The 55,739-nt window shown below is 59.6% G+C and carries 54 protein-coding genes, 2 tRNA genes and 2 riboswitches (2 of these 58 running past the window's edge); of the genes, 22 read left to right on the forward strand and 34 right to left on the reverse strand.

Going from position 1 to position 55,739, the window contains the following annotated elements:
* From H4I97_RS17650 to H4I97_RS17660, 3 genes are all read left to right on the forward strand, one after another.
* Positions 1-102: the end of an amino acid ABC transporter permease gene (locus tag H4I97_RS17650; RefSeq protein WP_182305887.1), read on the forward strand. Its footprint begins 723 nt before the window's first position; 102 of the gene's 825 nt are visible here — the last part of the coding sequence; its start codon lies beyond the left edge, outside the window; it ends in the stop codon at positions 100-102.
* Between the two features lie 262 nt (positions 103-364).
* The gene (gene leuC, locus H4I97_RS17655; RefSeq protein ID WP_182305888.1) at positions 365-1,774 is read left to right on the forward strand and encodes a 3-isopropylmalate dehydratase large subunit; all 1,410 of its coding nucleotides are present in this window, start codon (positions 365-367) and stop codon (positions 1,772-1,774) included.
* Between the two features lie 116 nt (positions 1,775-1,890).
* Entirely contained in the window at positions 1,891-2,439 is a 549-nt protein-coding gene (locus H4I97_RS17660) for a SixA phosphatase family protein (protein ID WP_182305889.1), read from the forward strand.
* A gap of 17 nt (positions 2,440-2,456) precedes the next feature.
* On the opposite strand, the gene H4I97_RS17665 is transcribed toward H4I97_RS17660, so the two are convergent.
* Entirely contained in the window at positions 2,457-3,008 is a 552-nt protein-coding gene (locus tag H4I97_RS17665) for a L,D-transpeptidase family protein (RefSeq protein WP_244658675.1), read from the reverse strand.
* A 126-nt stretch (positions 3,009-3,134) separates the two neighbouring features.
* Here H4I97_RS17665 and H4I97_RS17670 point away from each other — a divergent pair, with 126 nt between their 5' ends.
* Together H4I97_RS17670 and H4I97_RS17675 are read left to right on the forward strand one after the other, a co-directional pair.
* A complete protein-coding gene (locus H4I97_RS17670; protein ID WP_182305890.1) occupies positions 3,135-3,818 on the forward strand; it encodes a response regulator transcription factor in 684 nt (227 codons plus the stop codon).
* A gap of 15 nt (positions 3,819-3,833) precedes the next feature.
* Positions 3,834-4,289, forward strand: a complete 456-nt coding sequence (locus H4I97_RS17675) for a cyclic nucleotide-binding domain-containing protein (protein ID WP_182305891.1) — start codon at positions 3,834-3,836, stop codon at positions 4,287-4,289.
* Positions 4,290-4,297: 8 nt separating this feature from the next.
* Here the strand turns inward: H4I97_RS17675 and H4I97_RS17680 are convergent, their stop codons facing one another.
* From H4I97_RS17680 to tesB, 6 genes are all read right to left on the reverse strand, one after another.
* Complete coding sequence (locus tag H4I97_RS17680; protein ID WP_182305892.1) at positions 4,298-5,101, reverse strand: exodeoxyribonuclease III; 804 nt, start codon at positions 5,099-5,101, stop codon at positions 4,298-4,300.
* Between the two features lie 140 nt (positions 5,102-5,241).
* A complete protein-coding gene (locus tag H4I97_RS17685; protein ID WP_182305893.1) occupies positions 5,242-5,901 on the reverse strand; it encodes an outer membrane lipoprotein carrier protein LolA in 660 nt (219 codons plus the stop codon).
* A gap of 104 nt (positions 5,902-6,005) precedes the next feature.
* Positions 6,006-8,690, reverse strand: coding sequence for an FtsK/SpoIIIE family DNA translocase (locus H4I97_RS17690; RefSeq protein WP_182305894.1), 2,685 nt, complete (start codon positions 8,688-8,690; stop codon positions 6,006-6,008).
* Between the two features lie 254 nt (positions 8,691-8,944).
* Entirely contained in the window at positions 8,945-10,306 is a 1,362-nt protein-coding gene (locus tag H4I97_RS17695) for an ammonium transporter (protein WP_182305895.1), read from the reverse strand.
* A gap of 27 nt (positions 10,307-10,333) precedes the next feature.
* Complete coding sequence (locus H4I97_RS17700) at positions 10,334-10,684, reverse strand: P-II family nitrogen regulator (protein ID WP_162699073.1); 351 nt, start codon at positions 10,682-10,684, stop codon at positions 10,334-10,336.
* A 197-nt stretch (positions 10,685-10,881) separates the two neighbouring features.
* Entirely contained in the window at positions 10,882-11,784 is a 903-nt protein-coding gene (gene tesB, locus H4I97_RS17705) for an acyl-CoA thioesterase II (RefSeq protein ID WP_244658676.1), read from the reverse strand.
* Positions 11,785-11,869: 85 nt separating this feature from the next.
* On the opposite strand from tesB, the gene H4I97_RS17710 reads away from it, so the two are divergent.
* Complete coding sequence (locus H4I97_RS17710; protein WP_182305896.1) at positions 11,870-13,087, forward strand: ubiquinone biosynthesis hydroxylase; 1,218 nt, start codon at positions 11,870-11,872, stop codon at positions 13,085-13,087.
* Between the two features lie 12 nt (positions 13,088-13,099).
* Here H4I97_RS17710 and H4I97_RS17715 read toward each other — a convergent pair whose 3' ends face one another.
* The 4 genes from H4I97_RS17715 to H4I97_RS17730 form a co-directional block, all read right to left on the reverse strand.
* On the reverse strand, positions 13,100-13,288 hold the full coding sequence (locus H4I97_RS17715) for a Trm112 family protein (protein WP_182305897.1): 189 nt from the start codon (positions 13,286-13,288) through the stop codon (positions 13,100-13,102).
* Positions 13,289-13,298: 10 nt separating this feature from the next.
* On the reverse strand, positions 13,299-13,976 hold the full coding sequence (locus H4I97_RS17720; RefSeq protein WP_182305898.1) for an LON peptidase substrate-binding domain-containing protein: 678 nt from the start codon (positions 13,974-13,976) through the stop codon (positions 13,299-13,301).
* 91 nt (positions 13,977-14,067) lie between these two features.
* Entirely contained in the window at positions 14,068-15,024 is a 957-nt protein-coding gene (gene trxA, locus H4I97_RS17725) for a thioredoxin (protein WP_182305899.1), read from the reverse strand.
* A 59-nt stretch (positions 15,025-15,083) separates the two neighbouring features.
* Entirely contained in the window at positions 15,084-15,590 is a 507-nt protein-coding gene (locus H4I97_RS17730) for a prolyl-tRNA synthetase associated domain-containing protein (RefSeq protein WP_182305900.1), read from the reverse strand.
* Positions 15,591-15,850: 260 nt separating this feature from the next.
* Here H4I97_RS17730 and H4I97_RS17735 point away from each other — a divergent pair.
* A tRNA-Gly gene (locus tag H4I97_RS17735) sits at positions 15,851-15,925 on the forward strand.
* A 154-nt stretch (positions 15,926-16,079) separates the two neighbouring features.
* Here the strand turns inward: H4I97_RS17735 and H4I97_RS17740 are convergent.
* Both H4I97_RS17740 and metA read right to left on the reverse strand, forming a co-directional pair.
* A complete protein-coding gene (locus tag H4I97_RS17740) occupies positions 16,080-17,090 on the reverse strand; it encodes an aldose epimerase family protein (protein ID WP_182305901.1) in 1,011 nt (336 codons plus the stop codon).
* A 111-nt stretch (positions 17,091-17,201) separates the two neighbouring features.
* The gene (gene metA, locus H4I97_RS17745) at positions 17,202-18,122 is read right to left on the reverse strand and encodes a homoserine O-acetyltransferase MetA (protein ID WP_182305902.1); all 921 of its coding nucleotides are present in this window, start codon (positions 18,120-18,122) and stop codon (positions 17,202-17,204) included.
* Between the two features lie 94 nt (positions 18,123-18,216).
* Positions 18,217-18,294, reverse strand: a riboswitch (SAM riboswitch).
* Between the two features lie 150 nt (positions 18,295-18,444).
* On the opposite strand from metA, the gene H4I97_RS17750 reads away from it, so the two are divergent.
* Together H4I97_RS17750 and H4I97_RS17755 are read left to right on the forward strand one after the other, a co-directional pair.
* Complete coding sequence (locus H4I97_RS17750) at positions 18,445-19,095, forward strand: thiamine diphosphokinase (RefSeq protein ID WP_182305903.1); 651 nt, start codon at positions 18,445-18,447, stop codon at positions 19,093-19,095.
* 4 nt (positions 19,096-19,099) lie between these two features.
* On the forward strand, positions 19,100-20,932 hold the full coding sequence (locus tag H4I97_RS17755) for an ABC-F family ATP-binding cassette domain-containing protein (protein ID WP_182305904.1): 1,833 nt from the start codon (positions 19,100-19,102) through the stop codon (positions 20,930-20,932).
* 3 nt (positions 20,933-20,935) lie between these two features.
* Here the strand turns inward: H4I97_RS17755 and H4I97_RS17760 are convergent, their stop codons facing one another.
* Positions 20,936-22,708, reverse strand: a complete 1,773-nt coding sequence (locus H4I97_RS17760) for an ABC transporter ATP-binding protein/permease (RefSeq protein ID WP_182305905.1) — start codon at positions 22,706-22,708, stop codon at positions 20,936-20,938.
* Between the two features lie 196 nt (positions 22,709-22,904).
* Positions 22,905-23,020: riboswitch (TPP riboswitch) on the forward strand.
* 47 nt (positions 23,021-23,067) lie between these two features.
* Between H4I97_RS17760 and thiB the strand changes: the two genes are divergently transcribed.
* From thiB to H4I97_RS17780, 4 genes are all read left to right on the forward strand, one after another.
* Positions 23,068-24,087 carry a thiamine ABC transporter substrate binding subunit gene (thiB, locus tag H4I97_RS17765; RefSeq protein ID WP_244658803.1) on the forward strand — a complete coding sequence of 340 codons (1,020 nt, stop codon included), beginning with the start codon at positions 23,068-23,070 and terminating at the stop codon, positions 24,085-24,087.
* A gap of 4 nt (positions 24,088-24,091) precedes the next feature.
* A complete protein-coding gene (thiP, locus tag H4I97_RS17770) occupies positions 24,092-25,735 on the forward strand; it encodes a thiamine/thiamine pyrophosphate ABC transporter permease ThiP (protein WP_182305907.1) in 1,644 nt (547 codons plus the stop codon).
* Positions 25,719-26,435: a thiamine ABC transporter ATP-binding protein gene (locus H4I97_RS17775; RefSeq protein WP_182305908.1), complete on the forward strand. Its 717-nt coding sequence runs from the start codon at positions 25,719-25,721 to the stop codon at positions 26,433-26,435. The genes thiP and H4I97_RS17775 overlap by 17 nt, the downstream gene beginning before the upstream one ends.
* Positions 26,436-26,727: 292 nt before the next feature.
* Positions 26,728-28,230 (forward strand): M48 family metalloprotease, encoded by a 1,503-nt coding sequence (locus H4I97_RS17780; protein WP_182305909.1) that lies wholly within the window; start codon positions 26,728-26,730, stop codon positions 28,228-28,230.
* 18 nt (positions 28,231-28,248) lie between these two features.
* Here H4I97_RS17780 and H4I97_RS17785 read toward each other — a convergent pair whose 3' ends face one another.
* The 5 genes from H4I97_RS17785 to H4I97_RS17805 all read right to left on the reverse strand — a co-directional run bounded on the left by H4I97_RS17785 (position 28,249) and on the right by H4I97_RS17805 (position 32,548).
* A complete protein-coding gene (locus tag H4I97_RS17785; protein ID WP_182307707.1) occupies positions 28,249-29,124 on the reverse strand; it encodes an RNA polymerase factor sigma-32 in 876 nt (291 codons plus the stop codon).
* A gap of 240 nt (positions 29,125-29,364) precedes the next feature.
* Entirely contained in the window at positions 29,365-30,261 is an 897-nt protein-coding gene (locus tag H4I97_RS17790; protein WP_244658677.1) for a phosphatase PAP2 family protein, read from the reverse strand.
* A gap of 38 nt (positions 30,262-30,299) precedes the next feature.
* Positions 30,300-31,412: a 3-isopropylmalate dehydrogenase gene (gene leuB, locus H4I97_RS17795; RefSeq protein ID WP_182305910.1), complete on the reverse strand. Its 1,113-nt coding sequence runs from the start codon at positions 31,410-31,412 to the stop codon at positions 30,300-30,302.
* A 146-nt stretch (positions 31,413-31,558) separates the two neighbouring features.
* On the reverse strand, positions 31,559-32,164 hold the full coding sequence (leuD, locus tag H4I97_RS17800; protein ID WP_182305911.1) for a 3-isopropylmalate dehydratase small subunit: 606 nt from the start codon (positions 32,162-32,164) through the stop codon (positions 31,559-31,561).
* A 156-nt stretch (positions 32,165-32,320) separates the two neighbouring features.
* Positions 32,321-32,548, reverse strand: a complete 228-nt coding sequence (locus tag H4I97_RS17805; protein WP_182305912.1) for a hypothetical protein — start codon at positions 32,546-32,548, stop codon at positions 32,321-32,323.
* A 108-nt stretch (positions 32,549-32,656) separates the two neighbouring features.
* Between H4I97_RS17805 and H4I97_RS17810 the strand changes: the two genes are divergently transcribed.
* Both H4I97_RS17810 and H4I97_RS17815 read left to right on the forward strand, forming a co-directional pair.
* A complete protein-coding gene (locus H4I97_RS17810) occupies positions 32,657-33,574 on the forward strand; it encodes an HpcH/HpaI aldolase/citrate lyase family protein (RefSeq protein ID WP_182305913.1) in 918 nt (305 codons plus the stop codon).
* Positions 33,571-33,777, forward strand: a complete 207-nt coding sequence (locus H4I97_RS17815; RefSeq protein WP_182305914.1) for a DUF1737 domain-containing protein — start codon at positions 33,571-33,573, stop codon at positions 33,775-33,777. Before H4I97_RS17810 ends, H4I97_RS17815 begins: the two co-directional genes overlap by 4 nt.
* 48 nt (positions 33,778-33,825) lie before the next feature.
* Here H4I97_RS17815 and H4I97_RS17820 read toward each other — a convergent pair whose 3' ends face one another.
* A complete protein-coding gene (locus H4I97_RS17820; protein WP_182305915.1) occupies positions 33,826-34,266 on the reverse strand; it encodes a metallopeptidase family protein in 441 nt (146 codons plus the stop codon).
* A 157-nt stretch (positions 34,267-34,423) separates the two neighbouring features.
* Here H4I97_RS17820 and H4I97_RS24580 point away from each other — a divergent pair, with 157 nt between their 5' ends.
* The 4 genes from H4I97_RS24580 (at position 34,424) to bfr (ending at position 41,004) form a co-directional block, all read left to right on the forward strand.
* A complete protein-coding gene (locus tag H4I97_RS24580) occupies positions 34,424-35,368 on the forward strand; it encodes an ImuA family protein (protein WP_244658678.1) in 945 nt (314 codons plus the stop codon).
* Between the two features lie 40 nt (positions 35,369-35,408).
* Positions 35,409-36,839 (forward strand): Y-family DNA polymerase, encoded by a 1,431-nt coding sequence (locus H4I97_RS17825; protein ID WP_425306239.1) that lies wholly within the window; start codon positions 35,409-35,411, stop codon positions 36,837-36,839.
* Positions 36,836-40,141, forward strand: a complete 3,306-nt coding sequence (locus tag H4I97_RS17830) for an error-prone DNA polymerase (RefSeq protein WP_182305917.1) — start codon at positions 36,836-36,838, stop codon at positions 40,139-40,141. The genes H4I97_RS17825 and H4I97_RS17830 overlap by 4 nt, the downstream gene beginning before the upstream one ends.
* Positions 40,142-40,518: 377 nt before the next feature.
* On the forward strand, positions 40,519-41,004 hold the full coding sequence (gene bfr / locus H4I97_RS17835; protein ID WP_148154367.1) for a bacterioferritin: 486 nt from the start codon (positions 40,519-40,521) through the stop codon (positions 41,002-41,004).
* Positions 41,005-41,040: 36 nt separating this feature from the next.
* Here the strand turns inward: bfr and H4I97_RS17840 are convergent, their stop codons facing one another.
* From H4I97_RS17840 to rplU, 14 genes are all read right to left on the reverse strand, one after another.
* Positions 41,041-41,559 carry an RNA pyrophosphohydrolase gene (locus H4I97_RS17840; RefSeq protein WP_182305918.1) on the reverse strand — a complete coding sequence of 173 codons (519 nt, stop codon included), beginning with the start codon at positions 41,557-41,559 and terminating at the stop codon, positions 41,041-41,043.
* Positions 41,560-41,577: 18 nt separating this feature from the next.
* On the reverse strand, positions 41,578-42,765 hold the full coding sequence (locus H4I97_RS17845) for a divergent polysaccharide deacetylase family protein (protein WP_244658679.1): 1,188 nt from the start codon (positions 42,763-42,765) through the stop codon (positions 41,578-41,580).
* Between the two features lie 64 nt (positions 42,766-42,829).
* Complete coding sequence (locus H4I97_RS17850; RefSeq protein ID WP_182305919.1) at positions 42,830-44,152, reverse strand: S41 family peptidase; 1,323 nt, start codon at positions 44,150-44,152, stop codon at positions 42,830-42,832.
* Positions 44,142-45,527, reverse strand: a complete 1,386-nt coding sequence (locus H4I97_RS17855) for a murein hydrolase activator EnvC family protein (RefSeq protein ID WP_182307710.1) — start codon at positions 45,525-45,527, stop codon at positions 44,142-44,144. The genes H4I97_RS17850 and H4I97_RS17855 overlap by 11 nt, the downstream gene beginning before the upstream one ends.
* A 150-nt stretch (positions 45,528-45,677) precedes the next feature.
* Positions 45,678-46,160: a 23S rRNA (pseudouridine(1915)-N(3))-methyltransferase RlmH gene (rlmH, locus tag H4I97_RS17860; RefSeq protein ID WP_182305920.1), complete on the reverse strand. Its 483-nt coding sequence runs from the start codon at positions 46,158-46,160 to the stop codon at positions 45,678-45,680.
* A gap of 94 nt (positions 46,161-46,254) precedes the next feature.
* Positions 46,255-46,740 (reverse strand): ribosome silencing factor, encoded by a 486-nt coding sequence (gene rsfS / locus H4I97_RS17865; protein WP_182307711.1) that lies wholly within the window; start codon positions 46,738-46,740, stop codon positions 46,255-46,257.
* Positions 46,741-46,776: 36 nt separating this feature from the next.
* Complete coding sequence (locus tag H4I97_RS17870; RefSeq protein WP_182307712.1) at positions 46,777-47,364, reverse strand: nicotinate-nucleotide adenylyltransferase; 588 nt, start codon at positions 47,362-47,364, stop codon at positions 46,777-46,779.
* A 37-nt stretch (positions 47,365-47,401) separates the two neighbouring features.
* Entirely contained in the window at positions 47,402-48,685 is a 1,284-nt protein-coding gene (locus tag H4I97_RS17875) for a glutamate-5-semialdehyde dehydrogenase (RefSeq protein ID WP_182305921.1), read from the reverse strand.
* Complete coding sequence (proB, locus tag H4I97_RS17880; protein WP_182305922.1) at positions 48,678-49,856, reverse strand: glutamate 5-kinase; 1,179 nt, start codon at positions 49,854-49,856, stop codon at positions 48,678-48,680. Before proB ends, H4I97_RS17875 begins: the two co-directional genes overlap by 8 nt.
* Positions 49,853-50,920, reverse strand: a complete 1,068-nt coding sequence (obgE, locus tag H4I97_RS17885) for a GTPase ObgE (RefSeq protein WP_182305923.1) — start codon at positions 50,918-50,920, stop codon at positions 49,853-49,855. Before obgE ends, proB begins: the two co-directional genes overlap by 4 nt.
* Positions 50,921-51,105: 185 nt before the next feature.
* Positions 51,106-51,684 (reverse strand): GNAT family N-acetyltransferase, encoded by a 579-nt coding sequence (locus H4I97_RS17890; protein ID WP_182305924.1) that lies wholly within the window; start codon positions 51,682-51,684, stop codon positions 51,106-51,108.
* On the reverse strand, positions 51,681-52,316 hold the full coding sequence (locus H4I97_RS17895) for a GNAT family N-acetyltransferase (RefSeq protein ID WP_182305925.1): 636 nt from the start codon (positions 52,314-52,316) through the stop codon (positions 51,681-51,683). The genes H4I97_RS17890 and H4I97_RS17895 overlap by 4 nt, the downstream gene beginning before the upstream one ends.
* A gap of 141 nt (positions 52,317-52,457) precedes the next feature.
* Positions 52,458-52,730: a 50S ribosomal protein L27 gene (gene rpmA / locus H4I97_RS17900; RefSeq protein ID WP_182305926.1), complete on the reverse strand. Its 273-nt coding sequence runs from the start codon at positions 52,728-52,730 to the stop codon at positions 52,458-52,460.
* Positions 52,731-52,765: 35 nt separating this feature from the next.
* Complete coding sequence (rplU, locus tag H4I97_RS17905; RefSeq protein ID WP_182305927.1) at positions 52,766-53,080, reverse strand: 50S ribosomal protein L21; 315 nt, start codon at positions 53,078-53,080, stop codon at positions 52,766-52,768.
* 298 nt (positions 53,081-53,378) lie between these two features.
* Here rplU and H4I97_RS17910 point away from each other — a divergent pair.
* The 3 genes from H4I97_RS17910 to H4I97_RS17920 all read left to right on the forward strand — a co-directional run.
* Positions 53,379-53,468 (forward strand) — tRNA-Ser (locus H4I97_RS17910).
* A gap of 219 nt (positions 53,469-53,687) precedes the next feature.
* Positions 53,688-55,310, forward strand: coding sequence for a ribosomal protection-like ABC-F family protein (gene abc-f, locus H4I97_RS17915; RefSeq protein ID WP_182305928.1), 1,623 nt, complete (start codon positions 53,688-53,690; stop codon positions 55,308-55,310).
* A 169-nt stretch (positions 55,311-55,479) separates the two neighbouring features.
* Positions 55,480-55,739, forward strand: the 5' end (the start) of a protein-coding gene (locus H4I97_RS17920) for a DUF992 domain-containing protein (protein WP_182305929.1). It continues 274 nt past the right edge of the window; the window shows 260 of its 534 coding nt (coding positions 1-260); its start codon is at positions 55,480-55,482; its stop codon lies beyond the right edge, outside the window.

Below are 55,739 nucleotides of genomic sequence, written 5' to 3' on the forward strand. Positions count from 1 at the left end.
TATTCGATCGTCGCCTATATCTATCTGCTGCTAACGGTAGGACTATCGCTTATCCTCCGCCGTCTCGAACGCCGGATGCGAGGGAAGTACGCGGCGGCCTGACTGGTCGATCGATCCATACGGGAGCGCAATTTGATTGCCGGTTTTCGCGAAAACTGGTATGAGCGCGCCGATGGAATCTAAGTTCGGATGTCTCGCGCCTCATATTTTCGTGCTGCAGGACCGCAAGCGGTTGCCGGCACGGTTTTTTGCGCGCGTCTCCGGGGCGCTAAACAGCCGCCTATCCTGATCGGCCGACCTTTTGAGCCGCAGGCGATTTCCGCCCGCCAAGATCCCGCTCCATTCACTCACGGAAGTTGACATCATGAGCGCACCCCGCACCCTTTACGACAAGATCTGGGACGACCATCTGGTCGACCAGCAGGACGATGGCACCTGTCTGATCTACATCGATCGCCATTTGGTCCACGAGGTCACGAGCCCGCAGGCGTTCGAAGGCCTTCGTATGGCCGGCCGCGCTGTTCATGCGCCGCAGAAGACGCTGGCGGTCGTCGATCACAACGTGCCGACCACCCCCGATCGCGCCGAGGGCATTAAGAACGAAGAGAGCCGGATCCAGGTCGAGGCACTCGCCAAGAACGCCGCCGATTTCGACGTCGAGTACTATTCCGAAAAGGACAAGCGTCAGGGCATCGTTCATATCGTCGGCCCCGAGCAGGGCTTCACGCTTCCGGGCATGACCATTGTTTGCGGTGACAGTCACACGTCGACGCACGGGGCCTTTGGCTCACTCGCGCACGGCATCGGCACGTCGGAGGTCGAACATGTGCTGGCGACCCAGACGCTGATCCAGAAGAAGGCGAAGAACATGCTGGTGCGCGTCGACGGCAAGTTGCCGGAAGGCGTCACCGCCAAGGACATCATCCTCGCCATCATCGGCGAGATCGGCACCGCAGGCGGTACCGGCCACGTCATCGAGTTCGCCGGCGAGGCGATCCGGTCGCTGTCGATGGAAGGCCGCATGACGGTTTGCAACATGACGATCGAAGGCGGCGCTCGCGCCGGCCTGATCGCCCCGGACGAAAAGACCTTCGAATACATCAAGGACAAGCCGCGCGCGCCGAAGGGCGAGGCCTGGGATCAGGCCGTCGCCTACTGGAAGACGCTGCATACGGATGAAGGCGCGCACTTCGACAAGGTTGTCGTGCTCGACGCCGCCAACCTGCCGCCGATCGTCTCCTGGGGCTCCTCGCCGGAAGACGTCGTGTCGATTGAGGGCGTCGTTCCGAACCCGGACGAGATCGCCGATGAGAACAAGCGCGCCTCCAAGTGGCGGGCGCTCGATTACATGGGCCTGAAGCCGGGCACGAAGATGACCGACATCGCCATCGACCGCGTCTTCATCGGTTCGTGCACCAATGGCCGCATCGAGGATCTGCGCGCCGCCGCCAAGGTACTGGAAGGCAAGAAGGTGGCGTCCACGGTCTCGGCCATGGTCGTGCCGGGCTCCGGTCTCGTCAAGGAACAGGCGGAAGCCGAGGGCCTGGACAAGATCTTCAAGGATGCCGGCTTCGAATGGCGCGAACCGGGCTGTTCGATGTGCCTCGCGATGAACGACGATCGTCTGAAGCCCGGCGAACGTTGCGCCTCGACGTCCAACCGCAATTTCGAGGGTCGTCAGGGCTATAAGGGTCGGACACACCTCGTCTCGCCCGCCATGGCTGCCGCCGCCGCCATTGCCGGTCACTTCGTCGACGTCCGCGACTGGAAATAACGAGGCCGTCACACGTGTTTCTGAATGCCGCTCCAAACGGGGCGGCATTTTGCGTTCGATAGCCTCCCGACCTGTGGCATGCTGCGTGCACGGAAAGCGACGAGGGCATAGCGGCGATGAATGATGATGGCGGCCCGGCGGCAATCAAGATGCAACGGCGGGTCTTCCTGTTGCGACATGCGAAATCAGATTGGCCGGGCGGGACCGAGGACTACGAACGTCCGCTTGCAAAGCGCGGCCGAAAGGCGGCCTTGCTCATCGCAGATTACTTGGTGAAGAAGAGCCTGAAGCCGGACCTCGTGCTCGTCTCCGGAGCGCGACGAACGCAGGAGACCTGGGCTATTGTCGAGAGCCGGCTGACAAGGACTGCCGAGATACGCATTCTCAGGACACTGTACGACGCACCTGCGGAGCGCATTCTTGCGCTTCTGAGGGATCTCGATCCCAGATATCGTGAGGTGTTGGTGCTCTCCCACAATCCCGGCCTCCAGGAGGCCGCACTTCGGCTCGCCGGCAAGGGGGAAGGGGATGCGTTGACGCGCCAGCGAGAGAAGTTTCCCACGGCAGCGCTCGCCTGCATCCTTTTCGACGTGGCAGGTTGGAGCCAAATTGGCGAGGGGAACGGATACCTCGAGCGGTTCGTCGTACCGCGATCGCTCGCATGAACCGCTGACGGCAGGCCCTAAAGAATGCGAATACGTGTGCCACGACGGAAATGACGGATGAGGCGCAGCATGTCTTCGCGCCTAACCGCGACGCAGCCCTCGGTCGGCGTATAGCCGGGGCGTGCCAGATGAAAGAAGATCGCCGACCCGCCCCCTCGCCGGCGTGACGAAATATTCCAGTCCATGACCAGGCATATGTCGTACAGTGTGTCGTCGCGCATCAGCCGTTCGTGGCTTGCAGCAAAAGGTGCCGAAACCGGCCGGTTGTAGGCGGCATGTTGCGGCGCGTCGCACCACAGCATGCCGGCCTTTGTCCGGACCATGGGCAAGGCGGTGACGAGATTCCTGATTCGGTCGCCCCGGAAATAGCCGCCCAACAGCCGCATCGTCGCGCGGGGGGACCCTCCATCACCCTCCTTCTTGCAGAGAACCGTGCCGGCTCGACCCCAGGCGGCGGGCAGACGAAGGATACCGAATTGCAGGATGGCCCGCGAGCGATCACGTGGTGCGGCGCGAAGCACGACCGGTTGGTCGCCGCTGGCAGAGTGTTTGCGAAGGGACGACTTCACGAGATTTTGCCTTGCCTGTGACTCGTTGTATTCATAGCAGCGGAAACGATAATAAAGCGCTTGGTGCTGCCGAACCCGGATTTTAGATCCGGCACGGAAAGCGGGCGTAACACAAGAGGCGAAATCATGACGGCGCGGACGATTCTTCTTGTAGACGATGACGAAGACCTGCGGCAAACGCTCATCGAACAATTGTCGCTTTACGAGGAATTCTCTCTTCTTCAGGAAGAGACCGCGGCAAGGGGTATCCAGACGGCTCGCAACGCACAGGTCGATCTTCTCATCATGGATGTCGGTCTCCCCGACATGGACGGGCGAGAGGCAGTGAAATTGCTGCGCAAGAACGGATTCAAGGCGCCTGTTATCATGCTCACCGGGCATGACACGGATTCGGATACCATCCTCGGGCTGGAAGCGGGCGCGAACGATTACGTAACGAAGCCATTCCGTTTTGCCGTGCTGCTTGCGCGTATCCGAGCCCAGCTTCGCCAGCACGAGCACAGCGAAGACGCCACCTTTACGGTCGGTCCCTATCTGTTCAAGCCGAGCCAGAAGCTGTTGACCACGGAAGATGGCAGGAAAATCCGCTTGACCGAAAAGGAAGCGGCGATCATCCGTTATCTTTACCGGGCCGACCAGAAGGTGGTCACTCGCGACGTGCTTCTGGAGGAGGTCTGGGGTTACAATTCCGGCGTAACCACCCATACTCTGGAAACCCACGTCTATCGACTGCGCCAGAAAATCGAGCAAGATCCCTCGAATGCCGAAATTCTGGTGACAGAGAACGGCGGTTACAAGATCGTCCCCTGATTCGGAAAGGCCGCAATGGCGCTGAGCGACGACATAGAGCTGCTTTCATGTGTGCCCCTGTTTCAGGGCCTCGACAAGGACCAGTTGCGCCTCATTGCCTTCGGTGCCGAGCATCGTACCGTCGCAGCGGGGCAAGCCCTGTTCCGCGAAAGGTCTCCGGCCGAATGCGCTTACGTCTTATCGAGAGGGCGGCTGGAGTTATCGATCTTTGGGCGAGGGGGAAAACCGAAGGTCGAAGCAGTCGCCGATCGGGGAATGATGCTCTCCGAACTGGCGCTCGTGACCATGGTCGAGCGAAAGTATACGGCGATCGCATTGGAGGACTGTGAAGTGATCCGTATTACCCGGGCCATGTTCCACCGCCTGCTGGAGGAGTATCCCGCCATGGCCGCAGTCGTGCAGGAGCGCATCCGGCTGTCGCTGCGGTCGCTGGTCGAAGGAAGCGCCGCATTGGCGCCACGCTTCGAATAGACAGGTCTTCAGGCCGAAAAACGTGCCGTCACAGGAACGTGATCCGACGGCCTTTCCCACCCGCGAGCCTCCTTCAGGACTTCAATGCTGTCGAGGTGCGCTCCGAGATCCGGGGACGACCAGATATGGTCCAACCGCCGGCCGCGGTCGGCTGCTGCCCAGTCTTTCGCCCGATAGCTCCACCAGGTGTAGAGCTTTTGGGACGGATCCACGGATTGCCGCATCAGGTCGAGCCACCCTCCGCGGCTGACGACTTCCAGAAGACCGTCGGTCTCGGCCGGCGTATGGCTGACGATCTTCAGCATCTGCTTGTGAGACCAGACGTCATTCTCGAATGGCGCAATGTTGAGATCTCCGACAAGGATCGATGAGATGCCTGGCTCCGCATCTGCTCGCAGGGACTTCATCTCGTCCACGAATTTGAGCTTGTGTGCAAACTTGGGATTGACTGTCGGGTCCGGCTCGTCGCCACCCGCGGGAACGTAGAAATTATGGAGGCGAATACGCTTACCCGACCACTCGAATATCGCGGATATATGGCGTGCGTCACCCATTCCGCAGTAGTCTTGGCGGTGATTCTCGCTGAGTGGCAGTCGTGAAACGATCGCCACCCCGTGGTAACCTTTTTGCCCGTGAAGAATGATGTTGTCGTATCCGAGCTCCCGAAGAGCATCCGCCGGGAACTCGTCATTTTGGCATTTGATTTCCTGAAGGCACAGGATATCGGGTCTGAACTGCTCAAGGAATTGCACGACAATCGGCAACCGCAGCCGCACGGAGTTGATGTTCCATGTGGTGATCGAAAGAGCCACTGCGATTTTCTCCTTCTCGCGGACGGTAAGCGGTCAGCAAACGTGCATGCAGAATTAGGAGGTTCTATTCGCCGTGGATAGTCGAGAGCCGGACGCTCTGACGGCGATGCGGCCCTTCTCCACAAGACAATCCGGAGATGCTAGCGTTTCTGGCTGTGAACGTCGCTGTAGGGGATTTCGAAGACGCTCGGGTCGAACACCGTTCCCGTCTTCACGTTGAAGATCATGACGGTGGTGTCCTTCGCCTGAGCGTCGGTTATGGTCCACTGGCGCAGGTCGAAAGTCTTGGGATCGAACATGAGGGTGATCGTCGAATCGCCGAAGATCGTCCTGTCGCCGAGAACGATCGTGGTCAGATCCGATTCCTCCTTGACGTCCCTGACCATCTGATGCCCGAGATCGATCCTGTTGGAGAGGAGCAGGCTGAGAGGAGTCTTCGAAAGGGGATATAGGTCCCAGGTCTTCAGCTTGGTGTTGCCTATGACGACGTTCTTGCCATCCGCAATCACCCGCATCGGCGAAGGCTTCTCATAGTTGAAACGCAGCTTTCCCGGACGTTCAATGAAGAACTTGCCACCCGTCTGTTCGCCACGTGGGCCAAACTGAACGAATTCGCCCATCATTGTTCTGACGGATGAAAAATGGTCGGCGATTTTCTGTGCGGCGTCTGAGGCGCCGGTGGCAGCAAATGCGGATAGGGGTAGGGCGGCCGTGAGCAATGCAGCCGCACCGGCAAGGACGGTTCGGCGCGTTGGGTTTTCCGTGAGAATGGTCCTGGGCCCTGTTTTCACGTGAATCATTAGGTACTCCTCGATTTAACTCTGCATCGCCGAAAAACGCGGCGCGATGATGGCCATTGTCAGCCATGGGCGGCGGTTGGCCGCTTGCTTCGGCGAGGTTGCCGCTAGCGCTCGATGATATCCGCCTCGGTCGGTACGAGAATTTCTCGTTTTCCGGCGTGGTTGGCAGGCCCGATCAAGCCCTCCTGTTCCATGCGCTCGATCAGTGATGCCGCCCGATTGTACCCGATCCCGAGTCGCCTCTGGATATAGGAGGTCGAAGCCTTGCCGTCACGGAGTACGATCGCCACGGCCTGGTCGTAGGGATCATCGGAGTCGGCCAGGTTGGCGGTACCGGCAGGTCCGGCATCATCGTCATCCTCGTCGTCAGCCGTGATCGCATCGAGGTATTGCGGTGCGCCCTGGGTCTTCAGGTAGGCCACGATCTCTTCGACTTCGTTGTCGGACACGAACGGGCCGTGCACGCGTTGAATCCGGCCGCCTCCGGCCATGTAGAGCATGTCGCCCATGCCGAGCAGCTGCTCGGCCCCCTGTTCGCCGAGAATGGTGCGACTGTCGATCTTCGAGGTGACCTGGAAGGAAATGCGGGTCGGGAAGTTCGCCTTGATCGTACCGGTAATGACGTCGACGGACGGCCGCTGGGTCGCCATGATGACGTGAATGCCGGCGGCTCGTGCCATCTGGGCGAGCCGCTGCACTGCTCCTTCGATATCCTTGCCGGCGACCATCATCAGGTCGGCCATTTCGTCGATGATGACGACGATGTAGGGGATTGGCTGGAGGTCGAACTCTTCCGTCTCATAGATCGCCTCGCCGGTCTGCCGGTCGAAGCCAGTCTGGACGGTACGCGTCAGGATTTCGCCTTTGGCGAGCGCCTGTTCGACGCGGCTGTTGAAGCCATCGATGTTGCGCACACCGATTTTCGACATCTTCTTGTATCGCTCTTCCATTTCGCGGACGGTCCACTTGAGCGCCACGACCGCCTTCTTGGGGTCGGTGACCACCGGCGACAGCAGATGCGGAATTCCGTCGTAAACGGAAAGCTCGAGCATTTTGGGGTCGATCATGATCAGGCGGCACTTTTCCGGCGGGAGCCGGTAGAGCAACGACAGGATCATCGTGTTGATCGCCACCGATTTGCCGGAGCCGGTCGTACCGGCCACCAGAAGATGCGGCATCTTGGCAAGATCGGCGATTACCGGTTCGCCGCCGATGGTCTTGCCGAGGGTCATTGCCAGCTTCGCCTTGCTGGCCTCAAAATCGTGACTTGCGATGAGTTCGCGCAGATAGACGGTTTCGCGGGTCTGGTTCGGAAGTTCGATGCCGATTGCGTTGCGTCCGGGAACAACGGCGACGCGGGCCGCAATAGCGCTCATCGAGCGGGCAATGTCATCGGCGAGGCCGATTACGCGTGACGACTTGATCCCCGGGGCAGGTTCAAGTTCGTAAAGAGTGACCACGGGACCTGGCCGAACGTGGATGATTTCGCCTCGGATGCCGAAGTCCTCCAGAACGCCTTCCAGCATGCGGGCGTTCTGCTCCAGCGCATCCGCCGAGAGCGTTGCATCGCGGCCAATGGTTTTCGGTTCCGCGAGAAGATGCACGGAAGGAAGCTGGAAGCCTTCAGGACGGATGAAAGAGGTCTGTGCCTCCTTCTCGACCCGCGCGCCGGGCTTTGGCCGCGCGGGAGGTGCAGCAACGCGAGGGGAAACGCGACCGCCTGTGGGCGGCCTCGTGTTGCTCGACGGAGCCTCGCTCCAGTCATCGTCATTGTCCGGAAGAATGCCCGCAGGACGGACGTCGTCCAGATCGAATGGCGGATCGTCGTCGTTGAAGTCCTCGTCCGTGTGATCACCCATCATCGGAGGTGGTGCGAGGATGGTCCGTTGCCGCCCGGGTCCGGCTTGCGGCACCGTCTCCATCGGTGGTTCCCGCCGAGTTGCGGCCCCGCTCTTGGCCCGAGCCGGTTCGTTCAGCGGGCCGAATTCATCTTCGTTGAAGTCGTAGGGTTGGTCGAACCGGTTCCGGTTGTGTTCGCGCGGCTTTAGCCCCAGAAGGCGTCGGATCCGGGCGCTGGCCGTGTACCAGCTGTGGGCAATCGCTCCGAGTGCCAGCCAGCCGCCATCGTCCTCGTCTGCCTCATCTTCGAATGCAGGTTCGATCCGCGTCGCTTTCAGCTGTTTGACCGGTGCGGTGTTTGGTTCGTCTTCGTCCGCCTTGCCGACCAGACCGGCGGCAAAGAGCAGTGACCAAACCGCAGGGCCGGCCAGGACGGCGCCGACGATCATGGAGGCCGTCCCCGTAGGATAGCTGCCTATAAACAGCCCCGGGAAGCGAAGGATCGCGTCGCCCAGAACACCGCCAATTCCATTTGGAATTGGCCAGGTCAGGGGTGGCGGAAAGCATCCGATGACGGCTGAGGAGAGAAGCGACCCGACTGCCCAGGCGCCAAGGCGCGCAGGAAAGCGATGGATCGGACGGCTGGTAATAAGCGCCAGCGACCAGGCGAGGACCGGAAGCAACGCAATGACGCTCGCAAGGCCGAGAAATTGCAGCATGAGGTCCGCGAAAGCAGCGCCACTGCGGCCGAGCACGTTCGTCGGTTCGTTGGCTGTCGCGTAGGAGAAACTCGGATCCGAGACGTTCCATGTTGCCAGTGCCGCGACCGCGAGCATCAGGAGTACAAAAAGCGCGGAGCCGGCCAATGTGAGAAGTTGGCGAAGGAGGAATGCCGTCAAGGCGGGACGGTCGCCGTGCTCTCCCATCATAACCGAGTTACCTCTGTTCATGTCGTGCCTGCCCGTTTCGAGATTCATTCGCGCGTATGACGGCGTTCTGTGGCTTTTCGGCGCTCTCGCCCTTCGCCGCATAGTAACGGAGGGACGGTTAATGGCTCATTAACCATCCAGCGGCATCCGCGACCGTTGGCGGTATGTTCGCAAAGAGAAAAAGCCCAGGCGGGAAGGCCTGGGCTCGGGAAGTGTCGTATGACGACCGCGTTGTAAGCAGAGCTCGCGCCGGACAAGCCGACGCGAGTCCGGTCTCAGCTGTGGTAGGCAGCTTCGCCGTGGGAGGAAAGGTCGAGACCTTCGCGCTCGGCTTCCGGAGTCACGCGCAGGCCGATGATCAGGTCAGTTACCTTGTAAAGGATAACCGAGCCGATACCCGTCCATGCGATGGTGGTCAGCACTGCCACGATCTGAACGTAAACCTGATGGCCCATCGTCACACCTTCACCATAGCCAATGCCGCCGAGGCTTGCAGAGGCGAGGACGCCGGTGCCAACGGCACCGAACATGCCACCAACGCCGTGAACACCGAAGACGTCAGCCGTATCGTCATAGCCGAACTTGTTCTTCACCACGGAGACGAAGAAGAAGCAGAGCGGAGATACCAGCGCACCGAGAACGATGGCGCCCATCGGACCAGCAATACCGGCAGCAGGTGTGACGGCAACCAGACCGGCAACCATGCCGGAGATTGCGCCGAGCATGGAGGCCTTGCCGCGAACGATCTTTTCGACCAGCGACCAGGAAAGGGTTGCTGCAGCCGTTGCCACGAATGTGTTGACGGTTGCGAGCATTGCACCACCGGTTGCTTCCAGGTTGGAGCCGGCATTGAAGCCGAACCAGCCGAACCACAGCATGGCAGCGCCAACCATGGATAGTGTCAGAGAATGCGGAGCCATCATGTCCTTGCCGAAGCCGATACGCTTGCCAACCATGATTGCACCGATGAGACCGGCAACACCGGCGTTGATGTGCACGACCGTGCCGCCAGCAAAGTCAAGTGCACCAAGGCCGAAAAGGAAGCCGTTGGCATCCCAGACCATGTGGGCAACCGGGAAATAGACGAAGGTTACCCAAAGCGCGCAGAAAAGAACCGATGCGCCAAATTTGATGCGCTCGGCATATGCGCCGATGATGAGTGCAGGCGTAATGGCCGCAAAGGTCATCTGGAACAGCATGAAAATGTATTCCGGAATGACGGCATCAGAGAAAGTGGCTGCGGTGCTGTCCGGCGTAATGCCAGCCAGGAACATCTTGGCAGTACCACCGAAGAACGGGTTGGTCGACCCGCCAAAGGCGAAGGAATAGCCGTAGACGACCCAGATGATCATCACGGTGCAGGCGATCACGGTTGTCTGCATGAGTACGGACAGCATGTTCTTTGTCCGAACAAGGCCACCATAAAACAGTGCCAGACCCGGGATGATCATGAAAAGCACGAGCAGCGTGCTCAAAAACATGAATGCCGTGTCGCCCTTGTTTGGAACCGGCGCTGCGGCAGCTGCTTCGGCAACAGCGGGCGCGGCCTCCTGAGCGAAGGCCACGACTGGAGCGAGAAGCGCAGCAGCGCCAAGGCCGATCCGGGCGCAGGCGGAAGAAAACTTATTAAATGACATCAGAAAGACTCCCCTAGCGGCCGTTCTTCACAAGGCTTCGGAATTGGTTTCGCCGGTGCGAATACGCACGGCCTGGTCGATCGAGTAGACGAAGATCTTGCCGTCGCCGATCTGGCCCGTCTTGGCAGCGGAGGCGATCGCCTCGACCGCCTTGTCCGCGAGCTCCGACGCCACGGCGATTTCGATCTTGAGCTTCGGCAGAAAGCTGACGGCATACTCGGTGCCGCGATAGATTTCGGTGTGGCCCTTCTGGCGGCCGTAACCCTTGACCTCGGTTACGGTGAGGCCTTGTATGCCGACGGCTGTGAGGGCTTCGCGCACCTCATCCAGTTTGAACGGCTTGATTATGGCCATTACAATTTTCATCTGGCGTCCCATCCTTTGTTTGTCCTCGGCTCGGAGCCGACTCTCCTTGCCGCTGGCGACATGAATTAATCAGCGACTGGAAGAAGACATTCAAAGGGCGTGCCAGATTCTGGACGTCACATAAGCTATTGAAATATAAAATCTATAGCGCACCATCTCGGTGAGATGGTGCGGCGTGGGCGTGGATTCGACTAAAATTTGGGCATATTCTATTTTTTGCCCACTATTTCATCGTTTGCACGATTGCGGATCAGACCCTCTTGCGCCACCGAAGCGATGAGTTGACCAGACCGCGAATAAAGGCTCCCGCGGGTCATGCCTCGAGCGCCCGATGCACTGGGGCTGTCCTGGGTGTAAAGCATCCAGTCTCGGAGGTCGCAGGGGCGGTGAAACCACATCGCGTGGTCGAGGCTTGCGACCTGAAGATTGGAGTCGAAAATCGACGTGCCGTGCGCATAGAGTGAGGTATCTAGCAGCGTCATGTCGGAGAGATAGGCAAGGATGGCTGCCTGATAGCGGTGATCGTTGGGAACCTCCCCGACGGCCCGGACCCATATGTGAGCGGTCGGTTCCAGCTTTTCCTTCGACACGTAGTGGACCAGCGAAACTGGTCTGATCTCGATTGGACGGTTGCGTCCCCAGTACCGCCGTACATTCTCCGGCGCATCGGCAAGAAAGATCTCCTTGAACTCCTTTTCACCGATCAGCTGCTCCGGTGGCGGAACTTGTGGCATCGCCACCTGGTGGTCGAACCCGAGTTCTGCCACCTGGAACGAGGCCGACATCGAAAAGATCGCCTTGCCGTGCTGAACTGCGACAACACGGCGGGTTGTGAAACTCGCACCGTCGCGAATGCGCTCGACCTGGTAAATGATCGGCACGGACGGATCCCCCGGACGCATGAAATAAGCATGAAGCGAGTGAACGAGGCGGTCGTCTTCGACGCAACGCTGCGCCGCCATCAACGCCTGCGCGATCACCTGACCTCCGAAGACGCGTTGCCAGCCGTTCTGCGGACTGCTTCCGCGAAAGAGGTTCTCCTCCAGCTTCTCGATGTCGAGGGTTTTGATAAGACCGTCCATCGCGCTGGGTTCTTCGTTCTGCTGCAGCATGCTATGAAGACCTCGCATGTGGGAAGAAGTTCAAGGCTGATCTATATAGGAGCCTTATCACACACAAGTGCTAATGGAGTGCGCGATGTTGGATATGTTGGTCGTCGGCGGCGGATATGTCGGGCTTTCGGTGGCGCTGGCGGTCAAACAGGCCGCGCCCCATCTGTCCGTGGAGGTGGTCGAGGCCGCCCCCGAAGATGCCTGGAGGAAGGATCCTCGTGCTTCGGCGATCATCGCGGCGGCCATACACATGCTGGAAGTTTTCGGAATATGGGACCAAATTTCGCCTGAAGCCCAGCCGATCACCAAGATGATCGTCACCGATTCGAAGACTTCCGACCCGGTCCGGCCGGTCTTCCTCACTTTTGACGGCGTCGTCGAGGATGGGCGACCATTCGCATATATGATCCCGAATGTCGCCATGGTGGGCGCGCTAAGGGACGCCTGCGCGAAAGCCGGCGTCACCATCCGACATGGATTGCGCGCGACTGGACTTGAAAACGGCCCTGCCGCCGCGTCTCTGACGCTTTCAGACGGAACGGTGCTTTCCGCAAGGCTCGTCGTTGCTTGCGACGGCGTGCGTTCCAAGCTGCGGGAGATGGCCGGGATCAAGACGGTTACATGGGACTACGGCCAGTCGGGCATCGTTACGACCGTCGAGCATGAGCGGCCACATGAAGGCTGCGCGGAAGAGCATTTCCTTCCCGCCGGACCCTTTGCCATCTTGCCGCTCAAGGGCAACCGCTCGTCCCTCGTATGGACCGAGCGTACTGACGAAGCCAATCGGCTTGTTTCGGCTGACGATCTGATTTTCGAGGAAGAACTGGAGCGCCGTTTTGGTTACAAGCTCGGTCCGATACGCGCCGTTGGTGACCGGCGAGCGTTCCCGCTTGGGCTGACGCTAGCGCGTTCCTTCGTCGCGCAGCGACTTGCGCTTGCAGGTGACGCGGCCCACGGCATTCATCCGATCTCGGGCCAAGGGTTGAATCTCGGCTTCAAGGACGTGGCAGCACTTGCACAGACGGTGGTCGAGGCGGACCGAATCGGCCTGGACATCGGTGATCTCAACGTCCTGGAGCGATACCAGGAGTGGCGCCGCTTCGACACCTTCCGCATGGGCGTGACGACCGACGTGCTGAACCGCCTGTTCTCAAACGATCTGTCGCCGATCCGTGCCGCGCGCGATTTCGGTCTTGGTATCGTGGACCGGCTACCGGGGCTGAAATCCTACTTCATCCATGAGGCGGCAGGAACCGGAGGAAGCGCTGAGCGACCGCGACTTCTTACGGGCCAACCTCTGTAATCGGCAGCACCGTCAATCTTCGAGCCTTCGTGCTTCTGATACGAGCATGATCGCGACCCCGTCCCGTATGGGGTAGGCAAGCTTTGCCTTTTCCGACACCAGTTCGTTCTTCTGCCGGTCATAGGTAAGGCGACCTTGGGTCAGAGGGCAGACGAGAAGCTCCAAAAGCCTCGGATCGACCGTGCTCGTTCGACTGTCCACGTCGGTCGTCCTACTGGAGAATTGTATCCGGATCGCCAAACTCGCGTGCGAGAGCGATCTCGGTGATGGCAATCAGCGTTTCGGCACGGCTGCGCATATCAGGAGCCTCGAGGAGTGCCTGCTTTTCTGCCGGACCGAAGGGAGACATCATCGACAGGGAGGTCAGCAGCGTCGTGTTGCTCGCGCGTTCGACGCTTTCCCAGTCTGCTTCCAGTTTGTTCGCTTCAAGGTAGGCGCGGAACGCCGCGAGAAGTGCGTTGCGGTCGATGGTTGCTTCCTCGTCTGCATCGGAAAGGTCGGCGAAGAAAGGTGCGATCCGAAAACCGCGGTAGGGACGATGACTTGCGACCTCCTCCATCAATCGAAAGCGGCAGACACCACCGAGCGATGCAATATAGCGTCCATCGCCCGTCTCGCCGAAAGATGTGATCCGACCGATACAGCCGACCTGGCAGAGCGCTGGTCCTGAGGCAGGTTCGCCCGCGGATGTCCCCTGGAACGCCGGCTGAACGATACCGATCAGCCGATTCCCGGCAAGTGCCGCATCGAACATTTCGAGATAGCGAGGTTCAAAGACATTGAGCGGCAATTGTCCGCCGGGCAGTAGCAGAACGCCGCTCAGGGGAAAGACCGACAGGGTTTCCGGCAGATCTTTTTCAGTCAGGTATCTCGCGTTGCCGACTTTCATCTATGCACTCCCGGTACGGACGGAGAAACCGTCCGTACTTCTCACTATGTGGTTCGCACCGAAACGAACTCAAGAGGCGCACAGTCAGCCCTCAGGAAAAGAGGATCGATGAGAGCTTCCTGCGTGCCATGGCTGTCACCGGGTCTTTCGGCCCCCATACATCGAAGAACTGCAGGAGTTGGCGACGGGCGCCATCGTCATCGAAAGCCCGGTCCTGACGCATGATCAACAGAAGGTGTTCCGCAGCTTCCTCGCGCCGGCCCTGCACGTTCAGGATCTTGGCCAGCTTCATGCGTGCTTCGTGATTGTCGGGGTCGAGCGCCAATTCATGTTCGAGGGCTTGTGGGTCGCCGAGCTTGCGAGCTTCGTTGAACTGTTCCAGTTTCTTGGCAACCGCTTGCAGTTCCGGCGCCTTGGCGAGAGGCTCTGGAAGATTGGAAACGAGTTGGGATGCGCGTTCGTGCTGGCCGGTTCCCAGCATGCATTCGGCGATCCCGGCGATCGCACGCACGTTTTCGGGATCGGCCTGCATGACGGCTCCGAAAAGCTGCGCGGCGCCTTCGAAGTTTCCGGCTGTGACGAGACCATCAGCCTCGTCGAGCGCTGCCGTCAGTTCAGCTTCGCCAGTGTCGCTTGCGGGACCGGCCAGCTTATCGATGAACTGGCGGATCTGGCTTTCGGGAACGGCGCCCATGAACCCGTCGACCGGCTGGCCATTCACGAATGCGACGACGGCCGGGATCGACTGGATGCCGAGCTGCCCGGGAATCGCGGGATGATCGTCAATGTTGAGCTTTACCAGCTTGACGCGGCCGTTGGCCTCTCCAACGACCTTTTCGATCACCGGCGCCAGCTGACGACATGGTCCGCACCAGGGCGCCCAGAAGTCGACAAGTACCGGCTGCCTCCGCGATTCTTCCAAGACGTCCTTCGCGAAGCCCGCCGTCGTCGTATCCCCGACGTGGCTTCGCGGCGGTGTGTCTCCCATATGAGCATGACCCGTCATCTGGCCACCAAAACCGCTATAGGGATTGTTGTTGTCGCTCATCAGAATACTCCGCCATTGATGGCCGCCCTGGACCTTCGGTGTGTCGCTAAGATCGTATGTCAGGCCGTTACTTTCAAGACAAGCGGCGTGTGTCCCGTTGCTTCAAGAAAGCGCAGCAAGTCGTCGCGAGCCACGGATGTCGTCGCGTCGTTCGACAGGGGATGGCCGTTGATGATGTCGTCCTTCATGAGATCGGAATCGAGCACAAACGTGACATTGTGATCTGTATCGTTGATTGCCCCAAAGACAGTCACGGCGCCCGGGATGACGCCGAGATATTCCATGAGCTTTTCCGGCCTGCCGAAGGAAACGCGACCGGAAGCGCCAAGCACCGTGTGAACCGCTTTCAGGTCCACGGTTGCGTTCTCCTCGACGGTCAGGAGAAAATACCGGTCTTTCTTGTCCCTGATGAAGAGGTTCTTGGTATGACCGCCGGGGATCTCGTCGCGAAGCGCGACCGATTCCGCAACCGTAAATACCGGTGGGTGGTACTTCGTTTTGTGAACGATCTTCAGCGCATCAAGCATTTCGAAAAGGTCGTTGGCAGTCTTTGGTGTATTCGTCATCGCGGTCTCTCGGGGCGTAGGTTCAAGGACGGCCGGTGACCCGGCATATTACCGATAGATACGGCTGGCAGCACCGGTTGGCAATCGCCACACTGGTGCTGTAGCGCGGCGTTTCCCGTTGTTTCCCAACGAGTTGAAAAATTTCTGGACGATTTCGTCATTTCCCTGTTGCATTTGAAAAATGGTTAGTCCATATAGCGCCCGTCGCCGCAAGACGGACGGCCCACGATCCACTAACTACCCCTGGATCGCGGATATGAGCGGGTGTAGCTCAGGGGTAGAGCACAACCTTGCCAAGGTTGGGGTCGGGCGTTCGAATCGCCTCACCCGCTCCAATTTCTCCCAAATCAACGAAATTGTTCACGGCCATCGTGAGATGGAATAGCTGTATGGCGACCGGTCGGTCGCGGGCTCCGGCATTTCTCTCAGGAGAATTGCCGGAGGCAGATTTGGCGTGCATTCATCTGTCGGTGCTCGGTCTTTCCGGCTTCATGCTTTCGAGAAGACGTAATCTGTTTCCTGCCGCAGGACCTCGCCGGGCCGAAGGATGGCATTCGGGAAGTTTGAGTGATTGACTGCGTCAGGCCATGTCTGTGTTTCCAGGCAGAATCCGGCGAACGGACCGTATCGACGACCCTCGAGCCCCGCGACGGGGACGTTGAGCTTTGTGCCCGCATAGAATTGAACGCCGGGTTCCGTCGTCCGCACTTCCATCGCAACGCCTGAAGTGACGCTGCGAGCGATCGCAACAGTGCGCTTTTCGACGCGCGACGGCGAAAGGCAGAAGTTGTGGTCGTAGAGAACGCGCTCTCCCTCCAGCAGGCGGTCCATCGGAGACATTGTCCGGAAATCGAACGGCGTGCCGTCGACCGGACGAATTTCTCCAGTCGGGATCAGTCGGTCATCGACTGGCAGGTAGGCGTCGGCGGCAAGCATCAGGTCGTGGCCGAGGGCATCTTCCGCACCATCAAGGTTGAAATACGAATGCTGGCATACATTGGCGAGCGTTGGGCGGTCGGTGGTCGACGTGTAGACGACGGAAAGGACGCCGTGTTCTCGAAGAGTATAGGTCGCCGTGATCGAGCAGTTTCCGGGATAGCCGGCACGGCCGTCCGGATCCACGATTGCCAGCTCGAGGCGATCGGGCGTCAGACTGACGATGTCCCAGTTGCGTCTGGCGATACCGTCGCTGCCGCCGTGAAGGTGTCCGATACCGTCCTCGTTGCGCTCAAGCTGGTATTCCTTGCCGTCGAGCGTGAAGTGGCCGTCGGCAATACGATTCGCGCATCGTCCTGGTGTGGCGCCGAAATAGGGGGAGTGAAGCGGGTAGTCATCAAAAGACTCGAAACCGAGGACAAGTGGATGGCTATGTCCTTCAAGGCGCAGGTCCTGGATCACCGCACCCCAGGTGATCACGTGCATCGTCAGCCCGCCGCCCTGGAGGGTCACCCTGTAAACCGGCTCACCCGCCGCCGTCTGTCCGAAGAGTTCGCGTTCCATGATTCCTCCGTTCGAATTGCAGCTCATTTCCGTAACAGCGCACGCCGAGCGATCTTCAGTCCGCCGCGACTTCATAAGAAACGGGCTTGGCCGCAACCTCCATCACGCCGATCAATCGAGGCCGATCGCATTCAGATCGTACGGCGTCGTCTGGTAGATCTCGTTGATCCAGTTCCCAAAGAAGAGATGCGCATGGCTGCGCCAGCGATTCAACGGCTTCTTTGCCGGATCGTCGTCGGGAAAGTAGTTATGCGGCACCTTGATCGCCACGCCAGTTGCCACGTCGCGGTTATATTCGTCGGCCAAAGACGTCGAATCGTATTCCACATGGTTGAACATGTAGAGGCGGTTCGCCCTCTTCTCGTGTACGAGGCAGATCCCCATCTCGTCCGATTCCATCAGGATCTCCAGCCCCGGCACCTTCTCGATGTCGGCTCGGCGCACTTCCGTCCAGCGCGAGACTGGAATCTGGAAGTCGTCGGAAAAGCCGTTCAGGTACACGGAGGACGGATTCAGAATGTGGTGGCGGTAGATCCCGAAGGCCTTCTCGCTCAGGAGGTACTTCGGTACGCCGTGAAAGTGATAAATGGCCGCCATCGCGCCCCAGCAGACATTCAGCGTCGAATGGACGTTGGTGGTCGTCCAGTCGAGAATCTGCCGCAACTCGTCCCAGTAGGTGACCTCCTCGAACGGCAGGGTCTCAATCGGCGCACCGGTAATGATGAAGCCGTCGAACTTGCGATCCCGGACCTCCTCCCATGTCTGGTAGAAGGCAAGCAGATGGTCTTCCGGCGTATTCTTCGCCTTGTGCCCGCCGATACGGACGAGGGAAAGCTCGACTTGAAGAGGCGAAGCGCCGACCAGCCGCGCCATCTGTACCTCGGTCTTGATCTTGTTCGGCATGAGATTCAGAAGGCCGATCTGCAGGGGGCGGATGTCCTGACGGATTGCAGCCGTTTCGGTCATCACGCGCACACCCTCGTGCACGAGGGTTTCGAAGGCAGGCAACGTATCGGGGATCTTGATCGGCATGTTCGAACTCGACTTTCCTTGCGGGGCAGTTGCAGCCACACATACAAAAACTGCCGGCGATCTTGCAGATCGCCATTGGTCCTCGGGAAGTCTTTCGGAGCTCGCCTCGGCCCTTTAGCGATTTGTTTAACGTGGCTGCAAGCCGGCCGGCCAAATCACCACGAGTGAAGTTAAATACCCTCAAGGGCCTTTTCGGTCAACGGGAATCGAGGTGGCAGCAGCCCCGACAAAGTATCGCAGCCTCTTTTCGCCTCGCGACCAGACGTCGGTGCGACGACCGATAATCTTTCCCTTTCCCGGCGAGATGCGTTATGGCGAGCGCATGACGAAAACTACCTTTAGCATCCTCCTCGGAGGACACTTGGTTCTGACCGAACGGTTGACGTCAGCCGTTTCCGGTGCGCGTTTTATCGCGGCCGACGGAGGCATGCGCCACGCGTCGATGCTCGGCGTTGTCCCGGAGCTCTGGGTTGGTGATTTCGATTCGTCGCCGGAAGCCCTCGGAGAAGCCTGGCCTGATGTCCATCGGCTGCCATATCCGTCTCAAAAGGCAGAAACTGATGGTGCCATCGCTATAGATGAGGCGATCCGGCGTGGCGCCGGCCGGCTGGTTCTCGCAGGAGCGCTCGGGGGCGAGCGGTCGGATCATGCCCTTATGCACCTCTTGCAGGGGCTGCGGCTCGCCAAGGAAGGATACGAAACACTCCTGACCTCCGGCGAGGAGGAGGCCTATCCGCTGCTTCCCGGAAGGGTGACAGTGGATCTGCCGCCCGGCTCGCTTTTCTCGGTCGTGGGACTGTCACCCCTTACTGGCCTGTCGATCGACAACGCGCGCTATCCGCTTCAGAACTTCTCGTTGCCGCTGGGGTCAACGCGCACCATCTCGAACATTGCCGAAGGGGCGATTACCTTGTCGCTCGACAGCGGGGACGCAATGCTTCTTGCCCGCCCCTTTGACCTGACTGGAGCATGAACCGTTGGCGCCGCCGATCCTCAAACTCGACAATATCTTCCTCTCTTTCGGCGGCACGCCGCTGCTTGCCGGGGCGAACCTGCAGGTAGAGCCGGGCGACCGTATCTGCCTTGTCGGTCGCAACGGCTCCGGAAAATCGACGTTGATGAAAATTGCTGCCGGCTTCGTGGAGCCACAGTCCGGTGAGATCTTCCGGCATCCGGGGGCGACGGTCCGGTATCTCGAGCAGGCGCCCGATTTCGATGGATACAAAACTGTCCAGGCCTACGCCGAAGCCGGACTCGGTCCTGGAGACGACCCCTACCGCGTCGCGTATCTTCTGGAGCACCTCGGCCTGACGGGGGAGGAGGACCCGGGACGCCTTTCGGGCGGGGAAGCCCGTAGGGCGGCACTGGCGCGCGTTCTGGCACCTGAACCGGATATTCTGCTACTGGATGAGCCGACCAATCACCTCGATTTGCCGACCATCGAGTGGCTCGAAGGTGAGCTTCAGAAGAGCCGCAGCGCGCTCGTCTTGATCTCTCACGACCGCCGCTTTCTCGAGAAGGTTTCGACTGCGACCGTCTGGCTCGACCGCGGCATCTCGCGCCGTCTCAACCGCGGCTTTGGCTACTTCGAGGAATGGCGCGACAAGGTCCTCGAGGAAGAAGAAATCGAACAGCACAAACTCGGCAAAGCGATCGAGCGAGAAGAGCACTGGCTCCGCTACGGTGTTACGGCGCGACGTAAGCGCAACATGCGTCGACTCGGCCAGCTGCAGGCCATGCGTGCAGATTATCGTGGACACAGAGGACCGCAAGGGACCGTGCAGGCAAACCTCGCGGACGCGCGCGAATCCGGAAAGCTGGTCATAGAGGCAGAACGGATCAGCAAGACATATGGCGGGCGCACCATCGTGGCCCCGTTTTCGCTCCGCGTTCACCGCGGCGACTGCATTGGTCTTGTCGGACCGAACGGTGCCGGCAAGACGACGCTCCTCAAGATGCTGACGGGACAGCTGAAACCTGACAGCGGCGCGGTGAAGCTCGGAACCAACCTGGAAATTGCGGTGCTCGACCAGAAGCGCGAGGATCTCAATCCCGATGACACGCTGGCGCACTATCTGACTGATGGTAGGGGCGAAAATCTCCTCGTCAACGGTGAGCAGCGACACGTTACCGGTTACATGAAGGATTTTCTGTTTCAGCCGGAGCAGGCCCGTACTCCGATCCGCAATCTCTCGGGCGGCGAGCGGGCAAGATTGATGTTGGCGCGCATCATGGCAAAGCCATCAAACCTGCTGATCCTCGATGAGCCGACGAACGACCTCGACATCGAGACCCTTGATCTGTTGCAGGAGATTGTCGCTGGCTATCCCGGTACGGTCATTCTCGTCAGCCATGATCGCGATTTCCTGGACCGTACCGTCACCTCGACGATTGCGCCGGCCGATCCAGAGCAGCCAGACGGTCGCTGGATCGAGTATGCCGGCGGCTATTCCGATATGCTGGCACAAAGAAAAGGCGTCGAGGACGAACATCGCCGTGCGGCAAGGACAGACAAGGGGAAAGTACAGGAAGGCGCGGAGAAGGCACTCGACGGGCCTGCTTCCAAGACGAAGGCCAAGCTCTCCTACAAGCAGAAGTTCGCGCTGGAGACCCTGCCGAAGGAGATCGCAAAGGCCGAAGGGGAGATTGCCGTTCGCGAAGCGAAAATGGCGGATCCCGGCCTGTTCTCGCGTGATGCGGCAACGTTCAACCGACTTGCTATCGAGGTCGAAAAACTGCGAAGCGACCTCGCGCGAATGGAGGAAGAATGGCTTGAACTGGAGATGCTGCGCGAAGAACTCGAGAGCTGACGATTAGAGAGCGGGAGGTGTCTGTGGGATCGCTTCCAGATGCAGCAATCTCGGAGACGTGGTGTCATAGAAAGCGCCGGATCTGCCGATATAGATGAGTGTAGCCTCCTGTAATTCGCTCATTATCGACGACAGCCGCTCGACGGTTTCGGGCTCCAGGCCTTCGAGGACATCGTTGAAGACGATCCATTTCGGGCGGCGCAGCAGCAGATTGGCGAATGTAAGCAGCATCTGCTCGTCCTTCTCGAGCCGGCGGTCCCATCGGGCGTGCTCATCGAGGGACTTCGTAAGTTCGTGAAGGCCAACGCGTGTCAGCGCCGCAGCGATCTCCTCATCGGAGAACTCTGCGGCCGCCGCTGGGAACAGCAAAGCATCCTGAAGTGGTCCTTCGGGCAGGTAGTCCAGTTGCGGAACGAAGAGAATTTCCTGTTCCGGAAGTTCGATCGATCCGCTTCCCCACGGCCAAAGCCCGGCGAGAGCATCGAAGAGCAGCTTCCGGTTGACGCCGTGGTCGCCGTTGATCATGACCTTTTCGCCAGGATTGATGACGGGATCCGGTTCACGCAGGCGAAAGGCGTGCTCGCAGCTGTTGCCGTTCGGCTTTGCGCAAATCGTTATGCCCCGAAAAGCGAGCTGTCCCGCTGTTCCGTGTTTCAGCAGAATCTCGCTTCCCTCGGGATGGAAATCATCCATTTCAATGAGCGCCGCCCTGAAACTCATTACACGTAGGAGGGTCGCCTTCCAGTCTGCGATGGAGTCGAAATTGTTGACGTACCAGCGCAGCGCCGAGTGGACCTGGTTGAACGCGGCTGCCGACATCATCAATTCGCCGAAGCTCATAGATCCCGCAAAATAGGCCGGAGATGCGATCAATGTCGGGACGACGAGCGCGAGCCAGCCGAAGCCGGCGGTAACCCAAGTAAGATTGGTGAGCGCCATCGCGAGTTGGCGAATCATTGCTATAACGCCGTCAATCCTGAAATGGATGCGCTGGCGCTGGCCCTCTTCGCCGCGCGCAAGTGTAATGGCTTCGAGATTCTCGTTCGTGCGCATCAGCGAGAAGCGCAGATCGGCTTCGCGGGCGTATCGTTCGGCATTGATGCGCGTGAGCCGAAAGCCGACGAGATTGCTGGCCAGTGAGGCAATGCTGGCATAGAAGACCGCCCCCCAAACCATGTATCCGGGAATCGAGAAACTCGTATCGCCGACATGAAAGACAAAGCCGCTCGACAGCTGCCAAAGCACGCCGATGAAGCTGACGAGCAAGATCGTTGCCTGGACGAGGCCGATCGTCAGCGAAGTGGTCATTTCGGAGAGCTTGCGGGCATCTTCATGTAGTCGCTGGTCAGGGTTGACGCCAAGGGGGCTCGAAAGCGAAAGCCGATACGCTCGCCGGTCGGTCAGCCACCGGTCGACAATATCGCGCGACAGGCCTTCTCGCATGTAGAGCGCTGCCATCTGATTGAGCCAGGTCTGCACGACATTGAGCAACAGAAGGAACCCGGCGATGAATGCAAAGTTTTTCAGCTGGACGATGAATTCCGGCAGGTCGCGGCGTTCCAGCGAATTGTAGAAAGGTGCATTCCAGCGGTTGAGAAGGATCTGGCCGTAGGCCGTGAGGAGAATGATCGTCAGCAAGGCCGCCGCAACGAGAAGTATGCGATTGCGCACCGGCGACTCCCAGAAGGACTCTGCCGCAATCGTGATTTGCCTCTTGAAGCCGATCTCGTAGGCCGTCTCGGCTCCGGATCGTCCTAGTGGCTCTGCATTGGTCATGGGTCAGGTTCTTCCGCGCAACAGATGGCCGGATATTACGGGCCAAGCACTTGCCGATCGGTTGATAAGCTGACTGCTGTGGCATGAAAAAGGCGGGAAGGACAAGCTTCGTCATAATACGCCATTGAAAGCCGTGACAATCCGGCCGGGCAGTTGTCCGGAGCTTGCGTGATACGAGGTGCCGCGCTATTTCTTCCCTGCTCTAACGGGGTGCCAAAAGGCTCTTAAATGACCTGGTGGCTGAGAGGTGAACACCAACCCGCGGAACCTGATCCGGCTCGAACCGGCGGAGGGATTAGACGCGTAACAGACGCCCTTTTCCCGGAAACAAACACGAAGGAGGGGCGCCTATGCGAACCATGATATCCGTTCTTTCCGGCTGCACGCATCTCGGCGTGGCGGCAATTGCAGTGCTGTCGTCTGTTCCCGCTTTGGCGGCCGACAAGACTTTGACGATCTACACTTACGAAAGCTTCATTTCCGAATGGGGCCCGGGTCCAAAGGTCAAGGAAGCATTCGAGAAGACCTGCGAATGCCAGGTGGATTTCGTCGGCGTCGCCGATGGGGTTGCTTTGCTGACGCGCCTGAAACTCGAGGGCGATGCGAGCAAGGCCGATCTCGTCCTCGGGCTCGACACCAATCTCGTTGCCGAGGCGAAACAGACCGGCTTTTTCGACGTGCACGGTGTCGACACCTCGGCGGTCAAGGTTCCCGGCGGCTTCTCCGACGACACCTTCATTCCATATGATTACGGTCATTTCGCAGTCGTTTACGATACGCAGGCACTGAAGACGCCCCCGAAGAGCATGAAGGAACTCGTGGAGGGCGATCCTTCGCAGAAGATCGTGATCGAGGATCCCAGAACGTCAACGCCCGGACTCGGATTGCTGCTCTGGGTCAAGTCGATCTACGGCGATGAAGCGCCGGCCGCCTGGCAGAAGCTGAAAGGCCGTATCTTGACCGTGACGCCCGGCTGGTCGGAAGCCTACGGCTTGTTCACGAAGGGTGAGGTGCCGATGGTACTCTCTTACACGACGTCACCGGCTTATCATATGGTCGCCGAAGAAACCGAGCGTTACCAGGCTGCCGCCTTCTCCGAAGGCCATTACATCCAGATCGAAGTCGCCGGCTTGCTCAAGAATGCGCCCGAGAAGGACCTCGCGCGCAAGTTCCTCAAGTTCATGCTGAGCCCCGGGTTCCAGAATACCATTCCGACCAACAACTGGATGATGCCTGCCGCACCGACGTCGGAGCCGCTACCGGAGGCCTTCGGAAAGCTGGTCAGCCCCTCCAAGACGTTCCTGATGTCTCCGGAGGAGGTCGCAGCCAACCGGAAGGCGTGGATCGACGAGTGGCTCGCAGCAATGACGCTCAAGTAACGACATGCTGGGAAGACGGCAGCGTTTGACGGGTTTCCTTGGCGGAGCGTTCAGTCTTGTCGCCATCGGGATATTCGTCGGTGTCGCAATCCTGGCGTTGCTCCACTACGGCGGGGAAGGTGGCTTAACGGTACTCTTCTCCGACCCGCTGCTCCTGTCCGTGCTGCGTTTCACGCTGTTGCAGGCGGCACTTTCGACTGCACTTTCGGTGATTCTTGCGATCCCGGTCGCTAGATCACTCGCCCGTCAGACACGTTTCCTAGGACGCATGTGGGTGATCCGACTGATGGCGGTGCCGATGGGACTTCCTGTTCTGATCGGCGCTCTCGGCCTGATCGGCATCTGGGGGCGGCAGGGATTGATCAACGATGGGCTGCTCCTCCTTGGCAAGGCGGAGCCAGTTAGCATTTATGGTCTCGGCGGCATCTTGCTCGCGCACGTTTTCTTCAATCTGCCGCTTGCCGCGCGCTTGATGCTTGCTGGACTCGAGCGTTTACCCTCCGAATATTGGCTGATGAGTGCGACGCTTGGCATGAAGTCAGGCGCGATTTTCCGTTTCATCGAATGGCCCGCGCTTCGCTCGCTCATTCCCGGCATCGCCGGTCTCGTATTCATGCTTTGTGCCACCAGCTTCACGCTTGTCCTCATTCTCGGGGGAGGTCCTGCCGCGACAACGCTCGAGGTGGCGATCTACCAAGCCCTTCGGTTTGATTTCGATCCGGAGCGGGCTGTGTCGCTAGCCTTCTTGCAGATCGCCGTTACGGCCTTGATATTGGTGGCCATGGCCCTATTTCCTGCGCCGGCGGAGCACGGGAAGACGCTCGGTCGTCCGCCACGACGATTCGACGGTTTGGGCCTCAAAGCGCGTCTTTCGGACGGTACCGCGCTCGTCGCCGCCGTGTTGTTTCTTACTCTCCCTCTCGGGGCAGTCGTCGTTGCCGGCCTCAGGGCTGATCTCCTCAAGCTTCTCACCGAAGAGGCATTTCTGCGAGCTGCGGCGACAAGCCTTGCAATCGCTCTCGGGTCGGCATTATCGGCACTCTTGCTTGCGCTGGCGACCATCCACGCGCAAACGGTGATCAGTCTCTTGCGGCGGCCCTCGCTAACCATGAAAGGCATCTCGCTACTTCTGTCGGGCGTGTCTTCTCTCGTGTTGTTGGTCCCGACGATCGTGCTCGCGACGGGGTGGTTCATGGCACTGAGATCAATGGGAGACATCGCGAGTTTCGCACCGGCGGTCGTCGTCGGTATCAATGCGCTAATGGCCCTGCCGTTCGTCATGCGGGTCTTGGCGCCTGCACTGGCAACCCATCGCGCCGCGACGGGACGTCTGGTTTTCAGTCTGGGTATCGCCGGGTTTTCAAAACTGCGACTGATCGACTGGCCGCTTCTCAAAAAGCCATTGCTGACCGCTCTTTCCTTCGCCATGGCGCTTTCGCTCGGAGATCTGGGAGCCGTGGCTCTTTTCGGATCTGAGAAAATCACGACATTGCCGTGGCTGATTTACAATCGTATGGGACAGTACCGGACCAACGACGCCGACGGACTTGCCCTGATTCTCGGCCTGATCTGTCTGCTTCTAACCCTCGCCGGCACCACCGGCGCCCAGTCCCGGAAGGATGATGTCGAGAATGCCGGACCAGTGTAATGCCGTTGTCCTCGACAATGTCCGGCTCCGGCTCGGAGCCCGGGATTTCCTGTTCGACTGCCGAATTCCCAAGGGGACGATCACCGCGGTCGCCGGACCCTCCGGCTCAGGAAAATCGACGCTCCTGAACCTGATCGCCGGTTTCGAGACGCCGGATCATGGCCGGTTGTCGATCGAAGGAGAAGATGTACGCGGCGTCCTGCCGTCTGACCGGCCGGTTTCGCTTATCTTTCAGGACAATAATCTCTTTGCCCACCTTGATCTGTTCACGAATGTGGGGCTCGGAATCAACCCGGGTCTTCATCTCGGAGCGAAGGAACGGGAGATGGTATCGACGGCGCTGGAGCGGGTCGGCCTGAAAGGTTTCGAGCGTCGGCGCCCCTCGACGCTTTCGGGCGGGGAGCGTCAGCGTGTCGCTTTCGCAAGGGCGCTTGTGCGGCGCAAACCAGTACTGCTTCTGGACGAGCCCTTCGCGGCGCTGGATCCTGGGTCGCGATCGGCCATGGCGGACCTTCTTCAAGCTCTGCATCGTGAAACGCGCAACACGGTGGTCATCATCACTCACGATGCGGACGAGGTGGCGCGCCTTGCGGAGCACGTGCTTTTTGTCGATCGGGGAAGAATTTCCTTCTCCGGTCCGGTGGAGGTATTTCTCCAGCGCCGCGATATCGAAGCCGTGAGGGCCTTTCTCGGCGGCTGAGGCGGAGTGTTGCATCTCGGTGCCGTCGCCATAATTTGGACGCGCCCCGGTGGCATTCGCAGCTCGGATGATGCATTTTCCGCGTATATGCCTCGGTATTGTCTTACCGGAGAAGGCTCCTTTTCCTATATGCTGGTTGTGGTTGCCGGTTGAATGATGTTGTTTCGGACATATCGAAGACACGAAGAATACGCAGCCGGTAATGTTAATCGAGGGTGGCAGTCATTGGTGCCGGTCGCTCGTATTGAAGGAAGGTAGCCCGGGCAGAATGCCAGCTCCGACGGACAGACACATGTGGGCGCCTGGTCCTTTTGCGCGTACGCGGGGATTGCGGGGGTCGCTAAATCTGCTCGCAGCCGTTTCGTTGGCTGCGCTGCTATCGTCATGCCAGTCGTTGTTCGAACAGGCTTACGTTGCGGATGTCTCTCCTTCGAACACCCCGCAGATCGTCGAAGAGGTTCAGAAGGGTGATCCACGGGCCCAGATGGGCGCGCGCGAACACCCACGAATCGTCGCAAGCTATGGCGGCGAGTATCACGATGAGAAAACGGAGAAACTGGTCGCGCGGATTGCGGGCGCGCTGACTGCTGTTTCGGAGAACCCGAACCAGTCCTACCGAATCACGATCCTGAACTCTCCGGCAATCAACGCCTTTGCCCTGCCTGGCGGCTATCTGTATGTCACCCGCGGTCTCCTTGCCCTTGCCAACGACGCATCGGAGGTCGCAGCCGTGTTGTCGCACGAAATGGCTCACGTCACGGCCAACCATGGAATCGAGCGGCAACGTCGCGAAGAGGCGGAGGTGATCGCCAGCCGCGTGGTAGCCGAGGTTCTTTCGAGTGATCTTGCGGGCAAGCAGGCGCTGGCGCGCGGCAAGCTCCGCCTGGCGGCATTCTCGCGTCAGCAGGAGTTGCAGGCGGACGTGATCGGGGTGCGAACGTTGGGCGAAGCCGGCTACGATCCCTACGCTGCAGCGCGGTTCCTCGATTCGATGGCGGCCTACAGTCATTTCACCTCGGTCGATCCCTATTCGGACCAGAGCCTCGACTTCCTGTCGAGCCACCCGAATGCTCCGCAGCGCGTGGAACTGGCCCGCCGCCATGCGCGTGCCTTCGGTCCCGAGGGAACACACGGCGAAACGGGACGTGACTATTACCTACAGGGAATCGACGGCCTGCTTTATGGCGACAGCCCGCAGGAGGGTTACGTCCGTGGGCAGACTTTCCTGCATGCCGGACTTGGTATCCGCTTCGACGTCCCGAATGGATTCCAGATCGACAATAAGGTCGAAGCAGTGCTGGCAACGGGACCGGGGGACGTCGCGATTCGCTTCGATGGGATTGCCGACAGCGACCGCCGCAGCCTTTCCAACTACATTTCGAGCGGGTGGGTGACGGGGCTGCTTCCCGAGACTATTCGTGCAACGACTGTAAACGGTCTTGAGGCAGCCACTGCCAAGGCCTCCGCGGAACGATGGGATTTCGACGTCACCGTCATCCGGATCGGTCCGCAGATCTTTCGTTTCCTGACGGCGGTGCCGAAAGGCAGCCCGGCCCTGGAGCCCACCGCGGAGAAACTCCGCTCGAGCTTCCGACGGATTACCCGACAGGAAGCCGCGTCCCTGAAACCGCTGCGCGTTCGCGTCATTACCGTGGGGCAAGGCGATACGATCGGCTCACTTGCGGCGCGAATGATGGGTACGGAACGGAAGCTCGAACTGTTCAAGCTGATCAACGCGCTCAACACCGGCTCGACGCTCGCGCCGGGAAGTCGGGTTAAGATCATCTCGGAGTGACGTCCGGAGCCGCTGCTATCAGGTGGCAAGTTCGCGAAGCTCGCCGGCGGTGGGGCCGCAACTGCTCAGGGCCGTCTTCAGCTTTTCCATCGCGCGGGTTTCGATCTGGCGCACCCTTTCCTTGGAGATGCCGAGTTCGGCGCCGAGCTCTTCGAGTGTTGCACCATCTTCGGAGAGGCGACGTGCACGAATGATGCGGGTTTCACGATCGTTCAGTCGCTCCATGGCGCATTTGAGCCATTTCGACCAGCGTTCGCCGTCGATCTTGCCCCGCACTTGTTCGTCGGGCGGAATTTCCTCGCTCTCCAGCATTTCGAGCTGTTCGACGCCCTGTCCGTTCTTGCCCATGATCGGTGTCTGCAGGGAAGCATCGCTCCCGGCCAGACGGGCGTCCATCGATTGAACGTCAGCTAGGCTAACGCCGAGCGTGGCGGCGATCTGCTGATGAATGGCCTGATCGCTCAGATGGCTGTCGGTCTGCGCCAGTTTCGCACGCAGCCTGCGAAGATTGAAGAACAGAGCTTTCTGGGATGAACTCGTTCCGCCTCGGACAATCGACCAGTTGCGGAGAATGTAATCTTGCATTGAAGCGCGGATCCACCATCCTGCATAGGTAGAGAAGCGGACCTCCCTCGCCGGATCGAAGCGCGCAGCTGCTTCGAGAAGGCCTATATAGCCTTCCTGGATCAAATCGTTCAGCGGAAGACCGAAGCCGCGGAATTTCGTTGCCATGGCGATGACAAGGCGCATATGCGCATAGGCAATCCGATTGCGGGCGTCCCGGTCCTGACCGTTTTTCCATCTTTTGGCGAGATCGACCTCCTCCTCGCGCTCCAGATATGGCTGAGCCATGGCAAAACGGATAATGTGTCTGTCAACCGACATGGCGTTCATTTGCGTCTCCAAAACTTGGATGGCCGTGCTGGGCACGAGCACTGACGGCCTTTGATGAACGGGTAAGCGGAGCCCGGGTTCCACGGATCGGGCAAACTTTCTCGACCTTGGATCCGGCGAGAATCAGTTGGTGCGGAACATTACGCGACTATTTTACGGATCCGTCACCAGATCGGTGCATCGCGTTAAGCAGAAATGGCCCTTCTCACGCACTTGTGAAGGTACGGAAGGGTGGCATCCTCAGCGTGATCGCCGCATCCGAAGATTCGGCCAGATATTGTGCGGAAGAGCAAGTCGTGGCACCGGCAGCCCGTTCGGGCCGGGCTTGAAGACGATACCGTACCGCGAAAAGGCGATCGCGATCAACAGCGAGAACCAGGCGCCGAACGCCAATCCGGCGGTTACATCACTGGGATAGTGCGCTCCTACCATGACTCGCGTCATGCCCAGCCAGATGGCGAGCATGGCAAGAACGGCCCGATGACGCGGTAGGAGCAGCGCAAGAGCCATGAACAGTGCGCCGATTGTCGTTGCATGACCTGAAGGGAAACTTTCGAAGCGAGCGCTTCCGGCAAAGGGGGAAAAGCCGAATACACCCCATTCCTCGAACTGAACCGGCCGAGCGCGGCCGATGGCGCGCTTGATCAGATTTGCCGAGAGTCCGGAGAGAGCGACAGTTGCGAAGAGATAGAGCGAAATTTGGCTCGTGTAGAGCGCCTGAAAACGCCTTCTGGCGTCTTCGATCCTGCCCGTTGCCACGAATGCTGCGAAGAAGACGAAGGCCGATCCGAAAAGTATCCACCCGGATTTACCGATATCGGTAACAGCGCGACTGACTGAACGTACTGCGGCCGGCACGTCTCCGGCCGTCGCTGCCGCTGGCACGTCGAAAACCAGGAACGCAAGCAGGACGAGGTTGGCGGTGACGAATAGAAAAACCTGCCAGTAGGACGAAGATGCAGGAAGCGTGTTCCTTTCGCGGCGGCCTCTCAGCCAAGCCGCGATTGCGCCTGCGTTTCTCTTCTCAGCGGTTCTAAGCTGGCGGCTCTTTGCCACGCTCCGTCCTCGAGCCTCACGGCTCCTAGCAATTGCCGGGCGGCAAATAGCGCTCGGTAAATAATTCACCCATGCAACCAAAAGGCCCGCACGGTTGCGCGGGCCGGGCCGTCAGATCCTCATGCGGAAAGTGCCTTGAACTCGGCGAGAATGGTGTCGCCCATGTCCGAGGTTCCGACCTGTCGGCAACCTTCCGCCATGATGTCACCTGTCCGGATGCCTTTTTCAAGAACGTTTGCGATCGCCTTTTCCAGAGTGTCGGCTTCCTTGATCATATTGAACGAGTAACGAAGGCACATCGCGAACGATGCGATCATCGCGATCGGGTTGGCAACACCCTTCCCTGCAATGTCGGGTGCGGATCCATGAACCGGTTCGTAGAGGGCCTTGCGCTTGCCGGTCTTCGCATCGGGCGCACCGAGCGATGCCGAGGGAAGCATGCCGAGGGAGCCGGTGAGCATCGCCGCGACGTCGGAGAGCATGTCACCGAAGAGGTTGTCCGTGACGATGACGTCAAATTGCTTCGGATTGCGCACCAGCTGCATACCGCCGGCGTCGGCCAGCATGTGCTCGAGCTTGACGTCCGGATACTTTGCCTTGTGAACTTCGGTAACGACCTGGTTCCAGAGCACGCCCGACTTCATGACGTTCCGCTTTTCCATCGAGCAAACGGCGTTCTTGCGGGTACGGGCAAGCTCGAAGGCGACCGACGCAATACGCTCGATCTCGTAGGTGTCGTAGACCTGCGTGTCGATCGCACGCTTCTGGCCGTTACCGAGATCGGTGATTATCTTCGGTTCGCCGAAATATACGCCGCCCGTGAGCTCGCGCACGATCAGGATGTCGAGACCTTCGACCAGTTCAGGCTTCAGCGACGATGCCGAGGCGAGTGCCGGATAGCAGATCGCCGGACGAAGGTTGGCGAAGAGCTCCAGATCCTTGCGAAGACGAAGAAGGCCGGCTTCCGGGCGGACGTCATAAGGAACGGCGTCCCACTTCGGGCCACCGACGGCGCCGAAGAGTACGGCGTCTGCAGCCATCGCTTTGGCCATGTCATCTTCGGAGATCGCAGCGCCGTGTGCGTCGTAGGCGCATCCCCCGACAAGTCCCTCGTCGGTCTCGAACCCGGCCTTCATCTCGCTATTCATGTAAGCGATGATCTTGCGGACCTCGGCCATGGCCTCCGGGCCGATACCGTCGCCGGGGAGAAGGAAAAGCTTGCGCACTGTCATGGGAGACCCCTGCTTCAAATAAGTTGCGGCGTTTTATCGGCAGCTGCCCGCCATTTCAAGCGCGGCAAGACCGTAAGCGGTACGCCCTTGGCCCAAAGCGATGAAGGCGACCGCAAGGCCGCCTTCATCGAAATTCTTGATAGAGTTTATGCCCAAGGATGAGCAACGGCATTGGCCTTTTCGAAAGTCGCGATGCTCGCCGCCTTCTCGAGTGTCAGGCCGATGTCGTCGAGGCCGTTCAGCAGACAATGGCGCTTGAACGGATCGATGTCGAACTTGATCGTTCCACCATCGGGGCCGGTAATTTCCTGGGCTTCCAAGTCAACGGTCAGAACGGCGTTGGAGCCGCGGCCGGCGTCGTCCATCAGCTTGTCCAGGTTTTCGGGGCTGACGACGATCGGCAGGATGCCGTTCTTGAAGCAGTTGTTGTAGAAAATGTCGGCGAACGATGTGGAGATTACGCAGCGTATGCCGAAATCGAGCAGTGCCCAGGGGGCGTGCTCGCGAGAGGAGCCGCAGCCAAAGTTGTCTCCGGCGACCAGAATCTGCGCGTTGCGATATGCGGGCTTGTTGAGGACGAAATCCGCATTTTCGGAGCCGTCTTCCTTGTAGCGAGCTTCCGCGAAAAGTCCTTTCCCGAGGCCGGTGCGCTTGATCGTCTTCAGATAATCCTTCGGGATGATCATGTCGGTGTCGATATTGACGACCGGAAGCGGTGCGGCGACGCCGGTGAGTTTAACGAACTTTTCCATCATTCCTGCCTGTGATCTTCAACGTTCCTGCGGAGGTTTCCTGCCAATAGAGGAAAACCGGGAGAAATTGAAGGGGAATCTCGCGCCTACAGCGTACGGACCGTCATCATCGCTGACGATTGCGTCTGCCTGAGACGGCCTTTACGGGTCGGCGGATCAGAGATCGATGATGGTGCCGCGTCCGTCATTCCACACATGCATTTCGCGGCGCTTGGCCTTGGCATAGAGGGGCGCCGGTTTTGCTCGCGTCGAAAGCATGCGTGCGGCGAGAAAAACGGTCAGGATCGCCCCGGAGACGAGCGTAAGCGAAATCGTGAAAACGGCAGCAGCCGCGAAGACGCAAATACCGGCGAGAGCGAGGCCAATGGTGCGAAGGTTTTGCATGGTCGAAGTCCTTTCTTGAGTAAGGTGGTCCTTTCACCCCCGAATTGCAAGGTTTCTTGACGTTCGATCGTCTTGCATGCTCCGACAAAGCTTGGCACAAGTGCGCCCATGAGCTTTTCTTCCTCTGCCAGTCTTTCTGTACGGTTGCGCCGCTCCGTTTTGAGCGTTCCTGCCATCAATCCGCGAGCACTCGCCAAGGTTCCGGATCTCGACTGCGATGTGGTGATCTTCGACCTTGAAGATTCGGTCGCTCCGGAGAAGAAAGGAGAGGCGCGCGCGAATCTTCGGCGCTTCTTTGCCGACACGTCGCCCTTGCACGGCAAGGAATGCATCATCCGGATCAACGGTCACGATAGCGGGTTCGCTGATGACGATATGGCGACGGTCATCGCTTGCCGCCCCCATGCTGTGTTGTTGCCGAAGGTTGACGGCCCACAGGACGTGGAACGGGTGGCCGATCTATTGGCCGAGGCCGACGCGCCGGAGGGCTTGCGCATATGGGCCATGATGGAAACGCCGCTCGGCGTCCTCAATGCGGCCGCGATTGCGCGAACCGGCCGAACCGATGGGGCGCGGCTTGACTGCCTGGTGGTCGGCCTCAACGATCTGCGCAAGGCAACGGGTGTGCCGGCTGGGTCCGGTCGGACTTTTCTTGTGCCCTGGCTGATGCAGGTGGTTCTGGCGGCGCGAGCCTTCGGACTGGACGTAATCGACAGCGTCAGCAATGATTTCAGCGATATTGCCGCGTTCGAAGCCGAGTGCCGGCAGGGGCGGTCCATGGGCTTCGATGGAAAAATGTTGATCCACCCTGCCCAGATCGAGCCGGCGAACCGGTACTTCGGTCCGAGCGCGGAAGAGATTGCCGAGGCGCAAGCAATTGCCGAGGCCTTCGCTGCTCCGGCGGCGGCTGGACTCAACGTCGTAAACAGCAACGGCCGGATGATCGAACGGCTGCATCTCGATCAGGCCGAGCGGTTGTTGACCAAGGCAAGAATTATCCAGGACAGGAAAGGCAATTCGGCATGAGAGTTTATCGATTTCTCACAGGACCAGACGATGCATCGTTTTGCCACCGGGTGACCGATGCATTGAACAAGGGCTGGGAGTTGCATGGTGCACCGAGCCTCTCCTTCAATACCGCTACGAACCAGATGTACTGTGGACAGGCGGTGGTGAAGACGGTGCATGGAAAGGATTACGACCCGAGCATGAAGCTCGGCGAGCAATAAAGAAAAGGCCCCGTGATCGGGGCCTTTTCTTTGAAGACTAGACTTTCGTCAGCCGTTGGCGGCAGCGTCTTCGGCGCTTTCCTCGATGCGGGCCATGTCGTCGTCACTCAGGCCGAAGTGATGCCCGATCTCGTGGATCAGCACATGGGTGATGATGTCGCCCAGTGTTTCGTCGTTTTCCGCCCAATAGTCGAGAATCGGACGGCGATAGAGCATGATGCGGTTCGGCATCTCGCCGGTTTCCATGGTGAAACGCTCGGAAATGCCGCGGCCTTCGAAGAGGCCCAGAAGATCGAAAGGAGTTTCGAGCGCCATATCCTCGAAGACTTCGTCGGTCGGAAAGTCGGCGATCTCAATGGTTAGGTTGTCGGTAAGTGCACGGAATTCTTCCGGCAGATGACTATAGGCTTCGATCGCCAGTGATTCAAACGTGCTGATCGTTGGTGCGTGGCGTTCACGCCAATCTTCGGTCTGATCCATCCGGGCCATCGGAACTCCCTTGTCTGTCCGTCATATAGGACCTTTGCCGGCACTTTTCGAGGGAAAATCCGGACGAGGAATAAATTCTTATGAAATGCGGTTGACTCTTTATTGAAGCTCTGGAATCCATAAGAACATATAGAGAACAAAAATGGAGTTGGACGTCATGGCTGAGAAGGCTGTGGCGCGGGAGACGCTCTTTGCCCTGCGTCAGACCATCGCCCGTATCGAGGGACGCACCGTGGTCGATCTGCACGTCGCTGACAGGGAACCAGAGGCGGCCGGACTTGCAGTGCGGGCCTCCGGGAGAGACGGCATGCAGATATTGCCGATCGGCCCTCAGGCACTGGATGGTCCGATGGAAGGTGGACTGCCCCTTGATGCCATGACCGAGATCCGCAGCGACCGGTTGGGAGATGCCGCCGCCGCAAGTGGCTTCATGCTGGCACTTTCCACTCGTCTTCTGATGCATTCCTCTTCCGGCGCAGGACCGGCCCGCATTCTCTGGATTGGCGATGAGGCCGTCGCTCGGGAAGCCGGTCTTCCCCATGCTGCCGGTCTTCAGGATTACGGACTTGATCCGCGGCATCTCCTGTATGCCAGACCAAGGCGCATCGAGGATGGACTCTGGTTTGCCGAGGCAGGTCTTGCAAGCGGCGTCTTCTGTGCCGTCATTCTGGAAGTTTGCGGCAATCCTCGTCGTTTCGGCCTGACGGAAAGCCGCCGCCTTAGTCTCAAGGCGCACTCCACTGGCCGACCCCTCTTGCTGTTGCGGCAGGGAGGGGAGGAAGAGGCCGGCAGTACCGTCTTTCGCATCCGCATCCGCTCGTCATCGGCGCAATCCCGTCGCCTTCCAGATGGTTCCGTGCTCGGCGGCAGCATCGCCAATCCCGTTTTCCAGGTCACTCTGGAAAAGAGCCGGCTTCCGGCACCTGTCGATATCCATCTGGAGTGGAGCCCCCATGACCGTCTGTTTTCCCTTGCCACCCTCCTCCCTGTTCCAGCAGACAACAAGCAGACGAATTCTGGCGCTGTTCTTTCCCCATCTGCCGACGGACAGGATCGCACGTCGTTACTGGGGAGCGTCGTGGCGCTCGACAGGGCGTCCTGACCATCCACCTCTCGTTTGCACAGGACGGATGAAGAATGCCATGCGGTTGACGGCTGTCGACGAGACTGGCGTCGCAACGGGGCTAAAACGCGGGCAGGGCCTGGCGGAAGCGCGGGCGGTTTGTCCTGCTCTTGATGCCGTTATCGCCGATGAGGCTGCCGACCGTCGATTCCTGGAAGGAATTGCCGACTGGTGCGATCGTTATACACCCTTGGTCGCCATCGAGGGCAGGGAGGGCCTCTTTCTCGACATCACCGGCTGTTCCCATCTTTTGGGCGGCGAAGAACTGTTGCTGAGAGATATTCTGAAGCGCCTGTTCGAGATGGGGCTTGATGCTCGTGGAGCGATTTCCTCAACGCCCGGGTTGTCCTGGGCGATGGCGCGCTTTGGCGGTAATGGCACTGTCTCCGAAGGGCATGCCAAATCTGTCCCGGCCTCCTTTCCGGTGGCCGCATGCCGGTTGCCGGAGGAGACGGTATTGGCGCTTCGAAAGATGGGGCTCAAGCGGGTCGGGGATCTGCTTGCTGCGCCACGGGCACCGCTTGTTCGTCGCTTCGGTCCCTTGCCATTGCTGCGGCTCGACCAGATGCTCGGCCGGGAAGATGAGCCGATCTCGCCACGTCGCCCGGTTGCGGATCTTTCCGTCGAGCGGTGTCTTGCCGAACCCCTTCAGTGCGAGGAAGTCATACTTCAACTCGTCCAGCGGATGGCTGTGACGCTGAAATCGGAACTCGAGGCACGTTGTCAGGGTGGTCGCCGCTTCGAATTGCTTCTTTTCAGGGTCGATGGAAGAGTCTTCCGGATTGGTGTGGGCAGTTCTGTTCCTCTGCGCGATCCGACAGGCATCGCCGCCCTCTTTTCCGAACGCCTTGTCGCCCTGCATGACGATCTGGATACTGGTTATGGTTTCGAGATCCTGCGGCTCAATGTGCTGCAGGCAGAGACCCTCCACCGCATGCAGTCGGATTTTACCGGCAGCGCTCCGGTCGAAACCGCATTGGCAACTTTTGTGGATCAGGCGGTCGCCCGTTTGGGCCCGGATTGTCTCATGCGGCCTGTCTTGCAGGAAAGCCACGTGCCGGAACGAGCATCGCTTCTTCTGCCGGCCGCCGATCTTATGGAGATTGTCTCTCCGGGCGTGGAACAGAGGGAGACCGGGACGGGCAGGTCGACCAAGGCGAGGCGGCCGATCCGGCTCCTGAAGGTTCCCGAAATCATCGAGGCGACGGCCGAGGCTCCGGAAGGGCCTCCCATGAGTTTCCGTTGGCGGCGATGTCTTCATCGGGTCCGACGCGCCGAAGGTCCGGAGAAGCTCGCCATGGAATGGTGGATCGATGGTGAAGAAGCGCCAGCGCGAAACTATTTCCAGGTGGAGGATGATGAAGGTCATCGCTACTGGCTGTTTCGTGAGGGCGCTTATGTCTCGAATGCCGAGATGCCACGCTGGTTCATGCATGGAGTTTTTGCATGACGGCCACACCCGCTTTTTTCGAGATCGGCGCCCGAACGAATTTTTCCTTTCTGGAAGGGGCATCCCATCCGGAGGAATTGGTGGAAGCGGCCAGCCGGCTTTGCCTTCCCGGTCTCGGCGTTGCGGATCGAAACACTGTTGCCGGTGTGGTGCGCGTGCATGCCCAGGCCAAGGAAAGGGGCTTCCGGTTCCAGCCGGGTGCACGGCTTGTCTTCGCCGACGGTACACCCGATGTCCTCGCCTATCCGCAGAACCGCCACGGATGGGGAAATCTCTGCCGGTTGCTCAGTGCCGGTAATCTCAAGGGAGAAAAGGGCGTTTGCATTCTCCATGAGGAGGATCTGATCGAATGGGGAGAAGATTTGCTCATTGCGGTGATGCCGAAGACGGAGCATGCCACGGACGAGGGGGAGTTGCCCGGATTGCTTCGGCGATTGGTTTCCCGGTTTGGCAATCGGGCATTCTTGGCGCTTGTTCCACGTTATGACGGTCTCGATCGGTTCACCTTTGCCGTACTTGCGTCTATGGCCGAGACGGCAGGACTTGGCCTGATCGCCAGTAACGAACCGCTATATCATGAGGCGGCACGTCGTCCGCTCGCTGATATCGTCACCGCCATCCGTACCCATGTTCCTATCGCCGAAGCCGGGTTCCATTTGGCCGCGAATGCGGAACGTCATCTGAAGACCGGGGCGGACATGGCCCAGATATTCAGGCACTATCCGCAGGCAATCGCCAACACGCAGCTGTTCTTTAGCCGGCTCTCTTTTTCTCTGGACGAATTGCGCTACCAATATCCCGATGAGAGCCTGGCCGGTGAAACACCGTCTGAAACACTGGAAAGATTGGCACGCTTCGGTGCGGCAAGACGTTATCCCGAAGGGGTAACCGAAAAGGTATTGAAGCAGATCGACTATGAACTCACTCTCATTCGCGAGAGGCAGTACGAGCCCTACTTTCTGACGGTGCGCAACATCATCGAGTTTGCCCGGAGCGAAGGCATTCTCTGCCAAGGACGGGGCTCGGCGGCCAATTCCGTCGTCTGCTACTGCCTCGGCATTACCGAAGTCGATCCGGAGAGGACAACACTGCTCTTCGAGCGGTTCATCTCGACGGAACGCGACGAGCCTCCGGATATCGACGTCGATTTCGAGCATGAGAAGCGGGAAATCGTCATCCAGCATATCTATGAACGCTACGGACGCGAGCATGCCGGATTGGCGGCAGCGGTGAGTTGCTATCGTGCGCGCTCGGCAGGTCGCGAGGTCGCCAAAGCCTTCGGACTGTCCGAGGATGTGCAATCTGCACTCGCGAGCACTGTCTGGGGATGGTCTGCCGCCGATCTTTCCGAGCGCGAGGCCAAGGCGGCGGGGCTGGACATGAGCAATCTGACGACGCAACGTGTTCTCACCTATGCTTCCAAACTCATCGGATTTCCGCGTCACCTGACCCAGCATGTGGGTGGCTTCGTCATCACGCGCGACAGGCTGGACGAGGTGGTCCCGATCATGAAAACGGCGATGGACGGCCGCTACATGGTCGAATGGGACAAGGATGATCTCGATGCGCTCGGCATCCTCAAGATCGATATTCTGGCGCTCGGCATGCTGACCTGCCTTGCCAGAGCCTTCAAGCTGCTGGAAAGCCATTACGGAAAACGTATTACACTCGCCGATCTGTGCCGGGACCATCGGCCGGCGGTTTACGACATGATTTGCCGTGCTGACACGATCGGCGTTTTCCAGATAGAGAGCCGGGCCCAGATGAGCATGCTGCCGCGCCTTAGGCCTCGGGATCTCTACGATCTGGTGATCGAGGTGGCGATCGTGAGGCCCGGCCCCATTCAGGGCAACATGGTGCATCCCTACCTGAAAAGACGGGAGGACGATCGAGCAGGTCGACCCATCAGCTATCCTCGTCCGGAATTGGAGCAGGTATTGAAACGAACGCTCGGCATCCCGCTCTTTCAGGAACAGGTCATGCAGATCGCCATCACCGCTGCAGGCTTCACGCCAGGTGAGGCAGACCGTCTCAGGCGGGCGATGGCGACGTTCAAAAGGACCGGAACAATCCATACCTTCCGGAAGAAGATGGTCGAGGGCATGGTGAACAATGGTTACGATGCCGAGTTCGCCGAGAGTTGTTTCCGGCAGATCGAGGGGTTCGGCGAGTATGGCTTTCCGGAGAGCCATGCCGCATCCTTTGCCCTTCTGGTCTATGCGTCCAGTTGGCTGAAGGCGTACTATCCGGATGTCTTCTGTGTCGCCACTCTCAATTCACAACCGATGGGATTCTACGCTCCGGCGCAACTGGTGCGGGATGCTCGGGAACACGGGGTCGTGGTGCGACCGGTCGATATCAACGAATCCGATTGGGACGCGACTTTGGTGGATGGTACTTTCGAACGAGATTGCATCCATCCCCGACATGTTTCGATGCAAGACGTAATCCTGGCGCGAAAGGCGGTGCGGCTCGGATTCCGTCAGGTCAAGGGACTGACACGGAAGGATGTCGACCGGCTCCTTGCTTGTCGGGGCAACGGTTACGTTTCCATCCGAGATCTCTGGCTGCGGACCGGTCTTCCCCGTTCCGTCATCGAACGACTCGCGGATGCGGATGTCTTTCGCTCGATCAAGCTCGATCGCCGGGCTGCCTTGTGGGCGGCAAAGGCCCTCGACGAAGGAGGCGCTGTTGAACATCTGCCGCTCTTTGCCGATCACGGCGACCTTCAGATCGAACCTGAAACGCCACTTCCGCAAATGCGAGACAGCGAGCAGGTGGTCAACGACTATCGCTATCTCTCTCTGTCCCTGAAGGCGCATCCCGTCTCGTTTCTCCGCGAGCAGTTGGACGTGCTTCAAGTCCGTCGATGCCGAGATTTGGAGAGTGTTGAAAATGGACGGAAGACTACAATCGCCGGACTGGTACTGGTGCGCCAACGACCCGGTTCGGCGAACGGGATTATATTCATGACCATCGAGGACGAAACCGGAATTGCCAATATCATTGTATGGTCGAAGACCTTCGAACGTTTCCGACCGGTGGTCATGGGGGCCCGTTTTATAAAGGTCCAAGGACGACTACAGAAAGCCGACGGTGTCATTCACGTGGTTGCAGAGGAGATCGAGGACTGGTCGTCTGCTCTTGGCCTTCTGGTGAGTGATGACGGGTTGGACAATGCTAGCGCGGCTTCCCGTTCGGCTATCGAGCAAATGTTCAGGAAGTCCGAACATTCAAGAAGCATGCCCCCATCCGTCGGCTCAGCACGGGACGCCATGCCGAAAGGCCGAAATTTCCATTGACTCACGTAGCGATTGTCGCACGTGGCCGAAATTTTCTTGACACTAAATCTCTTCTTTAGCAAAAGGAAGGACGAGTACGAGTTCCCTGACAGGCCGCATCATGCTTGTTTGCAGCTGCAACTACATCACTGACACAGAAATCAAGGACGTCATCAACCAGCTTCTCGATGAGGACTGCTGGCAGCTCATCGTGCCTGCAAAGGTTTATCACGCGATAGCCAAGCGGGGCCGTTGCTGCGGCTGTTTTCCGACGGTTGTCGACCTGATTATCAGCACAACCGAAGAATATCATGCCCGTCGCCACTCGACACAAGCAGAGGTTGTTGATTTCATTACACGCCTGAAGACTTTCCACGAAGAAAGAAGGAGAGCGGACCTTGAAAGGCGACACAGGAGTCATCGAGCGGCTTAACGAGGCCCTCTTCCTCGAACTCGGTGCAGTCAATCAGTATTGGCTTCACTACCGTCTTCTCGAAGACTGGGGCTACACAAAGCTTGCGAAAAAGGAGCGCGCCGAATCCATCGAGGAAATGCATCATGCGGATAAGCTGGTTGCCCGCATCATTTTTCTCGAAGGTCATCCCAACCTCCAGTCGGTTGCGCCGTTACGGATCGGGCAAACCGTCAAGGAAGTCCTGGAGGCAGACCTTGCCGGTGAATATGACGCCCGCACTTCCTACAAAAAGTCTCGTGATATCTGTCATCAGGCCGGCGATTACGTCACCATGGCGCTTTTCGAGGAGCTCCTTGCCGACGAAGAAGGCCACATTGACTTTCTCGAAACCCAGCTGGATCTCCTGAGCAAGCTCGGAGAGGAGCGCTACGGCCTCCTGAACTCGAATTCAGCCGACTCGGCGGAGTGACGCTGGCAAACGCCCGCAAATATGCGGGCGTCATCCTCAGTCAGCCAGATGGCGAAATTCCGCGATCACCTGATCATAGACCGCCCGTTTGAAGGGAACGATCAGGTCCGGTAATTCTCGCATGGGTTTCCATGCCCAGGCATCGAATTCAGGATGATGACCGCCGGGTGGCGGGTTGATGGCGATCTCATGCTCATCTCCCTCGAAGCGGAAGGCGAACCAACGCTGCGTCTGGCCCCGGTACTTTCCCCTGAGCGCCACGCCGATCAATTGTGGGGGGAGGTCGTAGTTGATCCAGCGACCTGCCTCTGCCAACAGAGACACGGATCTCATTCCGGTTTCTTCGTAAAGCTCCCGTACTGCGGCACTCAGAGCATCCTCGCCGTTGTCAATTCCACCCTGCGGCATCTGCCAAAGCTTCGGGGAACCGTCGAATTCCGAATTTTCCGCCGGAATGCGACGTCCGACCCATACGAGCCCCTCTCGGTTGAGAACCATGACCCCGACGCAAGGACGATAAGGCAGGTCTTCGCCTCGAACTGTCCGTTCATTCATGTGAGGCATGTCGATCCTTCACGGCTGAGGGTTTTCCGCCAGCGCCGAGATCGCTACGATCTCGATGCCGCGACGTGATGCTTCTTCGCTCCACTGCCGAACGGCGTCAATCGTCTCGTCAAATGCCGAGCCGACACCGATGGCACTTCCCTTCCGCAGCGCGACGCGCTCCAGTTCATCCAGGCGGTGCAGAATCGCCTGCTGATCAAGTTGGCCGTCTATTTGGGTATCGGCGAAAGCCTGAGGCATTCCTATCGCCTTTGCTATCTGACCGCTAAGCGAGCGAGCGGATGATCCGTCATCGAAGAACAGTAAGCCACGCTTGCCGATATCGCGCATCACGGGTTCGAGCGCATTGGCGTCCGCAAGGAACCTGCCGCCCATATAGTTCATGATCCCCGTGTAGTTGGTGATGCTCGCCATCGCCTGGTGAAGATTGGCCATGTTGGTGTCCGGTTTGGCCGTGGTCAGAAGTGTGCCGGGTCCCGGATCGTTGCCCGGATAATCGAAGGGTTCAAGCGGCACCTGCAGCAGAATTTCGTGGCCGTCTCGCCGCGCCTCCTGCATCCACCGCTGGAGACTGTTGCCCGTGGCCGCAAATGCAAACGTAATTTCCCCCGGAAGCTCCCGAATGGCTCGCTGCGTGCCCGTTTGGCTCAGGCCCAGGCCCCCGACGACGATCGCGATCCGCGTACCTCTGGCTCCTGACCATGGCCGCGCATACTGATCAATTGGCCGCAGCCCGTCGGGTCCGACTGTCGGTAGCCGTCCTTGGGGACTGTCTTCAAGAAGGTGGTCGTTCGGCGTTCCTGCCATGCGCGGGTCCTGCCCGACGCGAGGCGTGTCGATCAGCAGCGGTCCGCTGTTACCGCGCGCCTTCGGGCTGTACTTTGTTACAACCGTCCCATTGTCGGTCACCGTCCGCTCTACATTGGCGCCGGCCGCCGGTCGCGTTGCAGCCAATCCGGCGCCATCCGTCACCTGCCGGGTGATCTCGCCTGCTGCTTCTCGGCTGGGTGCCGCGGAAGACGTCAGATTGGGCGTAGAATCACGCAGCGGCAGCGGCGTCAGTGCGGAAAACAGAGACAGACCAAGAACGATAGAGACGCCCGCGAAACTTCCGATTGCTCGCCAGGAAAAAGTCATCACCCTGCGGGGACGGCGCCGCTCACCCTGTCCCAGCGGCTTATGCAGGTCAGTCCCCAATGTCTTCTTCCGTCCCCTCACGCGGCAGAAAAACGGGCGCCGGAGTTCTCCGGCGCCCACTCATTTACTTGGCAACGACTGCCTTTTCAGGATCCGCCGGGAACGACGGGTCCGTCTTATTGCCGCGCAGCAGGTCCAGAGCATAGTTCAGCTGAACGTCGTCCTTTGCTTCCGGCGGCACATAGGCAAACGAACCGGAACCTTCGTCGGTCTCGTTCTGCCCCTGGATATGCCCAGGCAGAGCCGATTCACCTTCCGCCCGGACGCGACCCTTCAGATCTTCCGGCAGGGGCTGCTCTACCTTGATGTCGGGCTGGATGCCGGTGCCCTGTATCGACTTGCCTGACGGGGTGTAGTAGAGCGCAGTCGTCAGACGCAGTGCGCCTTTTTCGCCCATCGGAATGATCGTTTGCACGGAACCCTTGCCGAACGACCGGGTACCGAGGACCGTGGCACGCTTCAGATCCTGCAGCGCGCCTGCCACGATCTCCGAAGCCGATGCAGAGCCGCCGTTCACCAGTACGATGACCGGCTTGCCGTCGGTGAGGTCGCCTGCGCTGGCATTGAAGCGGCGCGTATCATCCGCGTTTCGGCTGCGCGTGGAGACCACTTCTCCCTTTTCGAGGAATGCGTCGGAGACGTAGATCGCCTGATCCAGAAGACCACCCGGATTCAGCCGAAGGTCCAGAACATAGCCCTTCAGTTTGTCGGCCGGAACTTCCTTCTTGATCTTTGTGATCGCCGCTTCGAGGTCGTCATAGGTCTTCTCCGTAAAGGAGATCACCCGAAGATAGCCGACGTCCCCTTCGACGCGCGACTTGACGGCCTTGACCGCGATAATCTCGCGCATAATGTTGAACTCGAGAGGCTTGTCAGCGCCCTTGCGCAAGACCGTTAGCTTGATGGGTGTGTTGACCGCACCCCGCATCTTTTCGACGGCCTCTTCCAGCTTCAAACCGCGCACAGGTTCGCCGTTGATCTCGGAGATAAAATCACCGGCCAGAATACCGGCACGTGCGCCCGGCGTGTCGTCGATCGGCGTGATGACCTTTACGAGCTCATCTTCCATGGTGACTTCGATACCGATGCCGCCGAATTCACCCTTGGTCTGGGTCTGCATATCGGCGGCATCCTTGGCATTCATGTAGCTCGAATGCGGATCAAGCGAGCTCAGCATGCCATTGATGGCGTTTTCGACCAGTTTTTCTTCGTCCGGCGGCGTGACGTATTGCGCGCGGACGCGCTCGAAAACGTCGCCGAAAATCGCCAGTTCCTTGTAGGTGGAAGACCCGGCGGCCTGCGCGGGAACACCGGCCGAGTAAATGACGCCCATCGCCGTCGCGCCCATCAACGCCCCGACGAGAAGAAGTGAAACCCTACGTACCATTCTGTGCCTTTCCAGAGTCCTGACCAGTCCACCAGGGACGGGAATCAACAGGTTTTCCGTCTTTCCTGAATTCAATGTAAAGCGTCGGGCGATCGGTTTCCAGCGTCAATGCCGTGGCGCTCGCCAGTCTCTTCTCGCCCATCGTTCCGATGGGCTCGCCGGAGAGGACGAACTTGCCTTGACTGGTACTGACCTCGTCCATCCCGGAGAGGACGACATGATAGCCGTCGCCCGTATTCAGAATGATCATCTGTCCGTAGCTTCGGAACTCGCCGGCAAACACGACCCAACCGTCGGACGGCGCCGTCACCAATGATCCCGGAGCCGCAGCAATTGTCACGCCCATTGCCGTGTGGCCGGTCCCATCCGGATCGCCGAAACGGCGGAGCATTTCCCCCGCTACCGGTAGCTCAAGTTTGCTCTTCAGTTCGGAGAACGGATATGCCGGGGCAATACGGTTTTTGTCGGGCAGGCTTTCAGCGAGCTCGCGCGCTTTTTGCCGCTGTTCCTCTGTTTGCAGACGACGACGTTCCTCCTCCTGCCTTGCCTTCTCGGCGGCCTCGCGGACAGACGTGATCTCGCCCTCGAGAGAGGTGATGAGCTGTTCGAGATTGGACGCCTTCTCTGCCAGTTGTTCGGAATGCTGGCGTTCCGTCGCAAGTTCGTCTGCGCGGGAGCGCGAGAGCCGTTCGTTTGCGTTCAGGAGAAGGTCCATCCGGCGCTCCTCCTCCTGTCGGCTCGCCATCGTCGTAACCAGCGCCTCCTTTTCTGCGCTGATCTTTTTCCTCAGATCTGCCAACTCCTGCAGATCCGTCGCCAGTTCCTCCGTTTCCTTGCGGATGCCGGGAACGACCGCGCCGAGGAGGATCGCGGTTCGTACCGAGGCAAGGGCATCCTCGGGACTGACGAGCAGGGCAGGGGGCGGATTCCTTCCCATTCGTTGCAAAGCCGCCAATACCTCAGCCAGCACCGCGCGTCGCTCGCGGAACGAACGACGGATTTCGTCCTCCCGAACGCCGAACCCGGCGAGCTTCGCTTCGCTGTCGTTGATCTTTTTCTCCAGCTCCTTTCGGCGTTCCGCAGATTCGATCAACGCGGATCGCAAGTCCACTGCATCCTTCTTGAGCGCGGCGATGTCAGCCTCAAGTTCGGCAGCTTTCTCTTCCGAGAGATGGATGGTCCGGGAAAGGTCCTGGAGCTCCCGACTGACTTCGTCCCGCTTCTGGCGCAAAGCAAGATCGGGCGCAGCTTCCGACGCATGATCGGCGGATGAAGCAGCGCCGCTCCCGACCGAATCCTGTGCGAGTGCGCGACCGCTACCGTGTGCCGGAAACAGACCGAGGACCAACGCGACGACACAGGCCGGAAGAAGCATGTGGTGGCTTCCGTCCGGACTTGTTGAGGCAGACTGTGTGCGGATTTCGTGCTGCAAGTCGCTTTCCCGATGTTGTCCGGAAAATAAGCTGATTTGCCCGGGCGCGCAAAGGCGCAACTACAATCGGACGTCACGTCCGCAGCCAGCGGCTCACGCCCGGTGGTAGGGATGACCGGAAAGGATCGTGACCGCACGGTAGAGTTGCTCGGCGATGAGGATGCGCACGAGCTGATGCGGCCAGGTCATGCGGCCGAGATTGAGAACGGCGTCGGCCTTCCCATGAAGATCAGGATCGACGCCATCGGCGCCGCCGATCAGGATCACCAAGTCTCGCTGGCCGCGATCTCGGTACTTTCCTAGAAGATCTGCGAATTGCTCGCTGTCGAGTGCCTTTCCGTGCTCATCGAGTACGACCAGCATCGATCCGGTCGGCATCGCCTTCATGAGCTCTGCGGCTTCCTCGCGTTTGCGCGTCGCTGCGTTAGACGCACGACTTTCAGCGATTTCGACAGTGCGGGCGAACTCTAGCCCGGTGGCGGGACCTGCCTTGGCAAAGCGTTCGAGATAACGGGCTGCAAGTTCCTTTTCCGGGCCGGCTTTCAGTCGCCCGACGGCAAAGATGCCAATACGCATGTCCCTATTCCATTGATTGGCCACAAGGACCAGTAGTGGCAACCTTGGGAGTTGCCACTCAATCGGCACAGCGGATACCGGTGTTATCCGTCTGTTAGTGTAGCTTGCCTTCCTCCATTTCCGGAGCCGCCCACATCTTTTCGATGTTGTAAAACTCGCGGATTTCTGGACGGAAGACGTGTACGATGACATCACCAGCGTCGATGAGCACCCAATCACCCGTATCGAGGCCTTCCACGCGGGGGCTACCGAAGCCCTCGTCCTTCAGGTCCGAAATGAGATGCTCGCAGATCGCGACGACATGGCGGGTCGAACGCCCGGAGGCGACTAACATGTAATCGCCGAGCGCTGACTTTCCAGCAATGTTGATGGTGACGATGTCTTCTGCTTTCGAGTCCTCGAGACTTGCAAGGACCTGCTCGAGAGCGCGGGCCACGGCAAATGCGCCACGTTCCGTGCTCTTTGGGACGACAACCGGTGTGCGTCCCTTGGTGTGTACTGTTGTCAGAGTCTTTCCTTTCTTTGAAGAACAGCACGTTGCTTTCTGCCAGACTCGGCAGATGCCCCCAAAAGGTGGCATCAAATCCGCGATCTTTCAAGAGTTGCGCTGCAAATGCTATCCCCCGGTCATCTCCCGTAACGCTGTGGAACTGAGAGAAGAGCGTGGCCCGTGAATGAACGTCCAGGCCGGCGGCTCATTCTTCCAGAGAACGGCCGCGTCGTCCTCGTCGATGCGCGCCCGGGAAAAAGTGCGGGCCATCTTCGATGAGAGATAGGAAAGCGTCGCGCCCGGCCGATCGATGATGGCGATCGGGAAGGTCGTTGCAATTCTCCGCCAATGCTGCCAGCGGTGAAAGCTCTTCAGATTGTCCGCGCCCATGATCCAGACGAAATTCACTTGTGGGTTGCGGCGCTTCACGAAAGCCAGCGTCTCCGCCGTGTAGCTGGTTCCGAGCGTCTGCTCGAACGCGGTGACTTTAATGCGCGGATCCCGCACCAATGCCTCGCAAAGTTCCAGCCGATGGCTCAACGGAGGGAGCGCAGTGCGATTCTTCAGAGGATTGCCGGGGGTGACGATCCACCACAATTGGTGCAGGCCGAGGCGCCGAAGCGCGATCTCCGCGACCAGAAGATGTCCTTCATGCGGGGGATTGAACGATCCGCCGAACAGTCCGATGACCATGCCGGGCTCCACGTGCGGCATGAACCGGTAGCGGTGGGCGATCGCCTCTTCTCGCACGTCAGGGCCTGACCTGGCCGGCGCCGTGAACCCGGTACTTGAACGATGTCAGCTGTTCCACGCCGACGGGACCTCGGGCGTGCATCTTTCCGGTGGCAATCCCGATCTCCGCCCCCATCCCGAACTCGCCGCCATCGGCGAACTGGGTAGAGGCGTTATGCAGGAGGATCGCCGAATCAACTTCGTTAAAGAACCGTTCAACAGCCGTTAGATCTTCAGCAAGAATGGCTTCCGTATGATTGGACGAATACTTCGCGATGTGACCGATGGCACCGTCCACTCCATCGACCAGCGTGACAGCGATCACGGCGTCGAGATATTCCGTCCGCCAATCCTCTTCCGTGGCAGATTTGGCTTCGGGAAAGACCGCCTGCACCTCGGGCGAGGCGCGAAGCTCGCAGCCGGCCTGCGCCAGCGCTTCCAAAATGGGCGCAAGGTGAGTCCCCACGGCGGCTCGATCAATCAGAAGGGTTTCCGCCGCTCCGCAGATGCCGGTGCGCCGCATCTTCGAGTTGAGCACGACCTTTTTGGCCATCTCAAGGTCAGCGGAGCGGTCGACGTAAACATGGCAGAGGCCCTCTAGGTGCGCGAAGACGGGTACGCGGGCTTCCGACTGGACGCGCGCCACGAGGCTCTTGCCGCCCCGCGGCACGATCACGTCGATCGCACCGCCGAGGCCGGTCAGCATGGCGCCGACCGCGGCACGATCCGTTACGGGAACGAGCTGGATGGCGTCGGTAGGCAGGTCCGCCTTTTCGAGACCCTTCACAAGGCAGGCATGGATCGCACGTGAGGAATGAACCGAATCCGATCCGCCGCGCAGGATGACCGCGTTGCCTGCCTTCAGGCAGAGCGCGCCGGCGTCGGCAGTGACGTTTGGACGGCTTTCGTAAATTACGCCGATTATGCCGAGTGGCGTGCGCACACGCTCTATCTTGAGGCCGTTCGGACGCTCCCAGGCGGCAATAACTTCGCCGACGGGATCTTTCAGCTCTGCGATGTCGCGAATTCCGCGCGCAATGGCCGCAACCCGGCCTGGATCGAGCGTCAGGCGATCCATGAAGGAACCCGTCAGGCCTGAAGCCCTCCCGTTCTCAACGTCAACAGCATTGGCCGCAAGTATCACGTCCGTGCTGTCGAGGATCGCCTGTGCCATGGCGTGCAATGCACGGTTCTTCTGTTCTGTCGTCGCGATCGCAAGCGGCCGGGCTGCCGCTTTGGCGCGAGAGCCGATATCGAGCATCAGCGCTTGAACATCGTCAGACGTGGCAACTGCGTCAAGCATTGGCCTTATCCTTGTTCTCCATGGAGCCTTCGACCTTCTTGCGCGTTACGCCGGTGATCACCAGGTCGTCCCGGTGAATCATGGCGGCGCGACCGGCATAGCCGAGAATCTCCTCGATCTCGCCGGACTTTCTGCCCGTGATCCTGCGAGCCTCATCGGCATCGTAAGATACCAGTCCGCGAGCGATCTCCCGGCCCTGTTCTCCGATGACGCTTACTGTGTCGCCACGGCTGAACTGGCCGACGATCTTTTTTACGCCTGCCGGCAGAAGGCTCTTACCGGCGCGAAGCGCCGTCTGCGCGCCCGCATCGACGTGCAGCTCGCCCGCAGCTTGAAGATGTCCGGCGATCCAGGTCTTGCGCGCCGTCACCGGCGCTGGTGAGGGGGCGAACCAGGAATGACGCGCACCCTCAACGATCGCGCGGATCGGATTGTCCGTCGTGCCGGACGCGATGATCATCGCGCAGCCCGCGGCAGTGGCGATCTTTCCGGCATCGATCTTGGTGCGCATTCCGCCGCGTGAAAGCTCCGAGGCGGCGCCTCCCGCCATTGCCTCGATCTCCGGAGTTATATCCGCAACCGTTTCGAGAAAGCGCGCGTTCGCGTCGAGATGGGGCGGCGCGGTATAAAGGCCATCAATATCGGAGAGCAGAATCAGAAGATCGGCTCCAGCCATGGTGGCGACGCGAGCGGCCAGCCGGTCGTTGTCGCCATAGCGGATCTCGGTGGTTGCAACCGTGTCGTTCTCGTTGATGATCGGGACTGCGCCGATCTTCAAGAGCTGGTTGATAGTGGCGCGGGCGTTGAGATAACGCCGCCGTTCCTCCGTGTCACCGAGCGTCAACAGGATCTGGCCGGCCACGATTGAGGATCGTGACAGGCTCTCCGACCAAGCGCGTGCGAGAGAAATCTGTCCCACCGCTGCGGCTGCCTGGCTCTCCTCAAGCTTCAACGCGCCGGACGGCAGGTCGAGAACGGTTCGGCCGAGTGCAATGGCGCCGGAAGAGACGACGAGTACGTCAAGACCCTTCGCCTTCAGGTCAGCGATATCCTGGCAAATCGCGTTCAGCCACGAGGATTTTAGGCCGCTCTTGCGATCGACGAGCAAAGCGGAGCCAATCTTGATGACGATGCGATGGTACTGCGACAGGGATCTTTCGCCGGTCGTCATTGATCGTCGTCCTCGGCTAGCCCCTCGTGTTTGCGCTTCTTGTAGGGACGTTCGGGGATGTCCGTTTCGGAGTTGCCATCGCCCGCGACGACATCTCTCAGCGCGCGTAGCGCCTCGGTCATTCCTTTGCCGGTCACAGCCGATAGCAGCAAAGGCGTCTTGCCGGATGCGCGTTTGAGCGCCGCCGCCTTCTTCTTCAGCTCGGAATCGTCCAGCACGTCGATTTGCGAGAGCGCTACAATCTCGGGCTTCTCGACGAGACCCCCACCATAGGCCTCGAGCTCGTGCTTGACCGTCTTGTATGCCTTGCCGACATTTTCCTCCTGCGCCGAAACGAGGTGCAGGAGCACACGGGTTCGCTCGACATGCCCGAGGAAACGGTCGCCGATGCCGACACCCTCATGCGCTCCCTCGATCAGGCCCGGAATGTCGGCGAGGACGAATTCCCGCCCGTCAACGGTTGCCACACCGAGGTTCGGATGAAGTGTCGTGAACGGATAGTTGGCGATCTTCGGCCGCGCACGGGTACAAGTTGCCAGGAATGTGGACTTTCCGGCATTTGGAAGTCCGACAAGGCCTACGTCGGCGATGAGCTTCAGCCGCAGCCAGATAGTCTTTTCTTCGCCCTCGAGGCCTGGATTGGCCCAGTTGGGCGCCTGGTTGGTCGACGACTTGAAATGCGCGTTGCCGAACCCGCCATTGCCGCCGGCGGCCAGCCGAAAGCGCTGACCTTCTCGCACAATGTCGACGATCAGCGTCTCGTTGTCTTCCTCGAAGATCTGCGTGCCGACGGGAACCTTCAAGGTGACGTCGCCGCCGTTGGCGCCGGTGCGGTTGCGGCCCATGCCGTGCTGCCCGGTCTTCGCCTTGAAATGTTGCTGGTAGCGGAAGTCGATCAGCGTGTTGAGGCCGTTGACGGCTTCGACCCAGACATCGCCGCCACGTCCGCCGTCGCCGCCGTCGGGGCCGCCGAATTCGATGAATTTCTCGCGCCGGAATGAAACGCTGCCGGCACCACCGTCGCCGGACCGAATGTAGACTTTTGTTTCGTCGAGAAATTTCATCGCACTGCCATGGATCAACTGTCAGAGTGGGCGGATTTTTGCGCCATCGATATAGGCCGTTTGTCCAGAGGTCAAAGAGTATCGCGAAGTTCGCGACTTACAACACTTCGTTTGTCAACGTCCCTGCGGCCCGGGATCAACGGTTGCCGGCGGCAGATGTCGCCGGCAACCTCGTTCTGATTGCTTTAAGGGCGCCGTGGTCGGCGGAAATCCATGGGAGCGAGCCTGGTTTCGATATGAGACACCATCGCTCCGCGGGCACGACTGTACACATCTCCGCTCCGCATGATCGAGAAGCCGACCTTCTGCTGAATTTTGAGCGATGCCGTGTTGTCCGCGAACGCGCCGGAATGGATGATCGCCTCGGGCATGCGCCGATAGAAACGATCAATCCCGGCCGCGACCGCCTCGCTCATGATGCCTCTTCCCCAGAAGTAACGGTTCAGCCAGTAGCCGAGGTGCCATCGCCCATTTCTAAGCTCGATGGCAACCGCCCCGATATGCACATCGTCGCCCGTGGTGATGGCAAATGACCAGTCGGGTGTCGTAATGGCTCCGGTGCGGTTCAGCCAATCGGTGGCGTCCTGCAGGTCGAACGGCACGGGAACCCGCGCCAGCATCCGCGCGACTTGAAAATCGCCAAGAGAATCGGCAATCGCGGGGGCATCGCTCATCTTGTGCGGGCGCAGCACCAACTGCCCGGTACGAACGACCGGGCAGGGGCCGGGAAGCGAGGACACTTCTCTGGGGAGCAGCGCGTTCATCGCATTTCTCCCCAGCTCTTCAGAGACATCCAGGTCTTCCGATCCAGCCGGTACCACTCGACCGGCACCATGCCGCCGAGCGCAAGACTGCCGACCATTCCGGATCCCTGGAACTGAAACCCGCACTTCTGGATCACGCGCCGGGACGCGATGTTCGTCACGCGGCAGCGAGCGTCGATGAAACGGATTTCCCGGGTTCGGAAGGCCATGTCTATGAGCGCATGTGCCGCTTCGGTGGCATAGCCCTGATTCCAGTACGGCTGGCCGAGCCAGTAGCCGATCTCTAGCGTCTCGGGGTCATCCTGATGCGGCTCCAGTCCGCAGCAACCGAGGAAGGCACCGTTCTCCGTCTTCGTAATCGCGTAGACGCACTTGCCGATCTCGCCGAGATTGGAGCGTCGCACGAAGTCGGCGGCGTCTTTTGCCGTATAGGGATGAGGCATCCGCGACACCATGGTCGCGACGGCGGCGTTGTTGGCGAGATGGGAAAGGGCGTCGATGTCTTCTTCGTGGGGCGCGCGCATGACGAGCCGCTGAGACAACAGGACAGGGCAATCGCTCCTTAACCGCTCCGGCCTCAGCCGATCCTTGGGCGACCGGTACTGGTCGTCCCTTAAAAACTCACTTTGCATGGTTCAGTCCTCCTTGGAGTTTAAAAAGCGCAAAAGAAAAGGGGAGTTGGGTGGCGCCCCATCTCCCCTTTTTGGCTTTTTCTGAACCTGCTAAGTCCAGCCGGGTCGATGCGACGCCGGCTGTTTTAGAGCGTTACCGGCTTATTCCGCTGCTTCTGCCGTTTTCGGCATCACCGACACGTACACGCGGCCATTGGCCTTGGTACGGTAGGCGACATTACCGGCGGCGAGTGCAAAGATGGTATGGTCCTTGCCCATGCCGACGTTGGCGCCGGGATGCCACTGCGTACCGCGCTGACGAACGATAATGTTGCCAGGAATGACGACTTCGCCGCCGAACTTCTTCACGCCAAGGCGCTTGGATTCAGAATCGCGACCGTTGCGCGAGGAACCGCCAGCTTTTTTGTGTGCCATTGGACTTCTCCTTTAACCTAAGTACCCGTGAACCGTTAAGCCGCAACGATGTCCGTGATGCGGACGACCGTGTGATGCTGGCGATGGCCGCGCGAACGCTTGGAGTTCTGGCGACGGCGCTTCTTGAAGGCGATGACCTTCTTGCCGCGGTTCTGCTCGACAACTTCCGCCTTGACGCTGGCGCCCTTCACGAAGGGAGCACCGATCTTGGCGTCGGCGCCTTCGCCGATCACGAGGACTTCGGTGAATTCGATCTTGTCGCCAGCGGCGGCTTCCAGCTTTTCGATGGTCAGCACGTCATTGGCTGCAACGCGGTACTGTTTACCGCCGGTCTTGATGACTGCGAACATTTTTTATCCTTTCATGTTCGTTCCGGCTCTGCCCTACGGGACGGCCGTCTTTTTGCCAGTCGGATGGAGCGGGCTCGTTCGGCTCAGGAAGAGCCGTTCGTGCCTGCCGGCGAACTCTGCCCAAAGGGCTAGAGAAATCAAGGCACAGTTAGCCCATACCTAATTCACGGTTCGCATACGTGAGGCGCAAAAGGCTGTCAAGACAAAAGCACTGGGCGATTTGATATTCACCCTTGTCAGCCCGAGCTTTCGTCGCTATGAGACAGCCCGCGCACAAATCGCGCCGACCAATGTGACCGGAGAGGTGGCTGAGTGGTCGAAAGCACCGCACTCGAAATGCGGCATACGGGCAACCGTATCGTGGGTTCGAATCCCACCCTCTCCGCCAGTCTGCAAGCCCTTGGTAATCCGGTTTCCCAAAAGTAGGTCCCATTCTCGGCTGGTTATCGCAGGCATGCCTAACGCCGCGCTATAATGTCAACGCACGCATCGTGGTCGCTGATCCGCTCCGCTTTCTCTGCCGGGAGGCGATAAGGCGCGGATCCCTGGGTGACAGTGGCGCGAGCGCGTGGCATAGCGCTGCCCACACAATGAGGCCGTCTTTCCCATGATCCGTATCGACAATATTAGCAAGTCCAACAGTCACCGCATTCTCTATATCGAAGCCTCGGCAGCGCTGAACCGCGGCGAGAAGATCGGTCTCGTCGGACCGAACGGAGCGGGGAAGACGACGCTCTTTCGAATGATTACCGGCGAGGAGCTGCCCGACGAGGGGCAGGTCTCCGTCGAGAAGGGTGTCACGATCGGCTATTTCGACCAGGATGTCGGCGAGATGACAGGACGATCGGCCGTAGCCGAGGTGATGGATGGCGCGGGACCGGTCAGCGTCGTGGCGGCGGAGCTTCGCCTGCTGGAAGCCGCGATGTCGGATCCGGACCGCATGGATGAAATGGACGCGATCATTGAGCGCTATGGCGAGGTGCAGGCGCGCTACGAGGAACTCGATGGTTATGCGCTGGAGGGGCGCGCCCGCGAGGTTCTGGCGGGACTGAGCTTCAGCCAGGAGATGATGGATGGCGACGTCGCCAATCTGTCGGGCGGCTGGAAGATGCGTGTGGCGCTTGCCCGTATCCTTTTGATGCGCCCGGACGTCATGCTGCTCGACGAGCCGAGCAACCATCTCGATCTCGAAAGCCTCATCTGGCTGGAGGAATTCCTGAAAAGCTATGACGGTGCGCTGTTGATGACATCCCATGACCGGGAATTCATGAACCGGATCGTTAACAAGATCATCGAGATCGATGGCGGCGCGCTGACGACCTATGCCGGCGATTACGGCTTCTATGAAGAACAGCGAGCGCTGAACGAGAAGCAACAGCAGGCGCAGTTCGAGCGTCAGCAGGCGATGCTGGCGAAGGAGATCAAGTTCATCGAGCGTTTCAAGGCCCGCGCCTCTCATGCCTCACAGGTTCAGAGCCGAGTGAAAAAGCTCGAAAAGATCGACCGCGTCGAACCCCCTCGTCGGCGTCAGACGGTCGCCTTCGAATTTCTGCCCGCACCGCGTTCCGGCGAAGACGTGATCAATCTCAAGAACGTCCACAAGGCCTACGGCAGCCGGACGATATATGACGGCCTCGACTTCATGGTGCGGCGGCGTGAACGCTGGTGCATCATGGGCATCAACGGCGCCGGCAAGTCGACGTTACTCAAGCTGGTCGCCGGCTCTGCCGAGCCGGACAAGGGGAATGTCTCGCTCGGCGCCGGCGTCAAGCTCGGCTATTTCGCCCAGCATGCCATGGATCTGCTCGTCGGCGACAGCACCATACTGCAATGGCTGGCGGAGCGTTTTCCTAAGGCCGGGCAAGCGCCGCTTCGGGCGCTCGCGGGCTGTTTCGGTTTTTCGGGCGATGACGTCGAGAAGCGGTGCCGCATACTTTCGGGCGGCGAGAAGGCCCGGCTGGTGATGGCGGCTATGCTGTTCGACCCGCCGAATCTCCTTGTTCTCGACGAGCCGACCAACCACCTCGATCTCGATACGAAGGAGATGCTGATCAAGGCACTCTCGGCTTACGAGGGTACAATGCTGTTCGTCTCCCACGATCGCCGGTTCCTGTCGGCCCTTTCCAATCGTGTGCTGGAACTCACACCGGACGGCATCCACCAATACGGCGGGGGGTATGCCGAATACGTCGAACGCACTGGACAGGAGGCGCCGGGCCTACGCATTTGACCAGATACGTCCGGCCGGAGGATTGCGTCCCAGCCTCACTATTTCGTGTATCGCCGTGCGGCGGCGTAGAGGATCATTCTTTCGCCATAGGCATTTCCCAACACTGTTCGGCTGCTTCGGCCTGGGACCCACCCAAGGGGCATCGAAGCTATCAATAGGAGTGACAGGGATGCAGAAGATTCTTGCCGCGGCACTCGCCGCCTTGCCGGTTGCGATGAGCGCGGGTTCCGCGATTTCGGCGGATGCGATCGTGCGATCCGAGCCCGCGCCGACATTTCGTGACAACGGGCCGGCCGGCGGCGTCCGGATCGGCTATCTTGACTGCAGCATCGGCGGGGGCGTCGGCTACGTGCTGGGCTCCGCCAAGGACGTGGAATGCGTCTTCACGTCCGCGATCGGGAGTGAGCCGCTCGACCGTTACGTCGGCGT

Origin of the sequence: Ciceribacter thiooxidans (assembly GCF_014126615.1) — a bacterium.
GTDB lineage: Bacteria > Pseudomonadota > Alphaproteobacteria > Rhizobiales > Rhizobiaceae > Allorhizobium > Allorhizobium thiooxidans.

Excerpts from the sequence above, each read along its gene's own strand:
- leuC (WP_182305888.1), top strand. The coding sequence starts at position 365 with ATGAGCGCACCCCGCACCCTTTACGACAAGATCTGGGACGACCATCTG.
- H4I97_RS17660 (WP_182305889.1), top strand. The coding sequence starts at position 1,891 with ATGAATGATGATGGCGGCCCGGCGGCAATCAAGATGCAACGGCGGGTC.
- H4I97_RS17670 (WP_182305890.1), top strand. The coding sequence starts at position 3,135 with ATGACGGCGCGGACGATTCTTCTTGTAGACGATGACGAAGACCTGCGG.
- H4I97_RS17675 (WP_182305891.1), top strand. The coding sequence starts at position 3,834 with ATGGCGCTGAGCGACGACATAGAGCTGCTTTCATGTGTGCCCCTGTTT.
- H4I97_RS17685 (WP_182305893.1), bottom strand. The coding sequence starts at position 5,901 with ATGATTCACGTGAAAACAGGGCCCAGGACCATTCTCACGGAAAACCCA.
- H4I97_RS17690 (WP_182305894.1), bottom strand. The coding sequence starts at position 8,690 with ATGAACAGAGGTAACTCGGTTATGATGGGAGAGCACGGCGACCGTCCC.
- H4I97_RS17695 (WP_182305895.1), bottom strand. The coding sequence starts at position 10,306 with ATGTCATTTAATAAGTTTTCTTCCGCCTGCGCCCGGATCGGCCTTGGC.
- H4I97_RS17700 (WP_162699073.1), bottom strand. The coding sequence starts at position 10,684 with ATGGGACGCCAGATGAAAATTGTAATGGCCATAATCAAGCCGTTCAAA.
- tesB (WP_244658676.1), bottom strand. The coding sequence starts at position 11,784 with ATGCTGCAGCAGAACGAAGAACCCAGCGCGATGGACGGTCTTATCAAA.
- H4I97_RS17710 (WP_182305896.1), top strand. The coding sequence starts at position 11,870 with ATGTTGGATATGTTGGTCGTCGGCGGCGGATATGTCGGGCTTTCGGTG.
- H4I97_RS17720 (WP_182305898.1), bottom strand. The coding sequence starts at position 13,976 with ATGAAAGTCGGCAACGCGAGATACCTGACTGAAAAAGATCTGCCGGAA.
- trxA (WP_182305899.1), bottom strand. The coding sequence starts at position 15,024 with ATGAGCGACAACAACAATCCCTATAGCGGTTTTGGTGGCCAGATGACG.
- H4I97_RS17730 (WP_182305900.1), bottom strand. The coding sequence starts at position 15,590 with ATGACGAATACACCAAAGACTGCCAACGACCTTTTCGAAATGCTTGAT.
- H4I97_RS17740 (WP_182305901.1), bottom strand. The coding sequence starts at position 17,090 with ATGGAACGCGAACTCTTCGGACAGACGGCGGCGGGTGAGCCGGTTTAC.
- metA (WP_182305902.1), bottom strand. The coding sequence starts at position 18,122 with ATGCCGATCAAGATCCCCGATACGTTGCCTGCCTTCGAAACCCTCGTG.
- H4I97_RS17750 (WP_182305903.1), top strand. The coding sequence starts at position 18,445 with ATGACGAAAACTACCTTTAGCATCCTCCTCGGAGGACACTTGGTTCTG.
- H4I97_RS17760 (WP_182305905.1), bottom strand. The coding sequence starts at position 22,708 with ATGACCAATGCAGAGCCACTAGGACGATCCGGAGCCGAGACGGCCTAC.
- thiB (WP_244658803.1), top strand. The coding sequence starts at position 23,068 with ATGATATCCGTTCTTTCCGGCTGCACGCATCTCGGCGTGGCGGCAATT.
- thiP (WP_182305907.1), top strand. The coding sequence starts at position 24,092 with ATGCTGGGAAGACGGCAGCGTTTGACGGGTTTCCTTGGCGGAGCGTTC.
- H4I97_RS17775 (WP_182305908.1), top strand. The coding sequence starts at position 25,719 with ATGCCGGACCAGTGTAATGCCGTTGTCCTCGACAATGTCCGGCTCCGG.
- H4I97_RS17780 (WP_182305909.1), top strand. The coding sequence starts at position 26,728 with ATGTGGGCGCCTGGTCCTTTTGCGCGTACGCGGGGATTGCGGGGGTCG.
- H4I97_RS17785 (WP_182307707.1), bottom strand. The coding sequence starts at position 29,124 with ATGAACGCCATGTCGGTTGACAGACACATTATCCGTTTTGCCATGGCT.
- leuB (WP_182305910.1), bottom strand. The coding sequence starts at position 31,412 with ATGACAGTGCGCAAGCTTTTCCTTCTCCCCGGCGACGGTATCGGCCCG.
- leuD (WP_182305911.1), bottom strand. The coding sequence starts at position 32,164 with ATGGAAAAGTTCGTTAAACTCACCGGCGTCGCCGCACCGCTTCCGGTC.
- H4I97_RS17805 (WP_182305912.1), bottom strand. The coding sequence starts at position 32,548 with ATGCAAAACCTTCGCACCATTGGCCTCGCTCTCGCCGGTATTTGCGTC.
- H4I97_RS17810 (WP_182305913.1), top strand. The coding sequence starts at position 32,657 with ATGAGCTTTTCTTCCTCTGCCAGTCTTTCTGTACGGTTGCGCCGCTCC.
- H4I97_RS17815 (WP_182305914.1), top strand. The coding sequence starts at position 33,571 with ATGAGAGTTTATCGATTTCTCACAGGACCAGACGATGCATCGTTTTGC.
- H4I97_RS17820 (WP_182305915.1), bottom strand. The coding sequence starts at position 34,266 with ATGGCCCGGATGGATCAGACCGAAGATTGGCGTGAACGCCACGCACCA.
- H4I97_RS24580 (WP_244658678.1), top strand. The coding sequence starts at position 34,424 with ATGGCTGAGAAGGCTGTGGCGCGGGAGACGCTCTTTGCCCTGCGTCAG.
- H4I97_RS17825 (WP_425306239.1), top strand. The coding sequence starts at position 35,409 with ATGCGGTTGACGGCTGTCGACGAGACTGGCGTCGCAACGGGGCTAAAA.
- H4I97_RS17830 (WP_182305917.1), top strand. The coding sequence starts at position 36,836 with ATGACGGCCACACCCGCTTTTTTCGAGATCGGCGCCCGAACGAATTTT.
- H4I97_RS17840 (WP_182305918.1), bottom strand. The coding sequence starts at position 41,559 with ATGAATGAACGGACAGTTCGAGGCGAAGACCTGCCTTATCGTCCTTGC.
- H4I97_RS17850 (WP_182305919.1), bottom strand. The coding sequence starts at position 44,152 with ATGGTACGTAGGGTTTCACTTCTTCTCGTCGGGGCGTTGATGGGCGCG.
- H4I97_RS17855 (WP_182307710.1), bottom strand. The coding sequence starts at position 45,527 with ATGCTTCTTCCGGCCTGTGTCGTCGCGTTGGTCCTCGGTCTGTTTCCG.
- rlmH (WP_182305920.1), bottom strand. The coding sequence starts at position 46,160 with ATGCGTATTGGCATCTTTGCCGTCGGGCGACTGAAAGCCGGCCCGGAA.
- rsfS (WP_182307711.1), bottom strand. The coding sequence starts at position 46,740 with ATGCCACCTTTTGGGGGCATCTGCCGAGTCTGGCAGAAAGCAACGTGC.
- H4I97_RS17870 (WP_182307712.1), bottom strand. The coding sequence starts at position 47,364 with ATGCCGCACGTGGAGCCCGGCATGGTCATCGGACTGTTCGGCGGATCG.
- H4I97_RS17875 (WP_182305921.1), bottom strand. The coding sequence starts at position 48,685 with ATGCTTGACGCAGTTGCCACGTCTGACGATGTTCAAGCGCTGATGCTC.
- proB (WP_182305922.1), bottom strand. The coding sequence starts at position 49,856 with ATGACGACCGGCGAAAGATCCCTGTCGCAGTACCATCGCATCGTCATC.
- obgE (WP_182305923.1), bottom strand. The coding sequence starts at position 50,920 with ATGAAATTTCTCGACGAAACAAAAGTCTACATTCGGTCCGGCGACGGT.
- H4I97_RS17890 (WP_182305924.1), bottom strand. The coding sequence starts at position 51,684 with ATGAACGCGCTGCTCCCCAGAGAAGTGTCCTCGCTTCCCGGCCCCTGC.
- H4I97_RS17895 (WP_182305925.1), bottom strand. The coding sequence starts at position 52,316 with ATGCAAAGTGAGTTTTTAAGGGACGACCAGTACCGGTCGCCCAAGGAT.
- rpmA (WP_182305926.1), bottom strand. The coding sequence starts at position 52,730 with ATGGCACACAAAAAAGCTGGCGGTTCCTCGCGCAACGGTCGCGATTCT.
- rplU (WP_182305927.1), bottom strand. The coding sequence starts at position 53,080 with ATGTTCGCAGTCATCAAGACCGGCGGTAAACAGTACCGCGTTGCAGCC.
- abc-f (WP_182305928.1), top strand. The coding sequence starts at position 53,688 with ATGATCCGTATCGACAATATTAGCAAGTCCAACAGTCACCGCATTCTC.